The organism is Photobacterium kasasachensis (assembly GCF_050336885.1).
GTDB classification, from domain to species: domain Bacteria; phylum Pseudomonadota; class Gammaproteobacteria; order Enterobacterales; family Vibrionaceae; genus Photobacterium; species Photobacterium kasasachensis.
This window is the reverse complement of sequence record NZ_JAKJSH010000021.1, coordinates 57,672-107,143: the sequence shown is the minus strand read 5'-3', so window position 1 is coordinate 107,143 and position 49,472 is coordinate 57,672. Positions and strand designations below refer to the sequence as shown.

At 53.8% G+C, this 49,472-nt stretch carries 33 protein-coding genes; 9 read left to right on the top strand and 24 right to left on the bottom strand.

Annotation, left to right across the window (positions count from 1 at the left end; genetic code table 11):
• From L4D19_RS24365 to hemL, 12 genes are all read right to left on the bottom strand, one after another.
• Positions 1-709 (bottom strand): glycoside hydrolase family 20 zincin-like fold domain-containing protein (locus L4D19_RS24365; RefSeq protein ID WP_428454606.1); only part of this gene is annotated, 709 nt, incomplete at its 3' end.
• A 9-nt stretch (positions 710-718) separates the two neighbouring features.
• Positions 719-1,606: a glucosamine kinase nucleotide-binding domain-containing protein gene (locus L4D19_RS24360; RefSeq protein WP_428454605.1), complete on the bottom strand. Its 888-nt coding sequence runs from the start codon at positions 1,604-1,606 to the stop codon at positions 719-721.
• Positions 1,599-3,335, bottom strand: a complete 1,737-nt coding sequence (locus L4D19_RS24355; RefSeq protein WP_428454604.1) for a glycoside hydrolase family 9 protein — start codon at positions 3,333-3,335, stop codon at positions 1,599-1,601. Before L4D19_RS24355 ends, L4D19_RS24360 begins: the two co-directional genes overlap by 8 nt.
• A gap of 11 nt (positions 3,336-3,346) precedes the next feature.
• Entirely contained in the window at positions 3,347-4,342 is a 996-nt protein-coding gene (locus tag L4D19_RS24350; RefSeq protein WP_160649519.1) for an ABC transporter ATP-binding protein, read from the bottom strand.
• Positions 4,343-4,371: 29 nt separating this feature from the next.
• The gene (locus tag L4D19_RS24345) at positions 4,372-5,343 is read right to left on the bottom strand and encodes an ABC transporter ATP-binding protein (protein WP_160649520.1); all 972 of its coding nucleotides are present in this window, start codon (positions 5,341-5,343) and stop codon (positions 4,372-4,374) included.
• Entirely contained in the window at positions 5,343-6,371 is a 1,029-nt protein-coding gene (locus L4D19_RS24340) for an ABC transporter permease (protein ID WP_428454603.1), read from the bottom strand. The genes L4D19_RS24345 and L4D19_RS24340 overlap by 1 nt, the downstream gene beginning before the upstream one ends.
• Before the next feature lie 2 nt (positions 6,372-6,373).
• Complete coding sequence (locus tag L4D19_RS24335) at positions 6,374-7,360, bottom strand: ABC transporter permease (protein ID WP_075762599.1); 987 nt, start codon at positions 7,358-7,360, stop codon at positions 6,374-6,376.
• 145 nt (positions 7,361-7,505) lie between these two features.
• Positions 7,506-9,185 (bottom strand): ABC transporter substrate-binding protein, encoded by a 1,680-nt coding sequence (locus tag L4D19_RS24330; protein WP_428454602.1) that lies wholly within the window; start codon positions 9,183-9,185, stop codon positions 7,506-7,508.
• Positions 9,186-9,960: 775 nt separating this feature from the next.
• Entirely contained in the window at positions 9,961-13,347 is a 3,387-nt protein-coding gene (locus tag L4D19_RS24325; RefSeq protein WP_428454601.1) for a hybrid sensor histidine kinase/response regulator, read from the bottom strand.
• A 336-nt stretch (positions 13,348-13,683) separates the two neighbouring features.
• The gene (rsmC, locus tag L4D19_RS24320; protein WP_428454600.1) at positions 13,684-14,703 is read right to left on the bottom strand and encodes a 16S rRNA (guanine(1207)-N(2))-methyltransferase RsmC; all 1,020 of its coding nucleotides are present in this window, start codon (positions 14,701-14,703) and stop codon (positions 13,684-13,686) included.
• A 122-nt stretch (positions 14,704-14,825) separates the two neighbouring features.
• Positions 14,826-15,911 carry an AI-2E family transporter gene (locus tag L4D19_RS24315; protein WP_428454599.1) on the bottom strand — a complete coding sequence of 362 codons (1,086 nt, stop codon included), beginning with the start codon at positions 15,909-15,911 and terminating at the stop codon, positions 14,826-14,828.
• Between the two features lie 287 nt (positions 15,912-16,198).
• Positions 16,199-17,497 (bottom strand): glutamate-1-semialdehyde 2,1-aminomutase, encoded by a 1,299-nt coding sequence (hemL, locus tag L4D19_RS24310; RefSeq protein WP_075762595.1) that lies wholly within the window; start codon positions 17,495-17,497, stop codon positions 16,199-16,201.
• Positions 17,498-17,751: 254 nt separating this feature from the next.
• Between hemL and clcA the strand changes: the two genes are divergently transcribed.
• Both clcA and erpA read left to right on the top strand, forming a co-directional pair.
• Positions 17,752-19,155 carry a H(+)/Cl(-) exchange transporter ClcA gene (clcA, locus tag L4D19_RS24305; RefSeq protein ID WP_428454598.1) on the top strand — a complete coding sequence of 468 codons (1,404 nt, stop codon included), beginning with the start codon at positions 17,752-17,754 and terminating at the stop codon, positions 19,153-19,155.
• 60 nt (positions 19,156-19,215) lie between these two features.
• Positions 19,216-19,557: an iron-sulfur cluster insertion protein ErpA gene (erpA, locus tag L4D19_RS24300; protein WP_428454597.1), complete on the top strand. Its 342-nt coding sequence runs from the start codon at positions 19,216-19,218 to the stop codon at positions 19,555-19,557.
• A 124-nt stretch (positions 19,558-19,681) separates the two neighbouring features.
• On the opposite strand, the gene shyC is transcribed toward erpA, so the two are convergent.
• Positions 19,682-21,001 carry a peptidoglycan DD-endopeptidase ShyC gene (gene shyC, locus L4D19_RS24295; RefSeq protein WP_428454596.1) on the bottom strand — a complete coding sequence of 440 codons (1,320 nt, stop codon included), beginning with the start codon at positions 20,999-21,001 and terminating at the stop codon, positions 19,682-19,684.
• A gap of 130 nt (positions 21,002-21,131) precedes the next feature.
• Here shyC and tyrS point away from each other — a divergent pair, with 130 nt between their 5' ends.
• On the top strand, positions 21,132-22,319 hold the full coding sequence (gene tyrS, locus L4D19_RS24290) for a tyrosine--tRNA ligase (protein ID WP_428454609.1): 1,188 nt from the start codon (positions 21,132-21,134) through the stop codon (positions 22,317-22,319).
• A 162-nt stretch (positions 22,320-22,481) separates the two neighbouring features.
• Here tyrS and L4D19_RS24285 read toward each other — a convergent pair whose 3' ends face one another.
• The 8 genes from L4D19_RS24285 to gltB (L4D19_RS24250) form a co-directional block, all read right to left on the bottom strand.
• Positions 22,482-23,093, bottom strand: a complete 612-nt coding sequence (locus L4D19_RS24285; RefSeq protein WP_428454595.1) for a trimeric intracellular cation channel family protein — start codon at positions 23,091-23,093, stop codon at positions 22,482-22,484.
• A 120-nt stretch (positions 23,094-23,213) separates the two neighbouring features.
• Positions 23,214-24,035 (bottom strand): vitamin B12 ABC transporter substrate-binding protein BtuF, encoded by an 822-nt coding sequence (btuF, locus tag L4D19_RS24280; RefSeq protein ID WP_428454594.1) that lies wholly within the window; start codon positions 24,033-24,035, stop codon positions 23,214-23,216.
• Positions 24,036-24,992: a cobalamin biosynthesis family protein gene (locus L4D19_RS24275; protein WP_428454593.1), complete on the bottom strand. Its 957-nt coding sequence runs from the start codon at positions 24,990-24,992 to the stop codon at positions 24,036-24,038. It lies immediately after the preceding gene.
• Positions 24,992-25,690: a 5'-methylthioadenosine/S-adenosylhomocysteine nucleosidase gene (gene mtnN, locus L4D19_RS24270; protein WP_428454592.1), complete on the bottom strand. Its 699-nt coding sequence runs from the start codon at positions 25,688-25,690 to the stop codon at positions 24,992-24,994. Before mtnN ends, L4D19_RS24275 begins: the two co-directional genes overlap by 1 nt.
• Before the next feature lie 138 nt (positions 25,691-25,828).
• Positions 25,829-27,241 carry an FAD-dependent oxidoreductase gene (locus tag L4D19_RS24265; RefSeq protein ID WP_428454591.1) on the bottom strand — a complete coding sequence of 471 codons (1,413 nt, stop codon included), beginning with the start codon at positions 27,239-27,241 and terminating at the stop codon, positions 25,829-25,831.
• Positions 27,242-27,255: 14 nt separating this feature from the next.
• Positions 27,256-31,719, bottom strand: a complete 4,464-nt coding sequence (gene gltB, locus L4D19_RS24260; RefSeq protein WP_428454590.1) for a glutamate synthase large subunit — start codon at positions 31,717-31,719, stop codon at positions 27,256-27,258.
• A 444-nt stretch (positions 31,720-32,163) separates the two neighbouring features.
• A complete protein-coding gene (locus L4D19_RS24255) occupies positions 32,164-33,636 on the bottom strand; it encodes a glutamate synthase subunit beta (protein WP_428454589.1) in 1,473 nt (490 codons plus the stop codon).
• Positions 33,629-38,176, bottom strand: coding sequence for a glutamate synthase large subunit (gene gltB / locus L4D19_RS24250; protein WP_428454588.1), 4,548 nt, complete (start codon positions 38,174-38,176; stop codon positions 33,629-33,631). Before gltB (L4D19_RS24250) ends, L4D19_RS24255 begins: the two co-directional genes overlap by 8 nt.
• 616 nt (positions 38,177-38,792) lie before the next feature.
• On the opposite strand from gltB (L4D19_RS24250), the gene mnmL reads away from it, so the two are divergent.
• The 4 genes from mnmL (at position 38,793) to L4D19_RS24230 (ending at position 44,852) form a co-directional block, all read left to right on the top strand.
• Entirely contained in the window at positions 38,793-39,725 is a 933-nt protein-coding gene (gene mnmL / locus L4D19_RS24245) for a tRNA modification radical SAM protein MnmL/YtqA (protein WP_428454608.1), read from the top strand.
• 146 nt (positions 39,726-39,871) lie between these two features.
• Positions 39,872-41,752: a diguanylate cyclase domain-containing protein gene (locus L4D19_RS24240; protein ID WP_428454587.1), complete on the top strand. Its 1,881-nt coding sequence runs from the start codon at positions 39,872-39,874 to the stop codon at positions 41,750-41,752.
• Between the two features lie 134 nt (positions 41,753-41,886).
• Complete coding sequence (arcB, locus tag L4D19_RS24235; RefSeq protein WP_428454586.1) at positions 41,887-44,253, top strand: aerobic respiration two-component sensor histidine kinase ArcB; 2,367 nt, start codon at positions 41,887-41,889, stop codon at positions 44,251-44,253.
• Positions 44,250-44,852, top strand: coding sequence for a hypothetical protein (locus L4D19_RS24230; RefSeq protein ID WP_428454585.1), 603 nt, complete (start codon positions 44,250-44,252; stop codon positions 44,850-44,852). The genes arcB and L4D19_RS24230 overlap by 4 nt, the downstream gene beginning before the upstream one ends.
• 54 nt (positions 44,853-44,906) lie before the next feature.
• On the opposite strand, the gene arcA is transcribed toward L4D19_RS24230, so the two are convergent.
• A complete protein-coding gene (arcA, locus tag L4D19_RS24225) occupies positions 44,907-45,626 on the bottom strand; it encodes a two-component system response regulator ArcA (RefSeq protein ID WP_036816827.1) in 720 nt (239 codons plus the stop codon).
• 391 nt (positions 45,627-46,017) lie between these two features.
• Between arcA and L4D19_RS24220 the strand changes: the two genes are divergently transcribed.
• Entirely contained in the window at positions 46,018-46,422 is a 405-nt protein-coding gene (locus L4D19_RS24220; protein ID WP_428454584.1) for a DUF3293 domain-containing protein, read from the top strand.
• A 37-nt stretch (positions 46,423-46,459) separates the two neighbouring features.
• Positions 46,460-46,963: a putative 4-hydroxy-4-methyl-2-oxoglutarate aldolase gene (locus L4D19_RS24215; RefSeq protein WP_428454583.1), complete on the top strand. Its 504-nt coding sequence runs from the start codon at positions 46,460-46,462 to the stop codon at positions 46,961-46,963.
• A gap of 55 nt (positions 46,964-47,018) precedes the next feature.
• Here the strand turns inward: L4D19_RS24215 and L4D19_RS24210 are convergent, their stop codons facing one another.
• Complete coding sequence (locus L4D19_RS24210) at positions 47,019-47,480, bottom strand: hypothetical protein (RefSeq protein WP_160649558.1); 462 nt, start codon at positions 47,478-47,480, stop codon at positions 47,019-47,021.
• 190 nt (positions 47,481-47,670) lie between these two features.
• Positions 47,671-49,386: a bifunctional isocitrate dehydrogenase kinase/phosphatase gene (gene aceK / locus L4D19_RS24205; RefSeq protein ID WP_428454582.1), complete on the bottom strand. Its 1,716-nt coding sequence runs from the start codon at positions 49,384-49,386 to the stop codon at positions 47,671-47,673.
• Positions 49,387-49,472 lie beyond the last annotated feature (86 nt).

Here is a 49,472-nt window from a genome sequence, read left to right as displayed (position 1 = left end):
GCAGGCTGGCGGTTGCATGGGCAAACCCGCTCTCCGATCCGGCCTGAAGCCAGATATGATCGGGTTCGACCAGCAGGCAGTAGGCGCCGTCGGCAAGATCTTCGTGATACTGATAGCTGATATTACCGTCCTGGCAAACCGGGATATCTTCGTGCAGCAGCTGGCACAGCTCGGCCTGAAGCCAGCGTGAGCTGCCGCAGGCCTTATCCGTCGGAGGCGTGATGGCCGTTCCCGATTTCAGCATGAATTCGCCGGGCAGTCTGATCAGTGACCCCGGCAGCGGGATCAGGTTGATGAGCTTGGCGTCGGGCAGAGGGATCGGCAACGGCTCGGTAGCCGGCTGATCGAGGTTGACCGTGGTGATTTTTACCGGCAGCGGCTTGATGAAACTGCCTTCTGGCGAGGTATTCAGGAAGGCATCGACGATCCCTTCGTCGTACATCGTGAAGGGCTTGGTATTGACGGTGAATTCCGTATAGAAATGGGAGTTAGGGCTTAATGACGCCGAGTTTCCCGGCGTCAGAATGCAGTAGCTACCCAGTTGCTTGAGTTGACCGTTTGAAAGCGATTCTGCCTGAATCCAGCGGCAGAACGTAAAATGCAGCGCCCAGTTGTTCTGTGCCTGATCACTCAGATTGTGCAAGGTCAGGGCAAAACGAGACTGCTGCTCATTTTTGCTTATCACGGTCAAATCGAGACGGTAACTCATAGTAGCCTCTTAAAGTGGGTAAAGGTTGTGACAACCTTTTGCCATTGCAATTGCCCCGTCCATGGCATCTCCCTGGGGAAGAGCAAGCCGGGTTTTGAACGGAGGTGCCAGCCAAGGCTGGATATGCTCGCCGATACTGCCCATCAGGCAGACTTGCTCGGCACCGCGCCTGAACAGTGCAGATAGCAACATTTCGACATCCGCCGCCGTCTGCTTGAGCATCTCGATCGCCAGGCTGTCACCTTCGGCCGCATGGGCAAAAATGGCTGGCGAGAACTGACCGTAGTCGCACGGACGGGCTGTTTTGGACCAGCTGACAACGGCATCGACATCGTTGTCGAAATGCTTCATGACATGCTGGGCCAGCGACGTGTGAGGAACGATATCGTCGACACTGAGCAGTACCTGCTGGATGAGGCGAAGTCCCATGACGGCACCGCCGCCGTGATCGGAGATTGGGAACTCGCGGCCGCCGATAACCTGTTGCTGCTTATCTTTCAGCAAAATCCCGCACGAACCGGTACCGGCGATCAGGATTGCGCCTTCTTCACCTTTCCAGGCCCCAAGACATGCCCCGTAGGCGTCGGTATTTAACGTGACGGCACCATAAGGGTGGGGAAGCGCCATGAATTCGTGCCAGGATTCTTTTTGCTCGGCACCAGCCAGAGCCAGGCCGACCGACATGCTGCCGTAGTCGGCCTCGGTGAGATTTGCCAGAGAGGCCGCGGTGGCAATGGCATCCTGAATCGATGCCATGGCGACACTGCCGCCCAGCATGATATTGGCACTGCCGGTTTTGGCCTCGCCAAGACAGTGACCTTCCAAATCGCAGATCCGGGCCCGGCACGAGGTGCCGCCCCCGTCTACGCCGACGTAATATTTGATTGTACTAGCCAAGGTGTCGCTCCTTATATTGAGTTGTTATTGCGAGCAAATACCAGCCGCCATGCGGGATCCACTGCTCTCCCCAGCGCCAGTTTTGCAGCATGTCATCTTTGTACGGAATCGGTTTGAAGGCGATATCCTGCTCGTTGTCGAAGCCAGAGGTGATGCCGTTGCACACACCGCCCTTGGCGTTGCTGAACCCCAGCTCGGGCAGGTAGTCCGGGTTGTTGCGTCCGTGGCCGTCCAGCATCGACATGTCGAAGGGGTTGAGACCCAGCAGCCAGTCAGTCAGCTTTTGCGCGTAGGCTTTCAGTTCTGACTTCAGGGTGCTGTCGAGCGGGTAGGCCTGCGCCAGATACGCCATGGAGGCCAGTGAGCCCAGGCGGGCATTTTCACCCTGCCACCAGTAGCCGCTTTCGTTGTGGTGAGGAACAAAGAAGCTGCTGGATTTCTCACCGTCAACGGGTTTGACATACTGACGCGGGTAACCGAATGGGTTGGTGACTTCCCGGGTGATCCTTAGCTCGAAGTGCAGCGCATTGCTCAGTGTTTGATTCAGGCTCTGGTGCAGCGTTTCATCAGTTTCTATCGCCAGGTATTGCATCAGGCTGATGGCTGGCAATCCTGCTTCGGCAGCATGGTAGTACGGGCGGCTGCCGTCGTTGTTGGCCGACCAGAAATGCTGCTGGTCTTGATCAGACATTTGCCGGGAGGCCAGTTTCTTGGCCCAGCCTCGGGCCTGATCAAGATAGCGGTTGTTGCCGGTGGCTTTGAACAGCTCTACTGCCGCCAGCAAGGCGCAGTACTCGTCGATGATGTTCTCGGTACCGTCGTTGAGGTACTGGGTGTTCACCTCAACCAGGTGCCAGTAGCCTTTCTCGGCGGCCTGCAGGTAGGCTTCGCCTTGGGTTTCGTCATTCCATCCAAGTCGGGTAACCTGTTCTGATGCGAGCCAACGTGATGCCGCAGCCAGCGCGGCAACGGTTACGCCGCCGCCCTGACGGAATGCAGCCTGATAATCGTCCGATTTAATACCGTCCTGGGTGGTGTACGCACAGATCTCCCGCTGCTTGGTATCCTTGCTCCATTTGTCGAATACCGTCATATAGAAGAAGCCCTGCGGGTGCTGCATCCGGAGCAAGAAGTCCGCACCGTGGTAGGCCTCTTCCAGCAGACGTATTCGGGTGATGTCGGCTATATCTTCCTCGCCTTCGAGCAGCTCAAAGGCCCTGAACATATTCCAGACTACCATCGGGGTCTGCTGGGGGTTCAGGTAGTTACTATAAGACAGGTGGCTGAGATATTTGCTGACATCGCCCGAGGCGTCATACCAGCCGCCGCGGACATCAGCCGTGTCTATGCTGCCAAGTAACGGCGCATGCTGGTCGGCATGGTCAAAAACACCGCTGCAACGCTGGGACTTGAAGTAGTGCAGTACATCGCTGAAGGTACGCTGCATAAGCAGCCCTTCGGCAATGGTAAAAGGCTCGGAGAGGAGCTCGCCAACCTGGAGGCGGAATTCACCGCACCCTGTGAACGCCGTGAAGTCAATCGAGTAGGTGTAGCCCGTGTGCCATTGTGCGACTGGGCCACAGGCTTTGAGTGGCAGCTGCATAATAGGTTGGGCATCTTGGCAGCGAATAATCTCTGCATGGGGTGCCGGCAAACCGGGTTCCGCCAGCAGGATAGCCTGCTTGGCACCAAAACGCTCATAGCCTAGGTGGTTCGTTAACAGCTGCATTTATCCTCCAATTAGTTCTCGTATAGGTAACAACGTACGAAATGGTTTTCTGATAGCTGGGTTACGGCCGGAAGCTGTTCGCGGCACTTGTTGGTTGCATGGGTACAGCGACCGGCAAACGGGCAGCCAAGGCTTTCCGGTGTCCAGAGCGGGATCTCGCCCTTGTTGCCTTTTAGTTTCTCGTGGATGGACTTGCTTGGATCCGGCACCGCCGAGACCAGCAGCTGGGTATACGGGTGCTGGGGATCATGGATGATCTCCTCGGTATCGCCCCATTCCACCATGTGGCCGACATACATCACGGCCAGATCCTCGGCAATATAGCGGGCAGTCGCGATATCATGGGTGATATACAGCAGGGCCATCTCGCGCTCGAACTTCATCTCTTCCATCAGGTTGAGAACCCCGGCACGAATCGAGACGTCCAGCATTGAGGTCGGCTCGTCAGCAAGGACAACCTCGGCACCGACGGCAATGTTGCGGGCCAGGTTGACGCGCTGGCGCTGGCCACCGGAAAGCTGGTGGGGGAATTTGGCCGCCGTTTCTTTGGGCGGGATCAGACCCACCTGTTCAAGCAGGCTGTAGACCTTCTCTTCCAGCTCCTTCTTATTGCCGGAGGTTATCTTCTTGTGGATCAGCAACGGACGGGCGATGTGGTGGAAAATCGTATGGGTCGGGTTCAGGGAACCAAACGGATCCTGCCATACCATCTGGACACCCTGGCGATACTCCATGAGCTCGCTGTGCTTGTTAATGTCAGCAATATCCCGGCCGTAGTACTCGATGTGGCCGCCGGTTGGCGGGTACATCTTGGCGATCATTTTCGCCGTGGTGGATTTGCCCGAGCCAGATTCGCCGACAACGGATAGGCCGCGGCTCTTGTACATCTTGAAAGATACGTCATTGATGGCGCGCATCTTGGATTTGGTTAATGAATTACTGTTGACCTCAAAATCCTTGATCAGATTTTTGCCTTCAATAATTGGTTGTCCGATAGGTTTGCTCATATTGCCTCCTAATTGCTTCCTATTTTTTATTAACTGCATTTATTGAATAGGTGGCAGTTTGAAAAACGACCGGGTTCAAGTTGACGTAGCTGTGTCGCTTTGCTGAAGCAGGCATCATGGGCTTTGCTACAGCGGGCCTGGAAGCGGCATCCTTGAGGCACTTCCAGCAAGTTCAACGGGTTACCGGGAATACCGGTCAGGCGTGTTTTCGGGCCTGTCAGCGGCGGGAAGGAGTTGCCCAACCCTTCTGTATATGGGTGGAACGGCTGCTCAAGGATCTGTCTAGACGGGGCAACCTCGATCAGCTCGCCGGAGTACATGATCCCTATACGGTCGGAGAACTCGACCATCAGTGAGATATCATGGGTGATGAACAGGATAGAGAAGCCAAACTCCTCTTTTAGTGCGTAAATTTTTTGCAGGATCTCGCGCTGGACCACCACATCCAGAGCCGTGGTCGGTTCATCCATGATGATCATCTTCGGGTTCAGGGCCAGGGCAATCGCGATGACCAGGCGCTGACGCATACCGCCGGAAAACTGGTGCGGGAAGTCCTGCAGGCGGCTCGGGTGGATATCAACAATCTCCAGCAACCCTTCGGCGCGGCGAACAGCCTGCTGGCGCGTCATGTTGGTATGGCGCATGATCACGTCGCAGAACTGCTCTTCCAGCGTCAGTACCGGGTTGAGTGCGTTCATCGCACTCTGGAACACCATGGACATCTGGCTCCAGCGGAAAGCCGAAATGTCGGCCTCGCTGTACTTGAGAATATCGCCATGGCCGTCAAAGATAACCTCACCGCCGGTGATAAATGCTGGCGGCTTATGAAGGCGCATCAGCGAGAAGGCAACAGTAGACTTACCGCAGCCTGATTCACCGGCAAGGCCAAAGACCTCACCCTTGCCGATATCGAAGCTGACGTTGTTTACCGCACGGACGTCGCCGGCATCGGTGATGTAGTCGACACAAAGATTGCGAATGGAGATCTGTGGGTTAGTCATTACTTTTCTCCTCCCTGCATGGCAGGCTGAGCGGTTTCTAGTGTCTCTTGTTGTTTTTCGGTATTTTGCTTGGCCATGTTTTTCCAGCGACGCATGCCTTTGTGAGAACGCAGCTGCGGGTTGGCAATTTCATCGACGGCAAAGTTAAGCAGGGCCAGGCCGACAGCAATCAGGGTGAGCGCGATACATGGAACCAGGAGTTCCCACCAGGCGCCGACCAGCATTGAAGATGATGTCTGGACGTTGTACAGCATGTTGCCCCAGCTGATGGTGCCCGGGTCGCCAAGACCAAGGTATGACAGGGTTGCCTCAGTCATAATGGCCAGCATCACCGAGCCGATGAAGCTCGCACCCACGATGGAAATCAGGTTGGGCAGGATCTCGACGAAGATGATCCGCATAGATGATTCACCGAGTACCTCGGCGGCTTTGACAAATTCTTTTTCCCGGATAGACAAGGTCTGTGCACGTACAACCCTGGCACCCCATGCCCAGGCGGTGATCCCGATAACCAGGGTTATCGTGACGGGACCGGCCTCCCCGATGAAGGCGGCGATAACAAACAGCAAGGGGAGCTGGGGAATAACCAGCATGATGTTCATGGCGGCGGAAAGAATGTCATCGACCCGTCCACCAAAGTACCCGGCAGACACCCCGACAAGCGTGGCCAGGAAACATACCATCAGGCCGGCACCGAAGCCGACGGCCAGCGATGTACGTGCGCCGTAGACTACCTGCGACCAGACATCACGCCCCATGCGGGTGGTACCCAGGACATGGTCCGCCTTTTTGGACATGCGCAGGGTACGGCGGCTGTCGGCCAGGTTCTCAGCAACCCAGCCGTCAGGGTTGTTTTGCGCGGCCTTGACGACGAACGCTGGGTACTCATGCGGGTTACCCGTTTTCTTGTTCGGTACGTGCTTGGTAATGAACGGGGCAAAGATTGCGGCCAAAATAAAGAGCACGATAATGGTTAAGCCGGCCAGGGCTTTATGGTTACTGGAAAGTAACTTGATTAGACCTTTCATAATTATTTGCCTCCCTTGCGTAGGCGAGGGTCAAGTGCGACGATGAGGATGTCAGCCATGAAGTTAAAGAACAGCATAAACAGGGTCATAATGAGCAGCTGACCTTGAAGAACCTGGTAGTCACGTGCGTTGATGGCGTTTAGCAGTACCGTACCCAGGCCCGGATAGTTGAAGATCATTTCGATAATGAGCTGGCCACCGATTGCCATACCCAGTGCCATCGACAGGGCGGTGACACTTGGCAGCATGGCATTACGTGCTGCGTATTTGAAAACGACGCGGTTTTCACTTAGGCCCTTACCTTTGGCCATGGTGATATAGTCTTCGTTGAGCAGGTTGATCATGTTGTTACGCATATTGATCAAGAAGCCGCCAATTTGGATGATGGTGGCGCAGAACAGCGGCAGCACCGCGTGGTAGAGCACGTCCTTGATGAACTCCCAACTGGTCCAGTCTGGCGAAGTACCTGCGGTATAGGCATAGGTAGACGGGAACCAGCGCAGACCGATTGCGAAGGTGTAGAGCACGATCATCGCGACAACGACGGGTGGAACGGCCTGCACGACCATCATTCCCGGCGAAATGAAGGCGTCATATTTGCTGCCGCGCTTCCAGGCTGCAAAAATACCCAGTGTCGAGCCAAGGCAGAAAGCGAGAACAACAGCGGTACCAGCCAAAAAGAGTGACCAGCCTACGGCTCCGGCCATGACATCATTTACTGTCTGCGGGTAGGTCTGGATAGAGATACCCAGGTCCCAGGTCAAGATGCCTTTGAGGTAGACAAAATACTGTTCGTAGATCGGGCCGTCGACAAAGCCCAGTAGCTGTTTCATGGCAGCGATGCGCTCAGGGGTTACCTGTACCGCTGCATTGGCGAACATCATAGTAACCGGGTCGCCGGGCATGGCGCGTGGTAAAACGAAGTTCAGCGTTATCGCAAATAAAAGCGCTATCAAATAAAAAGACAGCCGTCGTATAAAGAATCCCATAACTCACACCTTAATCATCCAGCCTGTATTGACCGCGCTGGATTCAGGACAGAAATCCCCCTGACGCAAGGCGCCATAACTTTTAAATAGAGAGGGGGGGAAGAGGCGGTGTGCAATGTACACACCGCAAGTTAGCACCTAAAAATTATGCTTTAGGTTTTAGATCAAGTACTTGTAGCAGACGCTCTTGTGTATTGGTGATAGGCATTGGACGGCCCTTCGGATTCTTCTCGTTCCACCAGCCAGTAAAGCGCGCGGTGTTGTACTGAGAAGTGTATGCACCAGACATAACAGGGACTGTTACTTGGTTCTCGGCAATGATCTTCTGGATCTTATGAGCGATGTTCATCTGCTCGTTGCGATCAGCCGTTTTGTAGAAGCCTTCAAGTAGCGTGTCTAGCTCTTTGTTGCTCCAGTAGTGAAGTGCAAAGCGAGGCATCCCCTGGTTCGCCTGGAAGCGTGAGTGGTAACCGCTGTCCCAGTAAGTGTAAGGATCTGCGCCGTGGAAGTAGTTGGTGTAGGCAACGTCATACTTAGCATCCAGCATTGCCTGGTTGTAGACAGAGAAGTCAGGTGTGCTTGCTTTCGCCTTGATGCCGACCTCTTCAAGCATTTCAACGGCTAGCTGAACGGTGTTGTTGAAGTCAGTCCAGCCACTTGGAGACTGAATCGATAGCTCAAGCTTTTTGCCTGATGGTGTTTCTACGAAGCCATCTTTATCAAGATCCTTGAAGCCTGCTTTTTTCAGCAATGCTTTTGAATTCTCGATGTTGTACGTCATAAATGGCTTGTACTTGTTGTAGACAGTGTTATCAGACCAAGAGGCAAATGCCTGACCCAGACCTGAAGCATAGTCATTTACCACACCGCCGCCGTAGAACGCGATATCGATGATGGTTTCACGGTCGATAGCCATAGAGAAGGCACGGCGGAAGTCGATGTTGTTGATCGCTTCGTTGTTACCGGCATTTGGCGACTTGTAGTTGAACATGAATGCCTGGCTGCCGCCCGCAGGATACCAGTACTTGTTATGAGGGCTGGCTGCTGCGTATGTGCTGTCAACATCAGGGATGAACGAGTATGTCCAGTCGAACTGGCCGCTTAGGACCTGACCCAGGAACTGGTCGTTGCCCGCTACCTGAGGTAGGCGTAGACAGTCAACATCCAGGTTACTGTTGTCCCAGTATTGTGGGTTACGGCACTGGGTGTAAAGTTGTGGAGTGAACTTCTCGACTTCGGTAAATGGACCGGTACCGACAGGGTTGTCGTTGGTGAAGCGTGTCGGATCTTCAATCTTGCTCCAGATGTGCTTGGCAACGACGGACACTTCATTGATCAGGTACGGTACGTTTGAGTTCGCTTCAGTCAGGTTGAAGGTCACTTTGTCGCCCGATGCCTCAATAGACTTCAGACGCTGGTTGATACCGGTACGGTCAAGCTCAGGGTATTGCTTGAGCATGTTGAACGTAAAGGCAACATCTTCTGCGGTAAAGGCTTTACCGTCAGACCATTTGACGCCGTCACGGATCTCGAAAGTCACTTTCATCAGGTCATCAGACATGTAGTAGTCTGTTGCCAAACGCATTACTGGCTTATTGCCCTGAAGTTCGTTGAACACGACTAGAGGCTCGTAGATAAAGTCTTGGACCGTATCCAACTGAGTCTGCAGGAATGGGTTAAAGTTACGAACAAAAGTAGGGTAGAACTTAGGTACCATGGTTAGTTCAGTGCGTTCGGCAGCAGAGGCTACCGGCGCTGTCAGCATTGTGGAAGCTGCAGCAACGACTGCGAGTGCTAACTTGGTTTTCTTAATATTGGCAAGCATAGCTGTTCCTTACTCTATTGCTTATTGTTTCACTTGTGGAAAATGAATGCCCCGAAGGGTCTCTTTCGAGCCCACTCCGACTGAGTGAATGACACACTCACATCGAATGGCCTTGTAGACTCTAAGTGCCTTAAGGAAACCCTTGATTGACATGATCGTCAATCTGCCCGCCCGTCAAAACCGTCAAAACCAAAGGGGTTACTGTAAAAAACGTTAATTCTCCATTGTTGAGCTAGTCAATAGATCTGAAGTGGTGTGCGGTAACTCACGATTCATACGCCGTGTTTCATTGTCTTTGTTAGTAACCACTTCTCCTGGGGACTTTTAAATTAAAGGGGTTGGAGTGACTAATATTCCTTTGTGATGTAACGCACAGTAAGTTTTAGGGTTAATTCCCTGCGGAAAATTTCATGGCCTGATTTGTTGTGATTGGCTTCTCATAAACTAAAAGATATTTCTATCTGAAGGGTAATACGCCTTTTAACGGGCGGATTAGCGCTAATTTTGAGCGATTTTTTCGTGCCTTAATGGCTATATTTCGATGGGAATAATGGATACTTTACGGCTGGAAATAAGCCTCGCTGTAGCTCTCTGAGGGCATCATAGTTGGGCGGAATAAGCTAAGCGCATAACCTCCGTGAGCCCGTTAGAGGGGGGGGCTGTCTGTCAGATTAAAAGCGGGATGGTGGCGGGTATGTGAATGCAATTGCGGGGGATAGAAAAAAGCCCGCATCTGCGGGCTGGTTGATGGTGGTTTACACCAACGCTAAACAGTCTACTGGCCGATCAAGTGCTGGAGCTTGTCCTTCATCATTTCGATGTGTTGCCGCTCGGAACTCGGTGTGCTGCAGCGCTCAAGCACAAAGTCGATGGTATTGAGTACCGTGCGCCAGCGTGGGGTCTTGGGCAGGGTTTCAAGGTGGAGGTACTTATCCAGCGTGCGGGTTTGCAGTGTGCTGCGGTCGAGGTAGACGCGCCACAGGCCGCTTTCTTCCGCCAGCTCAAACTTGGTTTTGTTGGCCGATTCTTCCCAGAAACTCAGGGTGGCTTTCATGACCTCGACCAGCAGTTCCCGTACCGAATCGGTTTTGTTTTTGCCGTTGTCATCCAGCTTGTCGGCCAGTCGGGTAAATTCACCGCCCAGCTCACGCAGTTGCTGTAGGCATCCCTTGTCGCCGTCAAAGGCAAAGCCAGAAAGCACCTCCATCGCATTTTCCAGCACCTCAACCCGTTGCTGGGTGGCCGGGCCATTATTGTCGAACACGAACATGCGCTGGAGACCGGACTCCTCTGGAAGATTTATCACGTCGGTGTCCAGTGAGACGAGCTCATCGCTGATACGGTAGAGCAGGCTGCCATTATAGTGATGGCTGGTGCTGATATCCTCGGGCAGGTGAGTGGCGAGGATATCCGCAATATTGTGCCGTTCCAGTTGTTCGGGAGCGCGCTGAAATAACTTGCCAGCAGCACTGTTGGCATAGCGTATGCGTCCTCCGCCTTGGACGCAGAGAATGGCTTCGCTGGTGGACTCCAGCAGGCCAAGCAACCGGGTCTGTGCCTCGAGCAAGCCTGCTTCGACTTGCTCCCTGCGTTCAATTTCCTGCTTCAGCGCCTGATTCTTCTGGTGTTGAACTTCTGTTTGCCCGGCTCTGATATGGGCGCCGATCCGTGCTGTCAGCTCCTCCTTGTTAAAAGGCTTGGTCAGGTAGTCATTGGCGCCGCTCTCGAACCCTTTGACGCGATCCTGTACCTGCCCGAGAGCCGATAGCATGATGATAGGCAGTTCGAGGCGGGAATACTGCTGCCGAAGATGTTGGCAAACCTCATACCCGGACATTTCGGGCATCATGATGTCGAGAAGAATAAGGGCCGGTTTGTGGTTTTCCAGTAGCTTCAATGCACTCGGGCCGTTTTCTGCGGTAATTACCCGGTAGCCTTCAAGGCGCAGGAAGTTATTGAGGACCTGCAGGTTGACAGGCTCGTCATCGACAATTAGCAGCAACTCGCCGTCTGGATTTTCCGGGATGTCTTCCGTCTCGCAGAAGGTGGTATCCAGCGAGGGAACCTGGAAATGGGAGCTGCGGCTGGCCAGCTGGCTATCGGCAATATCTTCTTCCGATGCCAGGTTCAGGGTAAAGCTGAAGGTTGCCCCGACCATAGGCTGACTGCTGACATACAGTCGGCCTCCCATCAGTTCGATAAGCTGGCGGCTGATTGACAGCCCTAGCCCGGAGCCCTGCCGGTAGCGGGCGGCATTGGTGTTGGCCTGGATCAACGGCTCGAAAATATGTTCAAGTTGCTCGGGCGGGATCCCCTGGCCGGTATCGACCACCTGGACACGGATTTGGTTTTCGAGGATGGTCGCCGACAGAATGATCTTGCCTTCCGAGGTATATTTGATGGCATTGCCGACGAGGTTATACAGCACCTGCTCCAGGCGTTGCTCGTCACCAAGCACCAGCGGGAGATCATCCGGTATTTGGTTGATGATCCGAACCGGCTTGCTACCAAGCAGGTGGCCGGACAGTTCCAGTACCAGACGGACGGCCGATGCCAGATCAACCGCCTGCTTGTTCATGTCCAGATCGCCATAGCGCATCTTGTGGTAGTCGAGCAGATCATCGACCAGATTGGTGAGGCGCTGGCCGCTGTTAATCATCATTTCCAGCTGCCGGCGCTGGGTATGCTGGACCGGGCCGCTGGCACCAGCCAGGAGAGATTCGGCAATGCCGACCATACCGTGGAGCGGTGTACGAAGCTCATGCGACGTGGTGGCCAGGAATTCATCTTTCAGCTTGTCGGCAGTTTGCAGATCGTCATTTTGCTGCTGGATGACCTGCAGATTTTGCTCCAGCTCGGCATTTTGCTTGCGGATCAGGGAGATTTTCTCACGGATCGAGCGTTGCATTCTGGCAAAGCTGGTTGCAAGGCGGCCAATTTCGTCGCTGCGTTCGGTGCTGGTGATCTCTTGCTCCATATCACCGGCCGAGACCCGCTCGGCCGCCCAGGTGAGGCGCAGCAAGGGAGCGGTGATGGAGTTGGAGAGCCAGTGGGAGGCGATAATTACCAGAATGATGGCGGTGATCATCGCGACCGAGAAGATTTTCTCCAGCTGGCGGATCCGGGCAAAAGCCTCCTCTTCAGGGAGCTCGACCACCAGCGCCCAGGGGTTGCCCAGCACATTGATTTGGGCAAAGGCGCTCAATACCGGGATCTGGTTAAAGTTGAGGAAGCTGCCGACTCCGGTCTGGCCGCTGAGGGCTTTTTCAATGCTTGGGCTCGAGAGATCCTGCGGTAGCGTGTCGCCGTTTGGCAGTCGCGACAGGTGATCACTGCCGACCAGCAGCGTCTGCACACGGTTGGAACTATTGCTGGTATCAGCAATAAAGTCGCTGATCGACTGGTTGCCGAGCTTGAAGAACACATAGCTGTGCAGGTAGCCCTGCTGAATGATAGGGGCAGCAAACCAGGCTGCGTTTTCTGTGCCCGAAGAGGTGGCGGTGAAATCGGTAAAGGCGACAGGAACTTGCTCCGGTTCGCTTTGTTGTTGCTTGGTCTTGTTCTTTATTGCGGCAAAGGTCTGCTGCAGGGCCTCGAAAGGACTGTCATCGGCAAGCAGGTTGGCACTGAACTTATCGGGGCTATGGGCGGAATAGACGACGTTCCCCTTGATATCGACCAGCAAGATATCACTGAAATCTGATCGCTTGAGGTATTCGTCATAAGCCCAGTTATAGCGCTTATACATCAGGCGATAGCGTTCATGGCCGACATAGTTTCCGCTATAGGCACTGTTATGGGGCTTGGCAATAAGGGTTTCGGTAAAGTAACGGCTGGTGTCACCGCCCTTGGTCAGCGCCGAGATATCCCCCAACTGGTGATAGGCGCCTACCAGCCCGTAGAAACGTCCTCCACTGGCGTTGGCCAGCTCTGAGCGGGCAAAGCTCTGTACCTCTGACTCTCTGGCGGCAAAGTAGCTGTTAAGCTGTTTTTGCTTGTTCTCCAGCAGCGACGCAAGGTGGTTGGTGCTTTGCGCGGTGAGATCATTGGTATGAGAGTTAAGAAAGAACAGGGCCGAGAGTGTCAGCGGGGTAATGCTGAGCACGAGAAAAGCCAGCATGAGCGTATGCTGGAGGCGCTTGAAACGGGTAGTATTCTGCATTCCTGTGCCTGAAATTAACCTATTGGATGTGGGTGATAAAATTCAACGTATGATTAATTGCAACTCAGTTTGACTGAAAATTCGGAGGTGATTTTGACGTTTTTAGCGTGGGGCACCGGGTCGGAACAGAGGCTAAAAAAGGCAATTACACCAAGGTTTCCAGTTTTACTGAGTTTTTTTATGCGATCAAGTAAGTGAGCAGGGAAGCGTGTGCCGAAACACATTATTGACAATCTTAACGAGGCCATGGGGTGAAATTGGCACTAAATTAGAATAATTGCCGTTAATTCTCGTGAATGGAAGGATTGGGCTGAGTATATACTCAGCCCAGAATGGTTATTTTTTCGCGGCGTAAATATTGAATTTATTAGTACTGGCAACGATGTCGCAGTTACCCAGGCTGGCTTCTATCAACGGCGGATAGCGCAGGAAGCTGTTGGCTACGATGATCAGCTGGCCTTCAGGGCGCAGGTAGCCCGGCGCCTGGGCAATAAAGTCCTCGGTGGCGGCATAGAAAGTTTTCAGGCCGGCATGGAAAGGCGGGTTGCTGATCAGGTAATCATACGGGCCTTCCAGCGCAGCATAGACATCGGTTGCGACAAACTTGGCGTCGAGATTGTTGATCCGGAATGTCTCGCGGGCAGATTCAATCGCCAGGGCGCTGATGTCAGAAAGCTCCAGGTCAATATCCGGGTTGTTGGTTTTCATGACGGCGCCGATAACGCCGGCACCGCAACCAAAGTCCAGTACCTTGCCATTGAGTGCCGGCAGGGTATCAAGCAGCAGCTCCGATCCCTTGTCAAACTCGCCGTGGCTAAATACGCCCGGCAGAGAGCGGATCGTCAGTTCTGTGCCGGCTACCTTGATTGGGTAGCTACGGAACCAACTGCTCAGTTCGAATGCTGGCGCGGCATTGTCACAGCGTCCCCAGTAAAAGCTGCAGCGGCGGGCTGAGTCGTATTTGGTCAGCGGGCCGTAGGGTTTAAAGAGCTTTTCGGCACTGCGGATACCGCTGCGGTTTTCTCCGACGACACAGATCTCGGTCTGGGGACCGAATTTCGCCAGCAACATGGCCAGCAGGTATTCGGCTTCAGCCTTGGCTTTTGGCCAGTAGAGCAGGATCATGTCGATATCGGCATCATCGACCAGCTCGGCACCGAAGTAGGACTGGATCTGGCTGTGCCGACTCATGCTGCGGTAATAGCCGTAATTGGTGGTAAATACTGCCACTGACTGGGCCACCTGCGTCAGTTCAAGCGGAAATGAGTCAGAGAGCTCACCGACGACAAGGACCTTGCGATTTTCAAAAAACTCAAGCTGGCGGGCAACAACCTGGCTTGCAGCAGTATAGGACATAACGGCCTCAGTTTAGCTTTACATGGAGTAAGGGCGCGAATTGTTCCATAAATCACTGGCTATGAAAAGACGAACAAAGCCGCGAAGAGGCGGCTTTGTTGCTATAGGCTGGAAATCAGGGACTAGCTTTGATCCTGATTATCCAAAAAGTCTTTAAATTCGACTTCATAGAGCTTGAACAGTACCAGAGTGACGGCAAAGATAATCGGGCCGTAAATCAGGCCGATTAAGCCAAACAGATGCAGGCCGCCGAGGATGGAGAAAAAGATCAGCAGGGTGTTCATGCTGGAGTTGCCCTGCATCAACAGCGGGCGAAGGAAGTTGTCGATGGAGCCGACCACGACAATACCCCAGCCAGCCAGAAACATTGCCCATTCCCACTGGTCGATCAGCAAGAGGTAGATAGCGGCTGGCAGCCAAATCAGGGCCGTACCGAATACCGGAATGAATGAGGCAAAGGCCATCATCGAGCCCCAGAACAGGCCGGGAAAACCTGCCAGCCACATTGCAAAACCGCCCGCGAAACCTTGGGCCAGCGCTGTGAGGAATGATCCCAGTACCGCCGACTTGGCCACCTGCTCGACTTCTGTCAGCACGGCATCTTCCTGGCTGCGGGATAGCGGCAGGACATGGCGAATGGCCGATACCATCTTCTTGTGGTCACGAAGCAGGAAGAACAGCACAAACAGCATCAGCATAAAGCTAATCACAAAGTTGGTGGCATCCCCGAGAAGCCTGGCGCTGATATTGAGCAGCTGGGCACCAAACTTGGAGGCCGCCGCGGCAATCTTCTGAACAACGGCCTGGGCATCAAGCGGCTCGAAAGGCGAGTACTGCTCGATAAGCGACAGGGCTTTTACGGTGATCGGGTGAGACAGCATTTCCTTGGCACCACCGGTGGTTAGCCAGACATAGCTGTCCTTGGAAAAGGTCGAGCCCTGATGGACTATCGAGGTGAAGACAACCAGTACCGGGATCACGATGATAAAGGTGAGCAGGGTACATGAAATCATCGATGCCGCATTGGGCTGACGTGGAATTTTCGCCTCTACCCTTGCATGCAGCGGGTAATAGAGCAGAGAAATGATAAAGGCCATCACAATCGGCCCCAGATACGGTTCTATCAGGCGGTAGCTCGCATAGGCGGCGAGCGCCAGCGCGGCGATTAGCATCCAGTGGCGTGATTCGGCTTTAAAGGGTTTGGGCACTGTGATTATCCTTTCTGTTTGTTAACACTGCATCGAGCGTGGCTTATAATTGCATCCGCTTGCGTAAGTAGCAAATAAATCAAATATTTTAACTATTGAGAGGCTCGGAGCGATGGGGTGTTGTGACTGCGGCTGCGAAACAAAAAAGAAGCGTAGGATTCCGCTGGCAGTATGGGTACTCGTGATACTGGCAGCCCTCGCGATTATTTTCTGGCAGTAAGGGGGCAGGCTGCTACGAAAAACGCCACTCGATGAGTGGCGTTTCAATAAGTATTGCTGTTGACGGCTTAGGCGTTGGCTTCAGCGGCCAGGGTTGCAAAGGCAAAGTCAGCAGCGTCCAGGGTCGCTTCGATTTCTTTCTCGCCGTGAGCCAGTGACGTAAAGCAGGCTTCATAGGCAGAGGGTGCCAGGTAAACCCCTTTTTCAAGCATCAGGTTGAAGAAGCGCTTGAAGCGCTCGATGTCGCACTTGGTGACATCATCAAAGCAGCTAACGCTTGACTGTTCGGTAAAGAAGAAACCGAACATCGCACCAACCTGGTTGGTCTGCAGGGCGATACCGTGCTTGTCAGCAAGTGCCTTGAAACCGTCAGCCAGACGCTGGGTGGTATTGGCCAGACGCTTTTCGTTACCTTCTTTGGTCAGAACGCTTAGGCAGGCATGGCCGGCAGCCATCGCAACCGGGTTGCCCGACAGGGTGCCCGCCTGATATACCGGGCCGGTTGGCGCGATATATTGCATCACATCACGGCGGCCGCCGAATGCACCGACTGGCATACCGCCACCGATCACTTTACCCAGCGTGGTCAGATCCGGCTTGATATTGTAATACCCCTGCGCGCCGCCTTCCGATACACGGAAGCCTGTCATCACCTCATCAAGGATCAGCAGGGCACCGAACTCGTCACAGATCTCGCGCAGGCCTTCCAGGAAGCCCGGAACCGGCGGGATGCAGTTCATGTTGCCGGCTACCGGCTCGACGATAATACACGCAACCTGCTCAGGGTGCTCAGCGAATGCCGCGCGGACAGAATCCAGATCGTTATAGGTGCATGTCAGTGTGTGCTTGGCAAAATCTGCCGGTACGCCCGGAGAACTTGGTTGGCCCAGTGTCAGGGCGCCCGAGCCGGCTTTTACCAGCAGGCAGTCGGCATGGCCGTGGTAGCAGCCTTCGAACTTGATGATTTTGTCGCGGTTGGTAAAGCCGCGGGCAAGGCGGATGGCACTCATAGTCGCTTCGGTACCTGAGCTCACCATACGTACCATTTCCATTGACGGAACAAGCTTGGAGACCAGCTCCGCCATGGTCACTTCCATTTCGGTCGGTGCGCCGAAGCTCAGTCCCTGCTGGGCTGCCTTGATCACGGCATCACGAATAGCGACGTGGTTGTGACCCAGAATCATAGGACCCCAAGAGCCAACATAGTCGATATAGGCTTTGCCATCAGCATCAAAAATGTAGGCGCCGTCAGCTCGCTCGATAAACAGCGGGCTGCCGCCAACACCGGCAAATGCACGAACCGGTGAGTTCACACCGCCAGGGATCGTTTCTTGTGCTTTAGCAAATAAATCAGCTGACTTGCTCATGGTTATGTCCTATTTTTCAAATATTACCTGATTTAAAGTGTCGGCATTGTACCTAAAATTCCGGGAACTTGGCGAGAGAATTGAAGGAATGTGCGCCCGGCCAGATCCCGCCGCCGTTTTGGCACGGATGGAAAGCTAGTTTTCAACATTGGCAGTGTAAAAAGAGGGCATTGTCGGCTACTCTTAGCGCAGACGAATTTCGTCCTTCCTGTCTGCCCCTGCCGGGGCAATCTACTCAAAGATACGGCTGACTAATGACTGACAACACCCAAGGCACTCCTGCGCCTGAACGCCTGCAACCAAGCGGGTTGGTTCGGCGTTTTCTTTCTCGTGATAAAACACCGGTATCGGTACTGTTTCTTTCTGCACTGGTCGGCCTGGCTGCCGGTCTGATTGCTACCTTGTTTGAAATCACGGTTCACTGGGTGTCCGAGCAGCGAACGGAGTGGCTGAGAGACGTGATTAGCAGTTGGCTGCCATTATGGCTGGCGGCATTTCTGATCAGTGCGGTACTGGCTTCGATCGGCTATTACCTAGTACATCGCTTTGCCCCGGAGGCGGCGGGATCCGGGATCCCCGAAATCGAGGGGGCGATGGATGACGTTCGCCCGGTTCGCTGGTGGCGGGTACTGCCGGTGAAGTTTATCGGTGGCCTGGGGGCGCTGGGCTCCGGCATGGTGCTTGGCCGGGAAGGTCCCTCGGTACAGATGGGCGGTAACATCGGCCGGATGGTTTCGGATACTTTCCGCCTCAAGGATAAGGAAGGGCGCCATGCCCTGCTGGCCTCCGGTGCCGCGGGCGGACTGGCGGCGGCGTTCAATGCGCCGCTGGCCGGGATCATGTTTGTGGTCGAGGAGATGCGGCCGCAGTTTCGCTACAGCCTAATCTCTATCAAGTGTGTGCTGATATCGGCCATTGTCGCCAATATTGTCTTTCGCAGTATTCAGGGACAGCATGCGGTGATCACCATGCCGCAGTATGATGCGCCGGTACTGAAGTCTCTGTGGCTGTTTTTGCTGCTCGGGATGTTCTTCGGGGTGTTCGGCGTTGTGTTTAACCGCCTGGTGACACTGGCCCAGGACCTGTTTGACCGTATTCACCGAAATGAGCGCAGGCGCTATATCCTGACAGGGACCATACTGGGTGGGTGTTTTGGCCTATTGCTGCTGTATTTGCCGGAGCTGACCGGGGGAGGGATAGCCCTGATCCCGAGCGCGACCAATGGTGAATACAGTGTCAGCTTGCTGCTGATCCTGTTTCTGGCCCGTGTCGCGACAACCTTATTGTGCTTTGGCTCTGGTGCGCCGGGAGGCATTTTCGCTCCGATGCTGGCCCTTGGCACCTTGTTTGGGACTTTTTTTGGCTCGGTGGCACAGATGGCTTTTCCCGATCTCGGCCTCGAGCCGGGTATGTTTGCCATTGCAGGGATGGGGGCATTGTTTGCGGCGACCGTAAGGGCGCCAATTACCGGGATTTTGCTGGTGATTGAGATGACCAATAACTACCACCTAATTTTGCCGCTGATTATTACTACGCTGGGGGCGACCATGCTGGCTCAGGTGTTGGGTGGGCAACCTATTTACTCTCTGCTCTTGCGCCGTAAGATGGAAAAGGAAAAAATTGCCCAAAGAGCACAGTCTGAAGTGGTCAATACTTGAACGAGATAGTCAGGTATTAGATAATCAGGTTAATTACCGTATGTGTTTGAGAGGTTTTTAATGAGCGATGCCAATTTGCCGCTGAATTTTTCTGATGTTGCAGCGAATAAAGTGAAAGCGCTAATCGCCGAGGAAGAAAACCCAGAGCTGAAGCTGCGCGTTTACATCACCGGCGGTGGTTGTAGCGGTTTCCAGTATGGTTTTACCTTTGATGAAAAAGTGAATGAAGGCGATACCACAATTGAAAACAGTGGTGTGACGCTGGTGGTAGACCCTATGAGCCTGCAGTACCTGCTCGGCGGTACGGTTGACTACACCGAAGGCCTGGAAGGGTCCCGCTTCTTTGTGAACAACCCGAATGCAACGACAACCTGTGGTTGTGGTGCATCATTCAGCGTTTAATCGTCGAAAACAGCAATAGCTTTCACGCAGCTCTACTGATGCAGTGAGAGCAACTCAGATAGCAAAAAGCCGTCACATCCGTGACGGCTTTTTTGTTGATGGGCATGTGGCTAAAACTGCGCGGTTAACCCCGGTTGATAAGCAGCGGGCTGTTATCGGCGATAAACTGGCTGTACTGCGACAACTGGTTCAGGCGCTCGCTGGCATATTTCTTGAATTGTGTCTTCTCGGCTCCTTTGAGTGAGTTGGCCTGAGGCAGCTTCACCGTCCGTGGGTTTTTATGTACACCATTGACCAGGAATTCATAGTGGAGGTGAGGGCCTGTTACCCGGCCTGTTCCTCCCAGCGTGCCGACGGTCTGCCCCTGTTTCACACGCTGGCCAGTTTTCACCTTGCGTCTGGTCATATGCAGATATTTGGTCACGTAGGTCGAGCTATGGCGGATGAACACATAGTTGCCGTTGAACTTGTTATAGCCAGACTTCATGACCACACCGTCGCCGGCGGCCCAGATAGGTGTACCAACAGGGGCGACATAGTCGGTTCCCCGGTGCGCCTTGACTCTGCCGGTCACCGGATGAAGGCGGCGAGGGTTGAAGTTGGAGCTGACGTAGCGGAAGTTAATCGGCGAGCGCAGGAATGCCTTACGCATTGCCCGTCCTTCCTTATCATAATACTGACCGCTTTTGCTGCGTACCGCGGTGAAGGTTTCCCCCAGGTTGGTAAAGGTTGCAGCCACAATGTTGCCGCGCCCGATAGGCTCGCCTTCGACAAAGCGTTCCTCGAACAGCACCGAGAAGCTGTCTCCCTGGCGGATATCCAGGGCAAAGTCGATATCCCAGCCGAAGATCCCGGCGATTTCCATGATCTGGTTGGCTGTCAGCCCGGCTTTGTCGGCGGCATTCCAGAAGCTGGACGTAATAATCGCCTGGGCAAAGTTAAGCTGGGTATCAACAGACTTGCTCTCTTCGCTGGAGTGGTAGCTATCGCCGGTGCGGGTGATCACCAGGGTGTCGGTGGCACTTTGCGGCTGGATAAGCTGTACCAGCTCATTGTTCTCGTCAAAGCCAAACTTCAGGAGATCGCCAGGACGCAGACGGGTCAGGCTCTTGGTGCCTTCATCGGCATTGACCAGTCGGTAGAGGGTGCCTGGTGACAGTCCGACTTTGTCAAATATAACGGCCAGGCTCTCGCCTGACTTTACGGTATGTTCTTTCCAGTTCAGCTCCGGTACGGCTGGTATTTCGTCTTTTGCCAACGGCCGCAGTTGATGGGCCTCAAGGTTGATATCAAGCGGGTAGACTTTACCGATTTCAAACTTGCGCTCCGGATGGCCGCTGTTCTCTGAGCCCGGCAGTAGGATCAGCAGTACCACAATGGCACTGAGCAGTGTGATCAGTATTTGGTGCATCCTTGGCAGCCGGAGAAGTTTCGATACTAGCATTGATAGGTTTTTTTTGCGCAATAAGGGAAAAATAAGACAACGCTTAGTCTAACTGGTTTCAAAAAACATCGCTATTCAAGTAAGATGGTCGACTATGACTTTTTTGCCAATTCTGTGGGAGCGAACAAGAATGGCCAGCATTGAACAAGCTTTAGCGGAAATTAAGCGTGGTGTCGACGAGCTGATACCAGAAGAAGAGCTAATTGCTAAGTTAAAAGAAAACCGTCCTTTGCGAATTAAGCTAGGTGCCGATCCAACAGCGCCGGATATTCACCTGGGCCACACCGTCATTCTTAACAAGTTACGTACTTTCCAGGAATTGGGACACGAAGTAACGTTTTTGATTGGTGACTTTACCGGTATGGTGGGTGATCCGACGGGTAAAAATACCACCCGTCCGCCGTTGACGCGTGAAGACGTTCTGGCTAACGCAGAAACGTATAAAGAGCAGGTTTTCAAGATCCTGGACCCGGCCAAGACCAAGATTGAGTTCAACTCTTCATGGCTATCCGAGCTGGGTGCCGAAGGCATGATCCGCCTGGCGGCCAATCAGACCGTGGCGCGTATGCTGGAACGTGATGATTTCAAAAAGCGTTACAACGAAGGCCGTCCAATTGCTATCCATGAATTCATGTACCCGCTTCTGCAGGGCTACGACTCGGTAGCGATGGAGACAGATGTCGAGCTGGGTGGCACTGATCAGAAGTTCAACCTGCTGATGGGCCGCGAGTTGCAGAAGGCTAACGGCCAGAAGCCGCAGGTTGTCCTGACCCTGCCGCTGCTTGTTGGCCTGGACGGCGTGAAGAAGATGTCCAAGTCTGCTCACAACTATATCGGCATCGCAGATGTACCAAGCGAAATGTTCGGTAAAATCATGTCGATCTCTGATGATCTGATGTGGAACTACTACGAGCTGCTGTCTTTCCGTCCGCTTGAAGAGATTGAGCAATTCAAGAAAGATATGGCGAACGGTAAAAACCCTCGTGATATCAAGATTCTGCTGGCTAAGGAAATCATTGCGCGCTTCCATTCTGAAGCCGATGCCGATGCTGCTGAGCAGGAGTTTATCAATCGCTTCCAGAAAGGTGCGATGCCTGATGAAATGCCGGAATTTGAATTCGATGCCGGTATTGCCATCGGTAACCTGCTGAAAGAGGCTGGGCTGGTAAACTCAACGTCTGATGCAATGCGTATGATCCGCCAGGGTGCTGCGAAGATTGACGGTGACAAGATTGAAGATACCAAACTGGTACCGGCTGCCAGTACGGCGGTCTACCAAGTTGGTAAGCGTAAGTTTGCACGTGTTACCCTAAAGTAACCCGGTCATTCTGCATTGATGAAAAGGCGCCTCGAGCGCCTTTTTTTATGCCTGTTTCCTAGGCTATAACTGTCTCCTGGGTGTAAAAAAACCGCCTTCCGGCGGTTCTTTATCGCGATACTATCGGCTGAAACGGAACCAACTGGTCCGCCTGGTTTGCGGTCATTGCCGCGGGACAAAGGTTGGCAATGAAAGGTGCCAGCGGATTGCTGCCAGACGGATGGTCAGGGTGGTGATGACCCCGGCCAGTGTGGCTACCGAGGCATCGACATGCATCATCAGCGCGGTAGTATGGACTATCCCCCCGAGAATACAGGCAGTGGCGTACACTTCGGTTCGCAGCACCATCGGGATTTCACGCGCGAGAATATCGCGTATCACCCCACCGCCACAGCCGGTCATTACCCCCATAATCACAGCGACCATCGGAGAGGCGCCAAAACGCAGGGCTTTCTCGACGCCGATTGCGACGAACACGGCCAGCCCGATGGCATCGGCAACGGGCAGGAAATACCAGGGCATTTGCTTTGGCTTGCGTATCGCCAGCATGGCGATCAGACAGGTAATAAAGATCACCCATAGGTAGGCGGTATCGGTGATCCAGAAAACAGGCGTTGCCCCGAGCGCCATATCGCGGATTGTCCCGCCGCCAATGGCGGTGACGCTGGCAAGCACGACGATGCCAAATGGGTCCATACGCAGACGGCCCGCCATTAATACACCCGATGCGGCAAACACGGCGGTGCCGAACATATCGAGAACATAGATAAGCATATCTTTACCTGCTAGCTCTGAAGTGAAGTGAAATCGGCTGAGATTGTACGACGATATGTTAGCGGTACAACTTGCTGCAGTGGCTTTGTGAGCTTATTCACAATGAATGTTGAATGCCTGTTACAGGCTGCTGTTTCTTACCTGGTTCAGGCGCTCGCACACTTGCTCTACGGCCTTGATTGTACGGGGTGTTGGCCGGTTAAGCCAATCTGCCTGAAGGGTAAAAACGTGCTGGTTATCGATGGCTGGCAACTTGCCTTGCCACTGTTGCCAAGCGCTGGTTTCCGTTCCTGAATGCCGGGAACCGAATATAACCTCTGGCTGGCGGACCACTACCTGTTCTTCGGAAACCTGCGGGTAGGCTGCTGGGCTATCGGCAAAGATGTTTATGCCGCCGCAAAGAGCAAACACCTGGCTGGGCCAGCTGTTGTCGGCGACGGTAATGATCGGCGAGCTGCTGAGCTGATAAAAGTACTTAACGGGGCGCTGGTCGCTATATTTGCTTTTAAGCGCGGTTAAGGTCTGGCGGAAGTCATCGGCAATCTGCTTGGCCTGCTTCGGATTAGTCGAATATTGCCCGAGTGTTTCTATGGCATGCGGGATATCTTCCAGTTCCAGCGGGTTCGAGTAGTAAATGGTAAACCCAAGCTGTTCCAATTTGGTCATCTCGCGAGGCGGATTTCCGCCTTTCCAGGCCAGGATCAAATCGGGCTTTAGTGCCACAATACGTTCGAGCTTGATACCGCGGTAGTTGGCAACCCGCTCAAGAGACTTGGCGGCTTCCGGGTAGTCACTATAGTCACTGGCCGCAACAAGCTGTTGGCCGAGCCCGGCGGCAAAAGCGAGTTCGGTTGTATGCGGGGACAGGCTGATCACGCGTTGAGCGGGGGCCGCAATAGTGACCGACGAGAACAGCAATAGCCAGAGACAAGCCAGACGCACTTAGAGGACTCCTTGGAAAATAACGATAAGCACACTTTGTATCGCCACCCAGGCCAGCAGGCGGTTGTTGGCGATCTTGTCTATCTGTGCGAGATGAAAAGCTGCCGGGGCAATTTTCCCGCCCAGGCGTGGGCGCTCCATCTTGCGGTTACCGTAAATAGCGGGACCGCCGAGAGACAGGGACAGTTTATGCCCGGTCGCCGCCAGCAGCCATCCGGGGCCGGGTAACAGCCAGTTTTCTCCCTGCTGAATGATCCCCTGCAAGGCAGCTTTGCCGTTATGGCCGAGGCAGAATAGCAGAGCGAAGATGCGCAGCGGAATTATGTCTAAGGTAGCGAGAATGCGAACGGCTGGGAGACCGAAGGTGTGGAAATGCTGACGGCTGGGCGACCAGACTCGGGCTAGGCTGACTGCCAGTCGGTACATCAGGGCACCTATGCCACCGGCAAGGGCGTACCAGAACAAGACACCGGCGACCAGTCGGCCATAGGCGAGCAACTGGGTCTCGGCGCCGGCTTTGCCGAGGCCAAGCAGAGACAGGTTGCGGGTTTCCCGGTTCAGCGGGGTTTCCAGCAACTGGCGGCAGGTTGCTTTGTCTTCACGGCTGTAGGCACCAATAAACTGCTTGCTTAGCTTGGCTGTTGATCGCCAGTCCAGCGCCAGCCACAACAGGACCAGGTGGAACATACTCTCAATCCATACCAGCTGATACAGTGCCACCAGCAGGATCATCACGGTCAGCCACATCAGCGACCAGGCCAGGCTGCCTGAGAGCAGTTGCTGTTTACGAGGCTCGTCGGGTTTGTTGACTTTGTCGGCAATCACAATGGCAAGTTGCTGCCAGATGCGAAGTGGATGGAGCTGGGTCGGAATTGGGAGTAGCCAATGCATGGCTAAAGCTCCCCACAAGACAAGCAGGGAGCTGTTATCAAGCAGTAACGCTAGGGCCTCTGTCATTACTGGTTAAGAAGCTCAACCATTTTGGCCACCATGATTGATGAGCTCTTCGCTGCCAGCGGCAGGAACTCTTCGAAGCTCATTGGCGACTCTTTGTCGGCCACGTCAGAAATAGCGCGAACGACAACAAATGGTACTTCGAACTGGTGACACGCCTGGGCGATAGCAGCCGCTTCCATTTCAACGGCAACGACGCTTGGGAAGTTGTCACGAATAAAGGTTTGTTTTTCGGCTGAGCAGACAAAGGCATCACCGGTACAAATCAGGCCACGCACGGCATGCATATCACCCATTGCCGTCAGTGCCTGCTCTGCCGTATTCATCAGCTTTTCATCCGAGATGAACGCCGCAGGCTGCTGGGCCATCTGGCCGATTTCATAACCGAATGCCGTAACATCGGCATCGTGGTAGCGAACCTCGGTCGAGATAACCACATCACCCAGGTTCAGGCTATAATCGAATCCACCGGCCGAGCCGGTATTTAGCACTACATCAGGCTGGAAAACTTCAAGCAGAACCGCAGTACCCACGGCCGCCGCTACCTTGCCAATGCCCGATTGCAACAAGACAACATCTGCACCATTTAGGGTACCGGTATAGAACGTACAGCCCGCTTTGTTGTGAGTTTCGCTGTTGGTCAGTTGCGCTTTCAGGATGGCAACTTCTTGTTCCATCGCACCAATAATGCCGATTTTCATCAATTCGTTCTCTTGTCGGTAAATTGAGGCTCCCAGGCAGGAGCACGTGTGGCAAGAATTGTAACATGAACCAATAAAAAGCGGGAATGGCCTTGAGGGGCATTCCCGCTTCGTGGAGTTGCAGAAGAGACTACAACGTTATACTTCCAGGTAATCGAGGATCCCTTCGGCCGCCCTGCGTCCCTCATCGATCGCCGTAACGACCAGATCAGAGCCTCGTACGGCATCGCCCCCGGCAAAAATCTTGGCATTGCTGGTCTGGAACTGGAAAGCCCCTTCGGATGGTGCCTTGATACGGCCGCGCTGATCCAGCTCGACATTATACTGCTCCAGCCATGGCATGCTGTGAGGCTGGAAACCGAAGGCCATGATCACGGCATCGGCCTCGATGACATGTTCGCTGCCCTCGACCAGTTCGGGGTGGCGGCGACCGGCTTCATCCGGTGATCCCAGCTCGGTTCTGACCATGTTGATCCCCGTAACCTGCCCCTGATCGTTGATGTTGATGCTCAGCGGTTGCAGGTTGAACATGAACTTGACGCCTTCCTCGCGGGCGTTCTTATACTCGCGCTTGGAGCCTGGCATGTTGGCCGCATCACGGCGATAGGCACAAATGACCTCCGTCGCGCTCTGGCGAACCGAGGTGCGGACACAGTCCATTGCGGTATCCCCGCCGCCGAGTACCACGACCTTTTTTCCTTTCATGTCGGTGAAGTCTTTGTTGCCGTCCAGCCCCATCACCCGGTAGGTGTTGGATACGAGGAAAGGCAGGGCATCGTAAACGCCCTCGGCATCCTCGTTTTCCAATCCTGCCCGCATGTTCTTGTAGGTTCCGACGCCGAGGAATACGGCATCATAATCACTCAGCAACTGTTCCATCTGGATGTTTTTGCCGACTTCAGTATTGAGCTGAAACTCGACCCCCATCTCGGTAAAGATCTCGCGGCGGTTGATCATTACCTCTTTCTCCAGTTTGAAAGAGGGGATCCCGAACGTTAGTAGGCCGCCAATTTCCGGGTAACGGTCAAACACCACAGGTTTGACCCCGTTTCGGACCAGAATGTCGGCACAGGACAGGCCGGCAGGGCCGGCACCGATAATGGCTACTTTCTTGTCTGTCCACTCGATCGCGGACATGTCCGGTTTCCAGCCCATTTTGAATGCTTTGTCGGTAATGTACTTTTCGACATTGCCGATGGTCACGGCACCGAAATCGTCATTGAGGGTACAGGCGCCTTCACACAGGCGGTCCTGGGGGCATACCCGGCCACAGACCTCCGGCAGGGTGTTGGTTTGGTGCGACAGCTCGACCGCTTCGATGATCCGTCCTTCGTTGGCCAGTTTGAGCCATTGCGGGATGTAGTTATGGACCGGGCATTTCCACTCGCAATACGGGTTGCCGCAACCCAGGCAGCGATCTGCCTGGGCACCGGCCTGCTGCTGGGTGAAGGGCTCATAGATTTCTACGAATTCGATTTTGCGGATATTGAGCGGTTTCTTTGCCGGATCAACCCGCGCAACATCGATAAATTGGTATATGTTCTGGCTCATACGGTTTCCCTCCCTTATTGTGCATGAACACGCAGTTCAGCGGCAGAACGGCTTTGATGACCCAAGAGGGTATTTACGTCGGCAGACTTGGGTTTGGCGAGGTAGAACATCGGGATCCAGCGGTCAAAATCGGCCAGAATTTCCTGGGCGCGGCTCGAACCGGTTTCTTCCAGATGGCGGTCAATCAGACCGCGCAGGTGCTCCTGATGGATCTTCAGTCCGCCCAGCGGCAGTGCCTCGATAAGCTCCGGGTTGACGCGCCCGGCAAAGTCGCCATCTTCATCAAGGATATAGGCAAAACCTCCTGTCATGCCTGCCCCGAAGTTTACGCCTGTCTTGCCGAGAATGGCAACGATGCCTCCTGTCATGTATTCGCAGGCGTTATCGCCGGCCCCTTCGACCACGGCGATTGTACCCGAGTTACGTACCGCGAAACGCTCGCCTGCGGTTCCGGCTGCAAAGAGCTTGCCGCCGGTGGCCCCGTACAAACAGGTGTTGCCGACAATGGTTGCCTCGTTTGATTTATAGGCAGAACCAACCGGTGGACGGATACTGATCTTGCCGCCGGTCATCCCTTTGCCGACATAGTCGTTGGCATCGCCGGTAAGGTGAAGGTTCAGGCCGCCGGCGTTCCATACCCCGAACGACTGACCGGCAGTGCCTGACAGATGCAGGTTGATGGGCTGGGCAGCCATGCCCTGGTTACCGTAGCGCAGGGCGATCTCTCCGGAGAGGCGCGCGCCAATGGAGCGGTCGGTGTTGCGAATGTCATGGTACAGGTCGGCCCCGCTGCGGCTTTCTATTGCCGGTAAGGCTTCCTCGAGCAAGGTGTTGCTGAGCTCGGCGGTATCAAACGGGGTGTTTGGCTCGCTGCAATACAGGGTTTTGCCAGCGACCGGCGTCGGTGCATGCAGCAGGCCGTCAAGTTCGAGCTTGCTCTGCTTGGAGGTGTAGCCTTCCAGCACCTCGAGCAGATCGGTACGCCCGATAAGGTCGGTGAGCTTTTCGACGCCAAGTTGTGCCAGCAGTTCGCGGACTTCCTGGCCCAGACCGACAAAGTAGTTCATCACCTGCTCAGGCAGCCCCTTGAAGAAGTCGCGACGTAGCTTCTCATCCTGGGTGGCGACGCCCGTTGCACAGTTGTTGAGGTGGCAGATACGGAGGTATTTACAGCCCAGGGCAACCATAGGTGCGGTGCCGAAGCCGAAACTTTCGGCTCCCAGAATGGCTGCCTTGACGACATCCAGGCCGGTTTTCAGGCCGCCATCGACCTGGAGGCGAATTTTATGGCGAAGGCCGTTGGTCACCAGCGCCTGCTGGGTTTCGGCCAGGCCGAGCTCCCATGGGCTACCCGCGTATTTGACCGAGGTCAGCGGACTGGCACCGGTTCCGCCGTCATAGCCGGAGATGGTGATCAGGTCGGCATAGGCCTTGGCGACACCGGTGGCGATGGTACCGACGCCGGGTTCCGACACCAGTTTGACCGAGACCATGGCTTTCGGGTTCACCTGTTTCAGGTCGAAAATCAGCTGGGCCAGATCTTCAATCGAATAAATATCATGGTGGGGCGGTGGTGAAATCAGGGTGACCCCCGGTACGGCAAAGCGCAGCTTGGCAATTTCGGTTGTCACTTTATGGCCGGGAAGCTGACCGCCTTCGCCCGGTTTCGCGCCCTGGGCTACTTTGATCTGGATGACATCGGCATTGGCGAGGTAGTGAGGTGTTACCCCGAAGCGGCCGGAAGCCACCTGCTTGATGCGCGAGTTTCGCTCGTTGCCGAAGCGGCGCGGATCTTCCCCGCCTTCGCCGGAGTTGGAGTAGCCGCCCAGTCGGTTCATGGCAATGGCCAGAGCCTCGTGGGCTTCCGGGCTCAGGGCGCCGATAGACATGGCGGCCGAGTCAAAGCGTTTGTACAGTTCGGTGGCCGCCTCGACACTATCAATATCGATCGGGCTGTCAGTGTCTTTCAGCTTCAATAAGTCACGCAGTGCCGCGACAGGGCGTTCGTTGACCTGTTTGGCAAAGGCCAGATAGTCCTGGTAGTCACCTGTCTTAACCGCTTGTTGCAAGGTGCCGACGACATCCGGGTTATAGGCGTGGAACTCTCCGCCGTGAACGTACTTCAGCAAGCCGCCGTTTTCAATGGGTTTGCGTTTCAGCCAGGCGCGGCGCGAGAGGTTAAATAAGTCCTGCTGAAAATCACTGAAGTCTGCCCCGGCAATCCGGCTGGATACGCCCTGGAAGCACAGCTCGACCACCTCGTCACTGAGCCCGACGGCCTCGAACAGCTTCGAGCAGCGGTAGGAGGCAATCGTCGAGATCCCCATTTTCGACATGATTTTGTACAGGCCTTTGTTCATGCCGTTACGGAAGTTAATCATGACGTCGCGATACGGCTTGTTAATCGCTCCGCTGTCGGTCAGCTTGCCGAGAGATTCATAGGCAAGGTATGGATAGACCGCTGTTGCACCGAAGCCGAGCAGGACGGCGAACTGGTGCGGATCGCGGGCGGTAGCTGTTTCGGCAACGATATTGGCATCACAGCGCAGGTTGGTCGAGACCAGCCGGGTCTGTACTGCGCCAACAGCCATGGCGGCAGGGATCGGGAGTTTTTCTTTATTGATCCCGCGATCGGACAGTACCACCAGGACGGTACCGTTTCGAACCAGCCGCTCGGCCTGATCACAGATATCGACAATGGCCTGCTTAAGATCCTTCTCGTTCGGATCGTAGTTAATATCAATAATGCTGTTGCGGTAGTACTGGTTATCGAGCTCCAGCAGCTGGACCAGATCAGAGTACAGCAGAACCGGCGAGCTGAAGGCAACACGGTGGGCGTGGCCGTCGGTTTCGCAGAACACGTTCATTTCACGCCCGATACAGGTTGCCAGCGACATCACGTGTTTTTCCCGAAGGGGATCGATCGGCGGGTTGGTGACCTGGGCAAACATCTGGCGGAAGTAGTCGGTGATTGCTCGTTCTTTCGATGACAGTACGGCCATCGGGGCATCATCTCCCATCGAGCCCGTGGCTTCCTGACCGTTTTCGCCTACCACACGCAGTACCTGATCCAGCTCTTCGTTGCTGACACCGAAGAGCTTTTGGTAGGTTTGCAACTCGGCATCATCCAGCGAGCGGTTGCCGACCTGCTCCTCGCCAAGTGCCTCGAACGGCACCAGGCGTTTGACGTGACTGTCCATCCAGTCTTTATACGGGTGGCGGCTCATCAGCTCGCTGTCGATATCGGCCGAGTGCCAGATTTTGCTGAACTTGGTATCGATCACCAGCAACTCACCGGGGCCGACCCGGCCTTTTTCGGCCACTTCGTCCGGCGCGTAGTCCCAGATCCCGACTTCGGAGGCCAGGGTGATCAGCTTATCCTTGGTGATCACATAGCGTGCCGGACGCAGGCCGTTGCGGTCGAGGTTACAGGCCGCATACCGGCCGTCGGACATCACGATACCTGCCGGTCCGTCCCAGGGTTCCATGTGCATGGTGTTGAAATCATAGAAGGCACGCAGTTCCGGATCCATGTCCGGGTGGTTCTGCCATGCCGGCGGGACCAGCATGCGCATGGCGCGAAATAGGTCCATACCGCCGGACAGGAACAGCTCCAGCATATTATCCAGGCTTGAGGAGTCCGAACCGGTTTCGTTGACAAAAGGGGCCGCGGTCTGCAGATCCGGCAACAGCGGCGAGGAAAACTTATAGGCCCGGGCCCTGGCCCACTGGCGGTTACCGGCAATGGTATTGATCTCGCCGTTATGGGCGAGGTAGCGAAATGGCTGTGCCAGCGGCCAGCGTGGCTGGGTGTTGGTCGAGAAGCGCTGGTGGAACAGGCAGATCGAGGATTCCAGGCGCAGATCGCCCAGATCCAGGTAAAACTTCGGCAAATCAGCGGGCATGCACAGCCCTTTATAAACAGTGACCTGGGTCGACAGGCTACAGATATAGAAGTCAGGATCATCACTGATGCGTTTTTCTATCCGGCGACGGGCAATATAGAGTCGGCGATCGACATCGCGGGGCTTCCAGCCCGCCGGCGCATTGACAAAGACCTGTTCTATCTGGGGGAGTGACTCGGATGCTATCGGGCCCAGGACGTTCGGGTTGACCGGTACTTCTCGCCAGCCAACGATTGACAGGGTCTCTTTCGCCAGCTCTTCATTGATGATAGTCCGGGCCTGCTCGGCCTTGACGGGATCCTGACTGAGGAAGATCATGCCCACGGCATATTCTCTGGCGAGCTTCCAGCCTGCCTCTTCGGCGACAATTCGGTAGTAGTCGTCAGGCTTTTTCATTAGCAGGCCACAGCCGTCGCCGGTCTTGCCGTCCGCGGCAATGCCGCCACGGTGGGTCATACGATCCAATGCGGATATAGCTGTACGGACAAGTTTGTGGCTGGTTTCCCCTTCGATATGGGCGATAAGGCCAAAACCACAGTTATCTTTTTCCAGCGTTGGGTCATACAGTGTCATTGCAACTCTCCCTTGCTTCTGCTCATTCGAGCAGGATTACTGCATATTTATGGCAATCTCCCTGATCGCCATTTCTGCTTCCAGCAATATTTGAAGTTAACGATAATTTACAAAAAGGTCAAATTTCCATCACAAAACGGTCTAAACCCAGGAATTACCGCCACTTTTCTGTATAAAGCATTGGTATTCTGACTTTTTTGATTGGCATTAAACACTTTGTTTACATTTGGCTGGGGCTGAAAAGTACTTGGAACTGTATGAAAAATGAGAACTTTCTTAGAAGTGCTTCAGGGTTGGGCTGTGTTCTGAAAACGGCTGTTATCACAGAATATCGTGATACCTCAGAGAGGGAGTGGGTGGCAATATGTGGCTAAGTCGAAAGAATAATTATAAAAAAGCCAGCTCTGGGAGCTGGCTTGGTGGTTAGCATAAATCGGACTGAAATCAGGCTCTAGATAGCATAAGCGAATTGGCTTTTGCTTCCAGGTTAGAATTACCCATTAGGTAATTGTCGATTTCACGTGCACATTCGCGGCCTTCATTGATGCAGCGAACGACCAGCGATTGCCCGGTACGCATGTCCCCAGCGGCAAATACGCCTTTCTGGTTGGTGGCAAAGCCCTCGGTCGCTACGTTGCCGCGATCATCTAGCTTGATATCCAGCTGAGCCAGCACACCGGTTGGTTCCGGGTGTAGGAAGCCCATTGCCAGGAAGGCCTGATCACATGGGATAATACGCTCTGAACCGGCTACTTCCTCAAACCCCGGGCGTTCGCCAGGCTTGGCTTCTTGCCACTGGATATCGGCAATACGCAGTGCTTTGACGTTGCCGGCTTCGTCACCGATGAACTCTTTGGTCAGAATATTCCAGTGACGATCACACCCTTCCTCGTGAGAGGTCGAGGTCTTCATTATCATCGGATAGGAAGGCCATGGCTGGTTGACCGGGCGTTTCTCTGGCGGGATCGGCATGATTTCTACCTGGGTGATGCTGGCGGCACCGTGGCGGTTCGAGGTACCGACACAGTCAGAGCCGGTATCACCGCCACCGATGACGACAACGTGCTTGCCCTTGGCATGGATTTCCTCGGTCTTGAGGTCCATATCGTTGGCACGGCGGTTATTCTGCCCCAAAAACTCCATGGCAAAATGTACGCCTTTCAGATCGCGTCCCGGGATAGGCAAATCACGAGGCACGGTCGAGCCACCGGTCAGCAGCACGACATCAAAGTCCTGACGCAGCTGCTGGGCATTGATGTTCACGCCGACATGGGCATTGACCTCAAACTTAACGCCAGCCTCGGCCATCAGATTGATCTTGCGATCAATGATATTCATACCGAGTTTGAAGTCCGGGATCCCAAAGCGCAGCAGGCCACCGACCTTTTCGTCACGCTCGAACACGGTCACACAGTGGCCGGCACTGTTTAGCTGCTCGGCTGCGGCAAGCCCGGCAGGGCCCGAGCCGATAATGGCGACGGTTTTGCCGGTCCGGGAACGCGGGGTTTTCGGTTTGGCGTAGCCTTCGCGATAGGCAGTTTCGACAATGGTCTTCTCGATATTACAAATCGTGATGGGATCCTGGTTGATACCCAGTACACAGCCGCTTTCACAAGGGGCCGGGCAGACACGACCGGTAAACTCCGGGAAGTTGTTGGTGGAACTTAGGATGTTCCACGCTTCCTCCCAGCTGTCACGATAAACCGCATCATTGAACTCGGGAATGATGTTGCCGATCGGGCATGAGTTGTGACAGAAAGGCACACCGCAATCCATGCAGCGTGACGCCTGTGTATTGATCTTGTCACCAAACTCTTCGTTAAGAACGAACTCTTTGTTGTCCTGGATACGAACGCTTGGATCCAGTTTTTGTGGCAGTTCACGGCCAAATTCTAAAAATCCAGTAGGCTTACCCATTTACGGCCTCCAACTCTTCCTTGTTTTCTGCTTCCGCTTTGCGCTTTTGCAATACAGCTTTGTAATCCCTTGGCATCACTTTCACCATCTTCTCCAGGTTACCCTCGAAGTTGGAAAGGAAAGTCTGTGCCACCGTACTGCCCGTCAGCTCAACGTGTTTGGTTAGCATGTCATGAAGTAATTCTTTGTCTTCCTGCTCCAGTGGATCCAGGTCGACAAGCTCTGGGTTTAGCTTGGTTTCGAAATCATCGAACTGATCCCAGACATAGGCGACACCGCCGCTCATACCGGCTGCGAAGTTACGTCCTGTCTGGCCAAGGATAACGGCCACACCACCTGTCATGTATTCACAACCGTGGTCACCGACACCTTCAACGACCACTTTGGCACCCGAGTTACGGACACAGAAACGCTCGCCTGCCAAACCGCGGATGTAAGATTCACCCGAGGTCGCACCGTAGAAACAGACGTTACCGACGACAATGTTGTCTTCAGGGACAATGTCAGAGTTGGCATCCGGGTACAGCACCAGTGTGCCGCCGGACAGGCCCTTACCCCAGTAGTCGTTGGCATCGCCTTCAACTTCGAACTTCACGCCCTTGGCAAGGAAGGCACCGAGGCTCTGACCCGCCGAGCCTTTGAATTTCACGTTCAGTGGCTGAGGCAGACCCTGGTCTTTGTAGATCTTGGAGATCTCGTTCGACAGCATGGTACCGGCACTACGGTCAGTATTGATGATGTCAAACTCGGCATCGACCTGCTTGCCTTCATAAAGGGCAGGGGCTGCCGCTTCAATCAGTTTGCGGTCAAGGACATTTTCCAGGTTATGGTCTTGCTCGCGCTGGTTGAAGATACCGTCTTCATCACGAGCTTGCTCGGTGAACAATACCGGGCTCAGATCGAGGTTCTGGTATTTCCAGTGACCGATATCTTCACGGATCTTCAGTTTCTGTGACTGGCCGACCATCTCATCAATAGTCCGGAAACCAAGCTCGGCCATAATTTCACGCAGGCCTTCCGCCATGTACTGGAAGAAAGTCACGACGTCTTCTACGCGGCCGTCGAAGCGCTCACGTAGCGTTTTGTTCTGGGTTGCGATGCCGACAGGACAGGTGTTCTTGTGACACTTACGCATCATGATACAGCCTTCGACAACAAGCGCAGCGGTTGCCACACCCCATTCTTCGGCACCCAGCAGGGTGGCGACAGCCAGGTCACGCGGTGTCTTCATTTGGCCGTCAGACTGGACAACGATACGGTTACGCAGACCGTTTTTCAGCAGGGTCTGGTGAGTCTCGGCCAGGCCAAGCTCCCAAGGTAGACCGGTGTGGCGGATTGATGACATCGGCGATGCACCTGTACCGCCATCGAAACCGGCAATCAGAACAACGTCCGCCTTTGCCTTGGCAACACCGGAAGCGATCGTACCGACACCGGCTTCGGATACCAGTTTCACGTTAACGCGACCGGCACGGTTGGCGTTCTTCAGGTCGTAGATCAGCTGGGCCAAATCTTCGATCGAGTAAATATCGTGATGCGGCGGTGGCGAAATCAGGCCGACACCCGGCGTGGAGTGACGGGTTGCACCGATCCAGTCATCGACTTTGTCACCCGGTAGCTGACCGCCTTCACCTGGCTTGGCACCCTGTGCCATCTTGATCTGAATTTCGTCAGAGTTGGTCAGGTAGTAGGAGGTTACCCCGAAGCGGCCTGATGCGACCTGCTTGATGGCAGAGCGCTCCCAGTCTCCATTGTCTTTTTTCTCGAAACGCGTCGGATCTTCACCGCCCTCGCCCGAGTTCGATTTCGCGCCAATGCGGTTCATCGCTACGGCCAGGGTCGAGTGCGCCTCGTAGGAGATGGAGCCGAAGCTCATTGCCCCGGTGGCAAAGCGCTTGAGGATATTCTCAGCAGGCTCTACCTCGGCAAGCGGAATCGAGCCGGCCGGATTTTTGATGAACTCCAGCTGGCTACGCAGGGTGGCGGCATTGTCGCCTTGCGCGTCAACTTCATGGGCGTATTGCTTGAACTGGGCAAAATCCTTGTTACGGGTCGATTGCTGCAGCAGGGAAATCGTTTCCGGGTTAAACAGGTGCTTCTCGCCGCGCTGCTTCCACTGGTAGACACCGCCGACATCGAGCATCTGGATTGGGATCTCGCGGGTCGGATAGCCGACACGGTGGCGGATCAGGACTTCCTGGGCGATATCATCGATAGTCAGACCCTGGATCCGGGAAACGGTACCGGTGAAGTATTTATCAACCACGGCTTTGCTGATCCCGAGCGCTTCGAAGATCTGGGCTCCGTGGTAGGACTGCAGGGTCGAGATCCCCATTTTCGAGAAGATCTTGAGCAGACCGCCGTTAACGCCCTTGCGGTAGTTATTGAACAGCTCTTCGGTCGATACTTCAGGATCAAGCTTACGCTTGTTCTGCAAGTCAACAAGAGTTTCGGTAACCAGATACGGGTTAACTGCGTTGGCACCGTAGCCGACCAAAGTCGCAAAGTGGTGCGTCTCGCGGGCATCACCGGTTTCGACGATGATGTCACACTTGGCACGCAGGCCTTTGCGGATCAGGTGGTGGTGAACTGCGCCGACTGCCAGCATTGCCGGAATAGCGGCATGGTTTGAGTTAACGGCACGGTCAGTCAGGATGATGATCGAGTAGCCGTCGACAACCGCATCTTCCGAGTACTGGCAGATACGCTTCAGTGCGCGCTCAAGCTTGCCCTGTTCACCGTTGGCACGGAATACGATATCCAGTGTCTTGGCCTGCAGGTGCTCGTTATCGATAGCACGCAGTTTTTCCAGTTCGGCATTGGACAAAACCGGTGATTCCAGTTCAACCTTCTGGCAGTGCTCAGGCGTTTCACTCAGCAGGTTCTGATCTTTACCAAGGTAGGTGTTCAGTGACATGACCATGCGCTCGCGGATCGGGTCGATCGGCGGGTTGGTCACCTGGGCAAACAGCTGCTTGAAGTAGTTCGACAGGTGCTGGGACTGGTGCGAAAGCACGGCCAGCGGCCAGTCGGCACCCATGGCGCTGAGTGGCTCGTAACCGGTTTTTGCCAGCGGAACGATAATATCGTTGACTTCTTCCGAGCTCATACCGAAGGCTTGCTGATGGTGAAGCAGGCGTTCAGGTGTTGGCTGGTGGTGCATGTTGTCCGCTTCAGGCAGGGCCTTGAGCGTTAGCAGGTTATCTTTCACCCACTGCTCGTATGGCTGCGCCGAGGCAATGCTGTCTTTGACTTCCTCGTCAGAGATGATGCGGCCTTGTTCCAGATCGGCGACAAAGATACGCCCCGGCTGCAGACGGCCACGGAACTGGACGTTCTCCGGCTCGATTTCAACCACGCCGGACTCTGATGCCATGACCAGGAAGTCGTCCTTGGTCACGGTATAGCGAGAAGGGCGCAGACCGTTACGGTCAAGGGTTGCACCTACCTGGACACCATCGGTGAAACATACCGATGCCGGGCCATCCCACGGTTCCATGACGTTGGCATGGTACTGGTAGAATGCACGACGCTTCGGATCCATGTTTTTGTTTTCTTGCCATGCTTCCGGGATCAGCATCATCAGGGCATGCGGCAGGCTACGGCCAGAAAGCACCAGCAGTTCCAGGGCCATGTCGAAGTTTGATGAATCCGAGCTGCCTTCCTGACAGATAGGCAGCAGCATGTCGATTTCCTGCTGACTGAACAGATCTGATTCTAGGATCGCCTCGCGCGCCTTCATCCAGTTCAGGTTGCCGCGCACGGTGTTGATTTCACCGTTATGGGCAATGTAACGGAAAGGCTGGGCCAGACGCCATTTCGGGAAGGTATTGGTCGAAAAGCGCGAGTGTACCAGCGCCAGCGCCGTCACCATGGTTGGATTCTGCAGATCCAGGAAGTACTGGGGAACCTGCTCTGTGGTTAGCTGGCCTTTGTATACCAGTGTCTTGTAAGACAGCGAGTTGATATAGAAATCATCACCGATATTGGAGACGCTTTCCAGGCAGACGCGTACCGTGTAGTTACGCAGTACATACAGCTTACGCTCGAGAACGGCTGGATCCAGATTTGCACCGCCGGTAATAAATACGTGCTCAAACTGTGGTTCGGTGCTGAGCGGGTCGTCCCCGATCATCGAGTTGTCAACGGGCAGTACACGGTAGCCGATGACTTCAAGATCCAGGCGTTTGGCGTTGCGCTCTAGAATATCGCGGCATTGCTGGCGTTTGTACTCATCTTTTGGAAAGAGCACCACACCGACACCGTACTGATCAAACGATGGGAGTTTAATGCCCTGTTTGACGGTTTCTTCCAGTAAAAATTCGTGGGGCTTCTGTAGCAGAATACCGGCACCGTCACCGCTGCATGGATCGCAACCCTGACCGCCACGGTGTTCCATCCGAGCAAGCATATCAAGGGCTTGGGTTACAATTTCATGGGATTTGCGGTTCTTCAGGTGGGCCACAAAGCCGATACCGCAGGCATCGTGCTCCAATTCAGGCACGTAAAGTCCCTGAGCATTAAGCTCTTGATCTGTCATAGATACTTCCTTCCAGTTTCAACAGACATCAATCCTGATGACTGAGTTATCCCTAATTTGTTTTTTGGCATCGCGACCGGTGTTAAAAGGACTCCTGTCCAGCCGGTGAAACGCGTGTTTGCTGTGGGATGATGTTTCGAATCATTAGCAAACTAAATTCTGTAGCACCCTTGCTCTGGTTTGCAAAAGTTCTACGACTACTTAGAGGTGGTGACATAAATCACTATTCTTAGGGGTGAAAACGTCACAATTATTGTTCATAAATTGCACACAGCTGTAACTATCCTACAATTTTGATTTGTTAATTACCAACAAAAAATGGCGGTCGCTTAGCATAAAATTGCTAGTCATATGAATTTATAGAGCCATTTATTGATTTTTTATTCGATAATGGTTCTCACTATGAATAAGCGGAATTTTCCCCTGTGAATTAACCCTTCTATAAGCATGGTTAACGGGCTGTTGCACGGATTTAGTTTTGTAGTTTTATGTCAACACACTGTAGGAGTGCTACAGCAGGCGGGATTAAGCGAAGTTTATTGCTTTGGCACAAACTTTGGCAGACCAATTGGTGTTAGTCTGCGCTGCTTTTTTCTTTTACCCCTTAGGTGACATGATGCAGTTGCACGAGCTAGTCAATACGTTTGGACAGGATTTACAACGCCGCTACGGAGAGAAGGTACACAAACTCACCCTGCATGGCGGTTTCAGCTGCCCAAACCGTGATGGCACGATTGGCCGTGGTGGTTGCACCTTCTGCAATGTTGCCTCGTTTGCCGATGAGCAGGCGCAATACCTGCCTATCCAGCAACAGCTTGCCCAGCGTGCCGGGGAGGTTAATCGAGCCAAGCGTTATCTGGCTTACTTTCAGGCCTACACCAGCACCTATGCCGAGGTGCAGACTCTCAAGGCAATGTACGAAGAAGCGCTGAAAGCGGCTGATATTGTCGGGTTGTGTGTCGGTACCCGGCCTGACTGCGTGCCGGATGCGGTGCTTGAGCTACTGGCCGGTTATCACCAGCAGGGTTATGAAATCTGGCTCGAGCTGGGACTGCAGACTGCCAATGACAAGACCCTGAAGCGGATAAACCGCGGCCACGACTTTGCCTGTTACGAGAATATTGCCAAACGGGCCAGGGCACTCGGAATTAAGGTGTGTACCCACCTGATTGTCGGGCTGCCGGGTGACAGCAAGGCGGATAACCTGGATACGATTGTACGTACTGTCGCGGCGGGCACTGACGGTATAAAGCTGCATCCGCTGCACATTGTCGAGGGAAGCAAGATGGGGCAGGCCTGGAAGGCCGGCAGGCTGGATGAGATCAGCCTGGAGTGCTACAGCGATATTGCCGCGGAGATGATCCGCCTGACGCCGCCGGAGGTGGTGTATCACCGGGTCTCTGCCAGTGCCCGACGTCCGACTTTGCTGGCCCCTACCTGGTGTGAGAACCGTTGGCTGGCGATGACGGAAATTGGCCGCCGCCTTGATCAGGCCGGCGCTCAGGGAAGTGCCCTGGACCAGCCATTTATTTATCAGCCTGTTAAGTAGGATCTTGGTAGAAAGTAGAAATATGGTAGATTAGCAGTAGCCTAATAAGTAAATATTCAATTAATAGCATGCTGCCAGCCATTGCTCTAGATTCAGCCAGTTGCCTTGAACGCCAGTTAAGGGCAACTGGTATTCAAGGGACCTCGATGACGTACAACCGGAAAAAAACAGGGAGTTTCCTCCGGAAACTATGCCGGATAACCCCTCTGGCACCGACACGCCTTTGCTTTGCCATTGCCTGCCTCCTTGCCCCGTTTCCGGGGTTGGCACTGGAAACGGTCGACAGCCTCAATAGTTCTATTCTCGTTTTTACCCTGGTGCTGATGGTCATTATTGTCGGGGGAGGGTTGATTGTATTGCTTTTGCATCATCTCGACTCTTCCTCCTTTCGTAAGTTGCACGCCTCCCTGACCCATATGCCGATAGCCGTCGTTATCATTCGACGCAAAGACGGTGCCCTGCTGTACGGTAACAAGAGCTGTCGTGAGCTGCTTGGTATCCGCAAGCTGGGTGGTCGCTATGTATACCCGGATGAAATCAGTGCCCAGATGATGTTCGACTTTCTGCGACCTTTTCCTTTTCGTCGCGGTTTTCGCAATGTGAGCGAAGAGCTACACCTTGCCCGCGGGCGGGTGCTGAAGCTGACGGTATCTGGCCAACCGGTGCGGTATCAATGGCAGTCGGCCTGGCTGCTGTTTATCGTCAAACCACAGAAACCAACCTCGGCAACCAAACTGGAGCAAGAGCAGCGGGTCTTCCAGCAGGTCTTGAATTCGCTGGCCGAGCTGGTGTACTTCCAGGACAAGACAGGTCATATCATTGGTACCAACCGAGCCTTTGATCGTTTCTGGCGCGGGCGGATCCGCGAGGGGGTTATGGATGACGAGGACAACGTGAATACGACAAATACCTCAAGCCATACCTGGACCACGGCACCGGATGGTTCCAGCCGGTTGCTGGAGACCAATAAGACCTTGCTGATCGGCGATAACGGCGAGGCGATAGGCACCCTGAGTATCAGCCATGATGTGACAGACTGGCATGAGATGCAGGAAAGCCTGAAGCAGGAGATCGAGAAGCGCGAAATCACCGAGCAGGCGCTGGCCCAGCGCAATACGTTGCTGGACAGCATTATGAATGCCAGTACGGACCCGATTGGTCTCTATAATGAGCATGGCATTTATGTAGGGTGCAATGAACCGTTTGCCCGCTCGCTCGGCTTCAGGCAGGAGGAGCTATTGGGCAAGGCTGCTTCTGAGGTGCTTGAGCCGGATAAGTGGGAACTGTTTCAGGAAACCGATCAGCAGGTGCTCCGGGATGGCTTAGCAATAAAAATGGATGACTATGTGATTTTGGAGGACGGTACCCCTATCTGGTATGAGATGGTGAAGTCGCCTTATCGCGATCCGACGGACGGAACCGCCGGGGTACTGGTGATGGCCCGTGATGTGACGGAGCGCAAGATGGCTGAGCAGCAGTTGGCCGATGCGATTATGGAACTGCAGGAGATGAGCTTTGTCGATAGCCTGACCAAGGTTGCCAACCGACGTAGCTTTGACGAGCAGCTGCGCAAGCTCTGGCATAGCCATATCCGGGAACAGAAGCCGCTGACCCTGATCCTTTGTGATATCGATAACTTTAAGGCGTTCAACGATAACTATGGTCACCAGCAAGGCGATTTTGCCTTGCGTGAAGTGGCGAAAGTCTTCCGCTCGGTCGTCAAGCGCGAGACGGACGAGGTTGCACGTTATGGCGGCGAAGAGTTTGCTTTCTTGCTGCCCAATACCGATATCAGAGGTGGTGAGGTGGTTGCCGAGAAAGTCCATCGGCATATGGCGGAAAAGGAGATCATTCACCACTATTCCGATGTCGATACCAAGCTGACCGTCAGTCTGGGCGTAGCCACTATTGTGCCGCTTCCCACCCAAGATTATGGTGACTTGGTCGAAATGGCGGATGTTGCCTTGTATAAGGCCAAGGCGGCCGGACGAAACTGTACTATGTCGATGTCTGACAGCGATTGTTAATACGATAGATCAACGGACAACCAAGCCTGCTCCTGCAGGCTTTTCTATAAATGGTATATCTGTGGGGCGAATCCTTTGGTTCTGCCGCCGGGACGATTATCATGGTTGAAGCCTTTCATTGGTAGGAATGAATAATGAAACAAATCAAAGTACTGGCCCAGTTCTATGTCGACTTGCTGGTTAAACTCGGCATCGTACGGTTCAGTTTGTTGCTGGCGCTGGCCCTGGTGGCCCTGGCCGTTGTCGTACAGGTAGGTGTCACCCTGGTGTTGCAGGGCGAGGTGCATGATATTGATATTGTACGCTCGGTCTTTTTTGGCCTGCTTATCACGCCGTGGGCAGTGTATTTCTTATCGGTCGTCGTTGATCAGCTGGAAGACTCGCGCCAGCGTTTGTCCAAGCTGGTGACCAAGCTGGAGGAAATGCGTTCGCGGGATATGCAGCTCAACAAGCAGCTGCAGGACAACATCTCCCAGCTGAACCTCGAGATTGAAGAGCGGGAAAAAGCCGAGGAAGCCCGTCAGGTGGCGATGCAGGATCTGGAAAATGAAGTTTACCAGCGGGAGAACGCCCAGCTTGAGCTGGCTGAGCAGAGTGCACTGCTGAAGTCCTTCCTCGATGCGTCGCCGGATCTGATTTACTACCGCAATGAAAAAGGCCAGTTTTCCGGCTGTAACCGCGCCATGGAAGAGCTGACGGACAGAACCGAGAAGCAGCTGGTAGGGCTGACTCCGTGGGATGTCTATAGCGAGGAAGTGGCCAGCAAGATCGTCGAGACCGATCAGCAGGTCTTTAACCAGAGTGTCTCGCTGACCTATGAACAATGGCTGGAATACCCGGATGGCCGCAAGGCTATCTTCGAGTTGCGGAAAGTGCCTTTTTACAGCCGTGACGGCCGTCGCCTGGGACTGATGGGCTTTGGCCGTGATATCACCGAGCGCAAGCAGTACCAGGATGCTCAGGAGAAGGCCAGCCGGGACAAGACCGCCTTTATCTCAACGATCAGCCATGAGCTGCGCACCCCGCTCAACGGTATCGTCGGGCTAAGCCGCATGTTGCTGGAAACGCGTCTGAACAAAGAGCAGCGCGGGTACATGCGCACGATCCATGTCAGTGCTATTACCCTGGGCAATATTTTTAATGACATTATCGATATGGATAAATCCGATCGCCGCCGTTTGGAGTTGCTGCCAAAACCTCTCGACTTCGAAGAGTTTGTCGTGGAGATGGAAAACATTTCCGGTTTGATGGCCGAACAGAAAGGGTTGCGTTTTGATCTCGAGCGGCTGACGGATTTACCGCGCTGTATTGAGGTCGACAGTACCCGCCTGCGTCAGGTGTTGTGGAATCTGGTGAGCAACGCGACCAAATTTACCAAGGACGGTGGTGTGGTTCTGTCGGTCAGCAGTGAGACCGTTGATCAGCAGGCCGAGATCACCTTTGAGGTGGAAGACAGCGGGATCGGTATTCCGTCATCTGAGCTTGATAAGATCTTTGCGATGTATTATCAGGTCAAGGAAGGCAGTGATAACCTTCACGCGGTGGGAACCGGCATCGGTCTGGCCGTGTCGCGCCAGCTGGTCCAGATGATGGGTGGGGATATTACGGTGTCCTCCGAGGTAGGCGAGGGCAGTACCTTCACAGTGACCATCCGTGTGCCGCTGGTCGAGAAAGTGGAAGAGGAAGAGGTGATGCCAGCCATTCCTCAGGTCAGCCTGAATATCTTTATGGTGGAAGATATTGAGCTGAATATTACGGTGGCCAAGGCGCTGCTGGAGAGTCTCGGTCATGAGGTGACTATCGCGATGCGTGGCGACGAGGCGCTGGAGAAGTTTGATCCCGAAGCCTATGATTTGGTATTGCTCGACATTCAGTTGCCGGATATGTCCGGCTTTGATATTGCCCGTACATTGCGGGAGAAATATGACTATCTGCCTGCCCTGGTTGCGTTAACGGCCAATGTCATCAAGGATAAAGCTGAGTACTTGGAAAAGGGGATGGACGATGCGCTGAGCAAACCGCTAAGCGTGAAAGCGATTACGGAGGTGATCCAACGTCTGGTGCTGACCTGCCCAATTGATGAGGATGAGGAAATGGAAGATCTGCAACCGGAGCCGGAAAATACGGGTTTGAGCGAGGATATGGTCAATCAGCTGCTGGATCTTGAGATGCTGAGCTCCTATGTTGAGATTGTTGGTACCAAACCCGTCTACGACAGCATTGCGATGTTTGAGGAGAAAATGCCGGAGTATATTGAGATACTCGACTCCAACATGACAGCCAAGGACAAAGACGGCATCAAGTTCGAGGCGCACAAAATCAAAGGGGCGGCGGGCTCGATTGGGTTGAAACATATTCAGCAGGTTGCCCAGAAAGCACAGTCGCCAGAGTTGCCAGCCTGGTGGGAGAACATTAACGACTGGGTCGATGAAATCAAGGACGGTTACCAGAACGATCTGAATGTGCTTAAAGGCTGGCTGGCAAGTCAGGAGAAATCATGATGAAGCTGAAATACGTTCTGTTGGTTGTAGGCAGTCTGCTGCTGGCTGCCTGTTCTGAGCCCGAGAAAACCGATGAGGCTACGCAGCCTGATACCGAGGTGCAGGCTCCGGTCACTGAAGGGGATGCTCCTGGGGCCGAGACTACTGAGACTGAGCAAGAAGCAGAGCCAGATTCCGAACCGGGCAAGGTCCCGCTGGCGACCAATGTCTGGCAGTCGCCTACTGAGCTGACCTTCGAGGATACCACGGTGAGTCTTAGCAGTGACTTGTGGTTAAACAGCATGCCGCTTATCGGTGATGACGGTACCAAGCCGTCCAACCGGTTGCATGCGTCTGTGAAGCTGCAGACAAGTGATATGAAAACCTTGCCCAAGGGAATCGATATCTTCCAGGTGCTACTTGAGAGTGAGGGCAAGCAGTGGCTGGTGAAAGATAACCTTGAGATACGTGCAGAGGGCGAACTGACACTGGAAGTGGTATTGCGTGAAGGGCCGGAATGGGCGCCGGGCAGCCGGGTCGATATTGCGGTGATCTTTTTGCTCGGAGGCGCTGAGCACATTATTGTCCAGCACGATGTGGAGCTGGGAGAGGTATTCTAGTTTCAGCAAAAAAGGCTCCATTCGGAGCCTTTTTTTACGGGGCGAGTTAACGAATTATTCTTCGTCTAGATCGCCGCAGAAGCGGTAGCCTTCGCCGTGGATCGTAGCAATGATCTCTGGCGTATCGGCAACAGATTCGAAGTGCTTACGAATACGACGGATCGTAACGTCAACAGTACGGTCATGTGGCTTCAGCTCACGGCCCGTCATTTTCTTCAGTAGCTCGGCACGGGTCTGGATCTTACCTGGGTTTTCACAGAAGTGAAGCAGGGCACGGAACTCAGAGCGTGGCAGCTTGAACTGGTCGCCGCTAGGGCTAACAAGAGAACGGCTGTTGATCTCAAGAGACCAGCCGTTGAACTCGTAACGCTCAACCAGGCGCTTGTCTTCGGTTGGCAGACCTTGGTTCATCGCACGGGTTAGCAGGTTACGAGCACGGATAGTCAGTTCACGCGGGTTGAATGGCTTGGTGATGTAATCATCAGCACCAATTTCAAGACCCAGGATCTTGTCAACTTCGTTATCACGGCCAGTCAGGAACATCAGCGCCATATCGCCTTGCTCGCGCAGTTCACGTGCTAGCAGCAGGCCGTTTTTACCCGGCAGGTTGATATCCATGATAACTAGGTGAACAGGGTGCTCAGACAGCATCTGATGCATCTCTGCACCGTCGTTGGCTTCAAATACAGTATAACCCTCTGCCTCAAAGATGCTTTTCAGGGTATTACGTGTTACGTGCTCGTCTTCTACAATTAGAATGTGAGGGGTTTGCATTGGCAGTACCTAAATTTCTAAAAACGGAATCTGGTCAAAAACAGAATAGTTAAATTCTATAAAAAAAATTCACATACAGGCAAAGTATTGGACAAAATACATTTTCTAAGCTGAAAACTGCCTGTTTGGTACGCCATCCTTTATTCAGCCAGATGTTATTTTACAATCTGCGCTGAAAAAGCCCGAAAACTAGGGGCATTGGCTACAATCTCCGTGGGATGGCGACGATTGTATGCACTTAACAGCTCGCTAACAATATTGCGGCTTTGTTTCGTGACTGCTTTTTGGCGCTTTCTTGATTTATATCAAACAGAATGAATGCTATTACGAGTCTTCAGTTTGTTTAACATTAGCTACAAAATACTACGTCGCACTGAAGGTAAAACTGAAAATGTGTGAAAACATCTCGTTATGGTGTAGTTATCAGGCTATTTTGTTCAAAGCCGAGCAACACCCTGTTTACCCTCGCTTTGCAATTCTAACAGCATTTAATCCCAGAAGCATTGTTCTTAATAACCCTGACAACCTAAAACGGAACGAATTACTGAAAATTGAGCTCCTAAGTATGACAAATGGGGTACAAAGGGTGACAACCAGTGCGCCGGACGGTAGCTGGCAGGAGGTAGGCTTTGCCGCCGACATCACGGTGGCAGAGGCTCAGCAGTTGGCATGCCGCTGGCAGCAGAATGCATTTTACTGGGTTGAGCAGGAGGAGCTGCACCTGGTGCCGGCCTTGATGACAGATGTGGCAATAACAAAACTGGGTGAAATCAAAGACTTTTTCTACACTGAGTAGAGGTGCGGTACTTGCTTTGAAGACAAAGGAGAGTGTGATGCTAGATTTACTACCCGATTTGTGTGATCGCTTTGGACAGGATGTTCGTTGGCTACCTCTGACAATGCATGACTACGGCGGCAGAAAAGTTTTTTATGGCGAAGTGGTGACTCTGCGCTGCTTCGAGGATAACAGCCTGGTACGGGATATTGTCTCAGAAGACGGCACCGGCAAAGTTTTGTTTATCGATGGTCACGGCTCCTGCAGATTGGCCCTGCTGGGCGATCAGCTGGCCCTGTTAGCCCAGAAGAATCACTGGGAAGGCATCGTGGTGAATGGGGCGGCGCGTGATGTCGGTACTCTGGCTACCATGGATATCGGGGTGAAGGCGCTGGCGACCTGTCCGCTCAAAACGGAGAAAAGGCAAACCGGCGATCGCAATGTCACTCTGACCGTTGCCCATACCATGGTGTATCCGGGGGATATGCTGTATGCCGATCTGAACGGGATTTTGCTGAGCCAGAAGCTGCTGGATCTCTCGTTTCTTGATGCGGAGGAGTAAATTCACCGATAGGCATCCAGTGCTTGTATTCGTTGAGCTAAATGGGCGGAGGGGGCTAGAAGCGAAACCCGATGCCCAGTTGGTAGATTTGTTCCAGTGCCTCGTAGTCGACGGTCGCATGAAGGTTTACCCGCTCGGTGACCTCATACTGGCTCGACACTTCCACTCCCATCACTGTGTCTTTCTGGACGGTTTCAGAGGTTAATGCACTTTGCAGGCTGATTTTCGGCGTAAAGCTGTATTTCACCCCGGAGAGTAGTCCGCGGGTGGCAGCCTGGGCTTGGTTGCCTGATTTAAGACGTGTACTGAGATAGAGCTCGGTGTTATCGCTCAAGGAATAGGCATAGCCGCTGTCGATCTGCCAGACATCGAACTGTTCGGCACTTTTAGACTGGGACGACATAAACCAGCCGGAAGAATCGACATTCTGTCCGATCAGGCTAAATAGTCCTTTTTCTGCTGCTGTTGTTGGTAATGCCACTACCAGCAGGGCAACTGTGATCAGCAAGTTTTTCATTGCGCCACCATCCCTGTGTCTTGTTATTGTTTATGATTCTATTTTTATGCTGTGCTGGTCATAGTCAGCCTTATCAATATTAGGACAGAATTCTTAAGATTGGTACGCATTAATTGCTCTTATGAGATATTAGGCATAGCAATTTTGTTATCCGCTCTGTTATCCGCCCTTTTAGGATCCGTTCCTGGATCTATTTTCTAAGCCGCTGCTTGTTGCTGTAGGGGTAGACGTCCTCATACTGGCCGTTGGTTATATTTTGCTGCAGCTGCTGCCAGTAGCTGGCCTCGAACAGATCGCTGTGAAGCTCATTGAACAAGGTCCTGACGGTCGGGTTGATCAATAGAAATGTCCGAAACTCTTCCGGGAAGACATCATTGACCCCCACGCTGTACCAGGGTTCGGCTGCCATCTCGTCCTCCGGGTAGCGGGGAGGCGGGATCTTGCGGAAGTTCATTTCGGTCATATAGCTAATTTCATCGTAGTCGTAGAACACCACCCGTTTGTGCCGGGTGACGCCAAAGTTTTTAAACAGCATATCGCCGGGGAAAATATTGGCTGCGGCCAATTGCTTGATGGCCTTGCCGTACTCGTCGACCGCATGGCGAAGCTCCTGTTCATTGGCCTGCTCGATATAGATATTAAACGGGATCATGCGCCGCTCGGTATACAGGTGCTTGATAATGATCTGATCATCCTTGACTTTGATGATCGACGGAGCCACCTCGAGCAACTCCTCCAGCAGCTCATCGCTGAACCGGTGACGCTCGAAGGAAAAGTTGCGGTATTCCTGGGTATCGGCCATCCGGCCTACCCGGTCGTGCTCCTTGACCAGTTTGTATTTTTCCCTGACCGTGGCGTGGCAGATATCTTTTTGCGGGGCAAACTTGTCCTTGATGATCTTGAACACAAAGTCATACGAGGGCAGGGTGAACACGGACATCACCATTCCCTTGATCCCCGGGGCCGAAATAAACTGATCGTCGGAGTGTTCTACGTGGTGGAGAAACTCCCGGTATAGCTCGGTTTTGCCATGCTTTTGACAGCCGATAGCGGTATAGAGCTCGGCTTTGGTCTTGTTGGGGATCAGTTCGGCCAGAAAACGGACCAGAGCGGCAGGGGCCGGAGCATAGACCATGAAGTAGGAGCGGGCAAAGCCGAAGATAATGCTGACATTGTCGACATGGAACAGGCAGGCATCGATATACAGCTCCCTGCTGCTGTTATTGAGCACGGGCAATACCAGCGGTACCGTACGGTTATCGTTGAGATAAATCCGGCCGATCAGGTAGGCCGCCTTGTTGCGGAAGAAGGGTTCTCGGATCATTTCTATGACCGGAGCGTTGCCTAGCGTGGAGCCCAGATCGTTTTGCAGCCGCTGGACAATAAGGTCGATATCTCGATTCTTGTCTTCCCAGCTCAAGGTAAACGGGGTGTCGTCCAGCATTCTCTCGAGGACGCTTTTCAGCCCGTTCCCGTTATTGTAGATGCGAGTGAGCGAGGTCGGGTAGGTCGGAATTCGCCCTTCCTGCGAGCTGTGGACGAACAATTTGTCCCGGTTGATATTACGGTGTTCGAAGATCCGGCAGTAGACGGAATTGAAAAAGCTCTCTGCAATGTCATACCGCGGGTAGTCTAACAGGAGATCTTCGTAGGCCGACTTCACCGCCATGAGAAAGGTCCGGTTGGCATAACGCTCGCCGAGCATGATCTGGATTTGGCTGGTGACCAGCCCGACATGGTGATCGTAAAAACTGATCCGTTTTTTGAGAGCCTGATGGACGGCAGGCCAGTTTTGGTTTTCAAAACGTTCCTGGGCACCGGCGGTGACATCCAGGAATCGGCCGTACATGGCATCAAAGCCTTGCAAAATTGTGTGGGCTACTAGCTGTTCCATTACTGCTGCCATTCGGGATCCCTCCGAACTAAAGAGTAGACAGAGAATATAAATCTTCTGTCTCAAATTTGGCTAATTATTATTCATCATAAACACTA

Bases quoted from the DNA above. Each gene is read 5' to 3' on its own strand.
- mnmL (WP_428454608.1), top strand. From the start codon at position 38,793: ATGCAGTTGCACGAGCTAGTCAATACGTTTGGACAGGATTTACAACGC.
- clcA (WP_428454598.1), top strand. From the start codon at position 17,752: ATGACTGACAACACCCAAGGCACTCCTGCGCCTGAACGCCTGCAACCA.
- rsmC (WP_428454600.1), bottom strand. From the start codon at position 14,703: ATGTCCTATACTGCTGCAAGCCAGGTTGTTGCCCGCCAGCTTGAGTTT.
- L4D19_RS24345 (WP_160649520.1), bottom strand. From the start codon at position 5,343: ATGACTAACCCACAGATCTCCATTCGCAATCTTTGTGTCGACTACATC.
- L4D19_RS24230 (WP_428454585.1), top strand. From the start codon at position 44,250: ATGATGAAGCTGAAATACGTTCTGTTGGTTGTAGGCAGTCTGCTGCTG.
- L4D19_RS24240 (WP_428454587.1), top strand. From the start codon at position 39,872: ATGACGTACAACCGGAAAAAAACAGGGAGTTTCCTCCGGAAACTATGC.
- gltB (WP_428454590.1), bottom strand. From the start codon at position 31,719: ATGACACTGTATGACCCAACGCTGGAAAAAGATAACTGTGGTTTTGGC.
- shyC (WP_428454596.1), bottom strand. From the start codon at position 21,001: ATGCTAGTATCGAAACTTCTCCGGCTGCCAAGGATGCACCAAATACTG.
- L4D19_RS24215 (WP_428454583.1), top strand. From the start codon at position 46,460: ATGCTAGATTTACTACCCGATTTGTGTGATCGCTTTGGACAGGATGTT.
- L4D19_RS24255 (WP_428454589.1), bottom strand. From the start codon at position 33,636: ATGGGTAAGCCTACTGGATTTTTAGAATTTGGCCGTGAACTGCCACAA.
- gltB (WP_428454588.1), bottom strand. From the start codon at position 38,176: ATGACAGATCAAGAGCTTAATGCTCAGGGACTTTACGTGCCTGAATTG.
- L4D19_RS24340 (WP_428454603.1), bottom strand. From the start codon at position 6,371: ATGAAAGGTCTAATCAAGTTACTTTCCAGTAACCATAAAGCCCTGGCC.
- L4D19_RS24325 (WP_428454601.1), bottom strand. From the start codon at position 13,347: ATGCAGAATACTACCCGTTTCAAGCGCCTCCAGCATACGCTCATGCTG.
- arcB (WP_428454586.1), top strand. From the start codon at position 41,887: ATGAAACAAATCAAAGTACTGGCCCAGTTCTATGTCGACTTGCTGGTT.
- aceK (WP_428454582.1), bottom strand. From the start codon at position 49,386: ATGGCAGCAGTAATGGAACAGCTAGTAGCCCACACAATTTTGCAAGGC.
- tyrS (WP_428454609.1), top strand. From the start codon at position 21,132: ATGGCCAGCATTGAACAAGCTTTAGCGGAAATTAAGCGTGGTGTCGAC.
- L4D19_RS24350 (WP_160649519.1), bottom strand. From the start codon at position 4,342: ATGAGCAAACCTATCGGACAACCAATTATTGAAGGCAAAAATCTGATC.
- L4D19_RS24285 (WP_428454595.1), bottom strand. From the start codon at position 23,093: ATGCTTATCTATGTTCTCGATATGTTCGGCACCGCCGTGTTTGCCGCA.
- L4D19_RS24330 (WP_428454602.1), bottom strand. From the start codon at position 9,185: ATGCTTGCCAATATTAAGAAAACCAAGTTAGCACTCGCAGTCGTTGCT.
- L4D19_RS24210 (WP_160649558.1), bottom strand. From the start codon at position 47,480: ATGAAAAACTTGCTGATCACAGTTGCCCTGCTGGTAGTGGCATTACCA.
- L4D19_RS24220 (WP_428454584.1), top strand. From the start codon at position 46,018: ATGTGTGAAAACATCTCGTTATGGTGTAGTTATCAGGCTATTTTGTTC.
- hemL (WP_075762595.1), bottom strand. From the start codon at position 17,497: ATGAGCAAGTCAGCTGATTTATTTGCTAAAGCACAAGAAACGATCCCT.
- arcA (WP_036816827.1), bottom strand. From the start codon at position 45,626: ATGCAAACCCCTCACATTCTAATTGTAGAAGACGAGCACGTAACACGT.
- L4D19_RS24265 (WP_428454591.1), bottom strand. From the start codon at position 27,241: ATGAGCCAGAACATATACCAATTTATCGATGTTGCGCGGGTTGATCCG.
- L4D19_RS24355 (WP_428454604.1), bottom strand. From the start codon at position 3,335: ATGCAGCTGTTAACGAACCACCTAGGCTATGAGCGTTTTGGTGCCAAG.
- L4D19_RS24335 (WP_075762599.1), bottom strand. From the start codon at position 7,360: ATGGGATTCTTTATACGACGGCTGTCTTTTTATTTGATAGCGCTTTTA.
- mtnN (WP_428454592.1), bottom strand. From the start codon at position 25,690: ATGAAAATCGGCATTATTGGTGCGATGGAACAAGAAGTTGCCATCCTG.
- L4D19_RS24275 (WP_428454593.1), bottom strand. From the start codon at position 24,992: ATGACAGAGGCCCTAGCGTTACTGCTTGATAACAGCTCCCTGCTTGTC.
- erpA (WP_428454597.1), top strand. From the start codon at position 19,216: ATGAGCGATGCCAATTTGCCGCTGAATTTTTCTGATGTTGCAGCGAAT.